We start from the raw sequence: 56730 nt of genomic DNA, 5'->3' as shown, positions 1-56730 counted from the left end.
GCACCGGACCGGGCACGGGTCCCGCAGCGGACACGACGGAGGCATCCTCCACCGACGGCGCACCCAACGGCGGCCGGCTTCCCGCACGCTGTACGGCGGCGCTCGGCAAAGGACTCACGGAGGAACTCTGGACGTCCTCGGCCTGCCGCTGAACCACGGGAAGCACCGGACCGGGCACGGGTCCCGCAGCGGACACGACGGAGGCATCCTCCACCGACGGCGCACCCAACGGCGGCCGGCTTCCCGCACGCTGTACGGGCGTGCTCGGTGCGGCCGTCTCGTCGACCACCGCAGACCTCAGGGCAGGGACATGGCGTACAGGCCCCATCACCCGGGGGGCGACCGTCAAGTGGGGCCCCACCGACCGTGGCTGGACGGCGGGGAGGGACACCTCCGACCGACTTCCGCTCGGCGCGGGCTGCGCACCCGTCTCCGGCGCCTCCTTCGCGGCACGCTGGACGGACGGTCCGACCGCCCCCGGGATCACCGCGACGCGTCGCACGAGCGGAACCGGCGCGGCGGCCGACGGGGCAACGGGCCGTTGGACAGCGGGAGTCGGGGAGGAAGGGACAGCGGGGGAACCCACGGACGACGTGATGTCACGACTCTGCGAAGTTCCGCCCGACCTCCCCTTCCCCACAGTGCGGTTGGCACCGGAGGAGCCACCACGAGCTGGACGTACCGACGCCGACGTCGACGCCGAGCGAGAATCCCCCTGCGCCCCGTCCTCCGACCCCTCGCCCCCTTCCGTCCGCACCACCCGAAGCAGCAGCGGCCCCCCGCCAACGCTCACAGCGCGCGGGCCGGCCGGGCGAGCCACACCCCGCACCAGCCCAGCCGGAGCCGTCGGCAGCAGCGCATGCCCGAGCCCGCTGTCGAAGGAAGGGTTCTGCCAGGCGGCGAGCGCCGCACGGAAGGTGAGGCCGTCACTCACGCCCAACGGAGCACGGGAGACGGTCAGTTGAGGTGGGGCGGTGCGGCGCCAACCGCCGTCCCAGTCGCCAGGCATGGAGGAACCCACAGGACCCGATGCACCCGAAGGATCCGAAGAACCCGAACCGCCGTCGCCACCGGCATCCGAGCCCCCAGGCACGGCAGAGCCCCGGGCCTCCGACCCGCCCGCCCCGGCGCGGCGGCGCAGCCTGTCCCGCCATGCCATCTACTCAACCGCTTTCGTTCATACGGGTGTTGATACGGGCGATCTCGGCCACCCACTGCTGGCGTTCACCATGCGTGAGATCGAGGATCTCCTCGCGCTCCCAGTGGAAGTGGTAGGCGATGTACGCGATCTCCTCCCGGAGCCGGGGAAGGGCGTACGTCACGATTCCCCCAGGCGCCCACCCGAGAGGTCGACCTCGAAGCCGCCCTCGCAGTGCGGGCAGGTGACCGCCGCGCGGGTGTGGCCCTCGCTGTTGACGCGGCGGTAGAAGTCCTGGAGGAACGCCACGTCTGTGGCGTACATCCGCTCGACGATCCCGGCGTGCACATCCGTGATCGTGCCGAGCCGGGTGATCACCTGGCTCAGCAGCACCACGCTCAGATACGCCGGGTTCTCCTTGACCCGCAGGTCGATCTGGGGCCGCAGCTCGTCGCGGGCTGTGGCCAGCCGCATCGCGCCGTACCGGTGCACGGTGCCCGCCTCGTCCACGTACCCGCGCGGCAGCTCGAACTCGAACTCCGTGCGCAATCCGCTGTTGTCCTCACGGCGCGGCGGGGCGGCGGCCGGGGTGGCCGCCACCTGCTGCTCCGACGCCTGGGCGGGCGCCGTCACCTGGAGGAGATCCTCCAGGTTGCCCGCCGTCACCGTACGGCGTCTCATTCGACGACGATCTCCTCGAACGTGATCGTGACCGACTCGGTGGCCGGGGACGACTCGCCCGCCTTCAGGGAGGGGCCCTCCCACTTGGAGGCCCAGCCCTGCATCAGCTGGATACGGCGGACGGTGTTGCCCTCGGTGTCCTTGATCTCGATGGTGAGGTTCTGCCGCGCGGTGTTGACGGCCCCGTTGTTCAGGGTCTCCTTGATCCACTGGGTGAACTCGCTGCTCTGGTCGAGTCCCCGCGTGATCGTGATCTCACCGGCCTGCCGGGCACCCGGCTGCTTGCGGATGATCTGCTTGCCCTCCGCGGTGACCTGCTTGACCTCGACGACATCCTCTTCGACGGTGAACCCGCTGATCTCCTGGATGGACTCCACCAGGTATCCGCCGAGTTGCACGCCGAAGACGTGAGTGGAAAGAGCATCGCCCGTTGCCATGACTGTCTGTCAACCTTTCCTTACAGAACCGGACTCGCGGATCACTCGTCGATGAGGCTGGTGGTGTCGGAGAACTGGGCCAGCCGGAAGACCACGAACTCGGCGGGCTTGACCGGCGAGACGCCGATCTCGCAGACGACCCGGCCCTGGTCGATGGACTCCTGCGGGTTGTTGTCGCGATCGCACTTCACATAGAACGCCTCGTCGGCGGTACGACCGAACAGCGCGCCCCGGCGCCATTCCTCGGTGAGGAACGCGGTGACATTGCGGCGGATGCTGGACCACAGCCGGTCGTCGTTGGGCTCGAACACGACCCACTGGGTGCCCAGGAGGATGGACTCCTCCAGGTAGTTGAACAGGCGGCGCACGTTCAGGTAGCGCCAGGCCGGGTCGGAGGAGAGCGTGCGGGCCCCCCAGATCCGGATGCCGCGGCCGGGGAAGGCCCGGATGCAGTTCACGCCGATCGGGTTCAGCAGGTCCTGCTCGCCCTTGCTGAGGCGGAGCTCCAGGTCGACCGCGCCGCGGATCACCTCGTTCGCCGGCGCCTTGTGCACCCCGCGCTCGGCGTCGCTGCGCGCCCACACACCGGCGATGTGACCGCTCGGCGGGACGGTGGTGTTGCGCCCGAGGGCCGGGTCGAAGACCCGCACCCACGGGTAGTAGAGGGTGGCGTAGCGGGAGTCGTAGCCCGCCTCGTCGTTGCGCCAGGTGCGCACCTGCTGGGCGTTGAGCCCGGGCGGGGCGTCGAGGACGGCCACGCGGTCGCCCATCTGCTCGCAGTGCGAGATGACTGCGAGTTGCACGGTGCGCACGCCCTCGGCATCGATGTCGCCGCGCTGGTAGGCGCCCATCAGGTCGGGCACCGCGACCATGGTGATCTCGTCGATGGTCTCCAGACCGCCGAACCCGGTACGGGCCGCCGCGTCGCCGACGTACTCGGCGGGGTCGATGCGGGCCAGCTCACCGGAGCCGTTCGAGGCGGGGGCGCCGACGGCGTCGGGGATCGCGACGGTCTGGGCGGCGGGCTTGGTCTGGGACGCGCCGCGCTGCTCGGTGACCTCGATCAGCTTGGAGGCGCGGGCCTGGGTGACCAGGTAGCCCTTGACGTTCTTGCGGGTGGAGGCGTCGTACGTCTCCACCACCTCGTCGCCGCGCCGGACCAGGACCTTGAAGCGGTCCTCCGGCGGGTTCTCGCCGTCCACGTCGGCGACCTCCACCGACACCCCGGTCATGCCCGGCTTGGCCGCGATCAGGAAGCCGCCGAGTTCGACCGGCGCAGCCGCCTTCGGCTGCCGGCCGCCATTGACCGACGGGCCCGAGGCGGCCTCGGCGGCCCCGCCGATGCGCACCACGTACGCGGCACCGCCGCCGTTGGAGAAGTACCCGTAGAGCGCGTGGGCGAGATAGGTGCCCTCGGTGAAGCCGCCGAACACCTGGGAGTACTGGTCCCAGCTGGTGACCAGCGTCGGCGCGTGGAACGGCCCCTTCTCGGCGAAGCCGACGAACGCGGCGACGGCCGTGCCGACCCCTTCGATCGGTCGGGCACCGGACTGCACCTCCTCCACGTATACGCCCGGGGTGAGGTACGTCGGCATGCTCGCTCCTTAACGTCCTTACGGTCACCTGTGTCCAGGCCGAGTCTGCGCGGCGTACCGGCACAGCGGCAGGGACCTGCGGACCTGCCCGGGGGCAATACATCTGCCTTTACGGACGCCCCAGGTTGACCGTCCCGACGTCGCCCACCGTTGCCCTCGCGCTGCCCCTTCGGGCCTGGACGCCCCGCTCGCCCCCGCGATGAACTGGAGAGCCGCAGCATGGGCGCCGACGAGGAGGCAGCAGGTGCAGACTTCCAAGCCGCGCACCGGCCGGAGCGAGGACCAGGAACCGGCGCGCGGCCAGGCCGGCGCCCGACGGGAGGCGTCCGGGAACGGCGCCGCCGTACCGCCCCCGCTCACGGCCGCCGCGCTCCAGGCCGCCCAGGGCACGGCGGGCAACGCCGCGGTGACCGGCATGATCGCCCGCCGCGCGCGCACCACAAAAGCCCCGGAGCAGCCCGGCACCGAGGTGCACGACGTCCTGCGCTCGGCCGGCAAACCCCTTGCAGGGCCGGTGCGCCAGGAGATGGAGTCCCGGTTCGACACCGACTTCTCCGACGTACGGCTGCACACCGGCGCCTCGGCGGCCCGCTCGGCCCGTTCCGTCGGCGCGCGTGCCTACACCTCCGGCAGCCATGTCGTCATCGGCGAAGGCGGCGGCGACAAGCACACCCTCGCGCATGAACTCACCCACGTCGTCCAGCAGCGGCAGGGGCCGGTCGCGGGCACCGACCACGGCAACGGCCTGCGCGTGTCTGACCCCTCGGACCGGTTCGAACGGGAGGCCGAGGCGAACGCGCACCGGATCATGGCGGGGCCCGCACCCGTGCAGCGGGCGGAAGCGTGCACCGCGGAGCACTCCGGGCCGGTGTCCTCCGGGGCGGCGGTGATCCAGCGCAAGGGCCATGAGGCGCTCTCGGACAAGCTGCCGGCGGTCGGGTCCGACGGCAACCCCCTGAAGTCCTTCCTCAAGTCCTGGGGGAGCACGCCCGCGCAGGAGTCACCCGAGCTGGCGGAGATCCGCGAGGGCATCAAGGCGTACGACGCGGATCCCAAGCGTGACCCGATGCACTGTGCGCAGGAGCTGATGACACTGCTGTTGGCGGTCGGCAGCGCCGAGGAGAACCTCACCAAGGAGTCCGGGACCGCCGCCCGGCACTTCCTGACCGAGGCCCGCACGGCTCTCAAGGCCGAGAACACCCTGGTGACCGAACAGATCGGCAGGGACAGCGACTTCCCCGCCGAAGCACGCGCCCCCTTCGAGGCGATGACCGCGCGCGGCCTGCTCTGGAACGAGGAGACCTGGGCCGACAGCGCCGTGGCGTTCGCCATGAACGGGCCGAGCTATTTCCGCGAACTCTCCGAGATGAACCGGGCCGGTATGGCCAACGAGATCAATACCCGCGGGCGCAAGGACTGGGTGAGCGGCGTCGAGCGAAACCTGACAGCCGCGCTGCGGCAGAGCGTGCTGTGCCACTACACCAAGGACGAGGCCCGGGCTGACCTGCTGTCGCAGGCGAACCAGATCAAGTCGAAGACGGAGCTGCTGAAGGACAACCCCGACGCGGCCAACAACTCCGAGGGCTACGACGCACACGTCCTGGCGAACGAGGGCTTCGTCTTCTTCTTCCTGGAGGCACCGGGCAGCGAGTTCCGCGACACCCGGTTCGGAAAGGTCCGGTTCGAGATCCCGCTCGCGGACTCGCCCCTGGAGTCCCAGGGCTGGCTCATGCTCAGCGACTTCGCCCAGCGTGAGTATCCGGTGATCAAGGCCGACCCCACCGAACCCACGGCCTTCAAGAGTGAACTGCCCACCCGCATGGACAAGATGCCCAAGCAGTTCTCCCGGCCCGTGCGGAATTTCGACCGCGGGATGAACAAGACGGACCTCGACATGATGGAACTCATCATGCAGGCCAAGGCACAGGAGACGGACCCGGAGCGGGCCAACCTGCTCCCCGTCGTCAAGAACGAGGTCGCGGCGGACGAGTTCAGCACGATGACCTACGGCGCCGGCCACCGGAAGGAGAAGGAGTACAAGGAGCGGATCCGCTCCAACACCCTGAGGGGCAGGGACATCATTCCCGGCCTGGTGGACCGCGCGGTGCTGGAGATCATGCGGATGGAGGACGCCAATCCCGCCTTGGCGAACCGGCTGAAGAGCATGTCCGGCGCGGAACTGATGAAGTTCCTCCTCAAGGACCTCCTGCGTCCGCAGGCGATGCTGCCCAACAGCGTGGATCTCAGCAAGGCCACGAGAAGGTCCAAGCCCTGACCTCGGGCCGGTCGCCTCACACGTCGGCGGCCTGCGCCAGGTACGGCCCGAACTCGCTCTCCAGGACCAGCCGTCCGAGCTTGCGGTACTCCTGGGCGATCGCGGTCACCGTCTGCCGCATGGTGAGCGGCTCACCGGACTCGGCCGCGAGGTAGGCGGCGGTGACCGCGCAGGCGCGGATCGAGCCGCCGGCCAGTTCGAAGCGGTCGGCGCAGAAGGCGAGGTCCAGGTCGTCGCCCCGGGGCAGTCGGTCGCCCAGGCACCGGTCCCACAGGGCAAGGCGCTGGCCGGCGTCCGGCACCGGGAAGTCCGCGACCACGTCGAGGCGGCGGGTGAACGCCTCGTCCAGGTTGGCCCGCAGGTTGGTGGTCAGCACCGCGATCCCGTCGAACGACTCCATGCGCTGGAGCAGATACGCCGACTCGATGTTGGCGTGCCGGTCGTGGGCGTCCTTCACCTCCGAGCGCTTGCCGAATATCGCGTCGGCCTCGTCGAAGAGCAGCACCGCGTTGACCGCCGACGCCTCGGTGAAGATCCGCTCCAGGTTCTTCTCGGTCTCCCCGATGTACTTGTCGACGACCGTGGACAGATCCACCACGTACAGGTCCATGCCCAGGTCTGCGGCGACGACCTCGGCGGACATGGTCTTGCCGGTGCCCGACTCGCCGGCGAACAGCGCGATGACACCGCGGCCCCGGCCGCCGCCGGGCCGCATCCCCCACTGCCCGAGCACCTGCTCGCGGTGGCGGGCGCGCAGCGCGAGTTCACGCAGCCGGCGGTGGGTGGTCGGCGGCAGCACCAGATCGTCCCAGCCGACCCCCGGCTCAACGCGCCGGGCGAGCCGGTCCAGCCCGGCGCCGTTCTGCGCCCGTACGGCGGTACGCAGATCGTCGGGACCCACCTGCCGTCCCTCGATGGTGGCTGTCCGCACCGCCGCGTCGGCGGCCCGGCGCAACTGCCCGGAGTCCAGGCGATGCGCGGCGACGGCCCGGGCGAGCGCCTCGACGTCACCGGTCACGGCGTCACCGGCGGCCCGGTCCAGCGCGTGGCGCCAGCGTGCGGCCTGTCGTTCCGGGGAGGGTGCCTCGACGTTCAGCACGACGGGGGTGTCGGCCGCCCATGCCGGATCCCAGCCGGTCGTGCCGTGGGTGAACAGGGGGATGCCGCGTAGTTCGGCGCACAACGACGAGAGCGTTCGGGCTCGTTCGGCGGGTTCTCCGGGCAACGCGGTCAGCGGGCCGAGGACCACACCGGCGCCGGTCAGCCGGGCTTCGAGGGCGATCACCCGGGCCAGTGCCGGCACGTCGGCCGAGCGCCGGGCGAGCGCCACCGCGTCCAGGACGAGCGGGCCGAGTCCGGCCGCGTGCAGGGCGGCGGTGGCCAGCCCCTCGGCGTCGCCGCCCCGGCTGCGCAGATGGACGAGACCGACGCCGGTGCCGGCCGCGGCCGCCGCGCGGTGGACGTCCGCGGCCTCGGCGGTCGGGTCCTCCCGGGGCTCGCCGAGCACACCGGTGAGCCGGGCGTCGGGCCGTGTGCCGCCCAGGAGGTGCGCGGTGACCCGGTCAGGGACGGCCAGGACACGGGACAGCGGCGGCCGCTCCGGTTCGGTGACCTCCACCAGACCGTGTGCGATCAGCGGCGCCCCGGGGGCGAGGCGGAACCGGGCGGGCGAGGCGCCGCCGAGTCCGCACAGCTCCAGCGCGAGCCCGACCGTGGGCCGACGGCGTGTCAGGTCGTCGTTGAGGTAGCCGTAGAGCCGCTCGAACCGCGCGTCCAGGTCGGGTGCCATCGCGACCAGCAGCAGGTCCAGGTCGAGCGAGGACAGCCCGAACCGCCGGACGAGTCCGTCGAGCACAGACCCCGCCGGCGGCTGCCAGAGTCCCTGGGCGGGCACTAGCCCACCCGGCTCGTCCAGGATCCGCGCCGCCGCTTCCGGGGTGAGGTACTGGCCCCGGTAGGGATCGTCGGGATCGGGGTCCACGGACCGTCGTACCGCCACGGCCTCCCGTACCCGCGCCTCGACGGCACCGAGCCGCTCCCACAGGGGATCCACACCGGTGTCCCCTCCCGCGCCGACACCGCCCCCGACCTCGGGTTCCACGGTGTACGTCACGCCTGCCGATCCCCCCTACGCCGCCTGCGCGCCGGGGCCGGCGGCCGTTCACGGGGCCCGGTGAACCCATCGCGGCCGGGGTCAGTGGCCTCCGTGTAGCGCAGCCGGCGGCCCGGGCTCGTCTCCTCACCCTCGCGGGCGGCGGCGGAGCGCACGACGAGACCTTCGGTGACGGGCGGCGCGGCGGCCCTGGTCACACCGGCGAGCGGTGCCCGCACCCGTACCCCGAGCGACGCCTTCATCTCTCCGCCGAGCGCCGACCAGACGTCCGCGGCGGTCGGCGCGTCCATGCCCGTCCCGGCGGTCTCCAGGCCCACAGTCAGGCCGAGTTCGGCGAGCGAGCCGGTGAGCAGCCCGGCGGGCAGCGTGTCGTGGGCGACCAGCGCGCCGAGCACCTGGGACAGCAGCCGGTGCTCGTCCTGCGGGCGACTCGCCCACGCCGTGACCAGATAGGCCAGCTGGAACCAGCGCGGCGGGGAGCGCCGGGCGACGAGGTGTCCATCCTCGTCGTACACCTCCCCGGCACCGGTACCGCGTCGTACGGCGTCCTCGCGGATGTCGTACAGGAAGACGCAGACCGTCGGGGCGCTGCGGCGGGCCGCCCAGTCCCGGGTGGGGGCGTCGAAGACCACCTCGATGCCCGATGCCTCCAGACCGCTCTCGGCGAGCAGCCGCCGCAGGCCCTCGTCGACCTCGTGGATCACCGGCGGGTCACCTCGTCCGGCGGCTGCACACTGCCGTTGACGACCAGGAAGTCGGTCTTCACCGGGGAGAATCCGGAACCGCCGGCGGTGATGGTGCGCGGCCCGGTCTGGTCCTTGGCGAGGATGAGCAGCTGGCCGATGAACGTGCCGTCGGTCTTCGGGATCGTGGGCGCTGCCGCCGCGGTGATCCCCGGGTTCCACTTGAACTTCACCGGCACTCCCGGCGGGAAGTCCTTGCCGCGCACGGAGGTGACGAAGCCGGGCTTGCCGATGTCCGGCACCGCGACGATGCGCGGCTGGAGGATGCGCAGCCGCTCCTTGGCCGTGTTGTCGTTCTTGTTCGCGTCCGTGCCGGTAGTGGTGAGCACGCCGGTGACCTGGCCGGTCATCGCCTTCTTCGGGCTGAGCACGACCCGTACGACGGTGCTCGCGCCCGGCGTGAGGTCGGGCAGCGCGCACACCCAGTGCTGGTCGCAGCCCTCGGGCGGCCCGCTGTTGGGCAGCCCCGAGGGCAGGCCGATCTTCAGCCGCAGTCCGGTGGCCAGCGCGTTGCGGCCGTTGCGAACGGTGTACGTCACCACGACGCGCCCGCCGACATAGCCGGGGTTCGGCTGGGCCGTGACCCGCACCCCGGGCCCGGCCTTCGGCTCCTCGGGCTCCGGGGGCACCGTGGGCGGCGTGGTGGGGGTCGGGGTGGGCGTGGAGCTCGGGGGCGGTGTCGAGGGGGGCGGTGTCGAGGGGGGCGGTGTCGAGGGGGGCGGTGTCGCCTCGCGCACCGGCACCACGGTCCGGCCCGTGTTGTCGCTGGGCTGCGGGTCCAGGACCGTGCCGGTGACCGACCAGTCGACCGGGGCGTCACCGGGGGTGACTCCGGTGAGCGTGACGTCCACCGGCACGGTGGTGCCGGGTTCCACCACGCCCAGGTCGCACTGGAGCGAGGAGGCGTCGCAGGTGCCGCCGGGCCGGCTGATCCCGGTGACCTGCACGCCGGTCGGCGGCGCGACGGTCAGGCGGGTGCCGGGCGAGGCGGCGGGGCCGTTGTTGACCACGTCGACGCGGACCGTGGTGGAGTCGCCGACGGTGACCTCCGGCGTGGTGCCGGGCGCACGGACGGCGAGGTCCACGGACTGCTGGACGGTGGGTTCCTTCTGGCGGCCCGGGAGTTCGGTGGTGAGCGGGGTGATGTCGCCGGAGTCGACGTCCAGGAGGCTCAGCTTCTCGGGGCTGTTGACCGCGGCCTCGGCACGGGAGCTGAATACCAGGCTCTTGCCGTCGGCGGTCCAGGCGGCGTCGCGCGGCTGGTGCGGTCCGGTGGTCGTGGTGTCCGGCAGCTCCCGGCCGCAGGCGCCGGACTGGCCGCGGGCGGCAGTGGGCAGCAGCACCTGGCAGTCGCCGCCGGACACGGACGTCAGGAGGATGCCGTTCTCCTCGTCGATCCGGCCGGCGCCGTTCTTGCGGTTGAAGGCGATGCTGCGCCCGTCCGGTGAGAACGCCGGGCTGTCGTCGATGACCGCGCAGTCGCCCGGGCAGTTGGCGGCGCTCAGGTCGCGCTGCTGGGTCAGGTCGTTCACGGGCACGGTCCACACGTGCTTGTTGCCGCCGCCCCCGTTGATCTCCATGTTGCGGGTGAAGGCCAGGGTGGTGCCGTCGGACGACCAGGTGGGCTGGGCGTCCTGGCCCTGGAGCTGCCCGGCCGGCGGCACGATCTCGCCGGTGATCGCGCCGGTGGCGACATCCGCGATGAGGATGCGGCTGGCTCCGGCGGCATCGCCGACGCCGCCCGGCGAAGTCCGGGTGAAGGCGAGGTACTTGCCGTCCGGGGAGAACGTCGGGTCGGTGTCCCAGTCGTTCGCGCCGCGTCCCGCGAGCGGCAGCGGCGCCGCGTTGGAGCCGTCGGCGTCGGCCATCCAGATCCGCTCGATCCGGCCGTCGGCGCCGTCCTCGAAGCGGGTGAGGACGATCCGGCGGCCGTCGGGCGTGTAGTTCTGCCGCTCGGTCCACGGGTCGTGGCCGGCCGCAGGCTGGAACAGCGGGTCTTTGGCGGGGTCGGTGTTGGTGTCGGCCGCGGGATCCTCGTTGAGGATCGTCAGACCCAGGTCGCGTGGGTCGGAGCCGTCCGCCCGGGCGTCCTGGAGTGTCACCACGTGCGGGTTGGCCGCCGAGGTGCGCTCCACCACCGCCCTGCCGCCGTCCATGGAGCCGAGCCAGGTGGGCGACAGGACGTTCCGGTCCTCATTGAGCACCAGCGAGGGGACCTGGTCGGAGTGGGCGGTCGAGCGGAACACATGGTCCCAGTCGCCCTCGCACTGACAGGTGATCTCGGGGCTGAGGAACAGCACACCGTCCCCGTCGGGCAGCCACGCTGCCCCGTGGGCCCGCCAGGTTGCCTGCGCGCCCCCGAACAGCGGCTCGTCGGCGCTCCCGTTCGTGATCCGCAGCCGGGTCACGGACTGCCCGTCGACGGTCGTGGTGGCGGTGTACGCGATCCAGTCGCGGTTGACGTCGTCGTCGACCGGGTTCCAGGCCGGCTCGGAGGCCGTGCCGTTGGCGGGATCGGTGATCCGGGTGGCGGTGCCACCGCTCAGGGCCCGTACGTAGATCTGCCGGCCGACCAGCCGGTCGCCGTCGTCGGCGTACGCGATGCGCTGCCCGTCGGGGGAGACCGTCGGGTCCTCCTCGTTCGCGGACGTGTTGGTCAGCCGGGTCAGGCCGGTGCCGTCGGTGCGCACCAGCCACAGGTCGCGCTGGGTCCCGCCGCCCAGTCCTGTGGACTCGGCCGCGTCGAACACCACCGACTGGCCGTCGGGGGTCAGTTGGGGGTGCGCCGCGTCCATGCCGCTGGTGAGCCGTCGTACCGAACCGTCGGCGGCCCGCAGATAGACCTGCGGGTCCTTCTCGTCGCGGCGGCTAGCGAAGACCATCTGGTCGCCGAGGGCGGACGGCTGCGTGTCGTAGTGGACCGGGCCGTCACCGAACAGCGGGGTGCTGGAGGTGGTGGAGGCGACCTCACCGAGGCTGCGATGGCCGGTGCCCGCGTACGCGACCCGGGTTTCCGCGGCGTCGGCAGCCGCCGCGGGCTCGGCGCTGCCCGGCCCGGCCGCCGCTGTCACCCCGAGCAGGGGGATCAGCAGCAGGAGCGAGGTGCCGAGTCTCCCCAGGCGGTACCGCCCGCCGGGGCCAGCGGTTTCCATCACGGTCCCCTTCGCAGTCTGGTGCGGCATCTGGATGTGCCCCCGTCACCGTCTACCGGCCGCGCGCGAGACGGCAGGGCTCGAGGTCCGCACCCGGGGGAAGCACGCGGTGTGCTTTCGGGCACCGCCGCCTTCCCCTCCGCCGTCGGGCGGTCCGTCGAACGGGCCTGTCAGATCAGCCCGTTGCGCAGCGCGTAACCCACCGCGTGGGCCCGGTTGCGCAGTTGGAGTCGCGTGATGATCTCGTGCAGGACGTTCTTGACGGTTCTCTCGGAGTACGAGGTCTTGCGGGCGATCTCCGCGGTGTCCAGGCCCTCCGACACCAGGCGCAGCATGTCCGCCTCGCGCGTGGTGAGCGTGGACAGGGACAGGGCCCCGGGGTCGAGCGCCGAGCGCTGGAGATTGCCGACGTGGCTGAGCAGTTCGCCGAGCAGATCGCCGGGCAGCACCCCCTCACCGTTGGCCGCCGCCAGGACCAGCCGCACGAGCTGGTCCTGATCGGCCTCGGCGCGGCGCAGCACCGCCGACACACCGCACTCGATGACGCGTTGCAGCCCGCCGGCCCCGAGGGTGCCTATCACCAGGCCGGTGCGGGTGGCGCTGTTGTACCGCAGCCGGTTCAGCAGGGCGGCCACGTCGTCGTCGATGCCGTCCACGACGACCAGCGAGACCTGGGCCCGCTCCGCGTCGGCGTCGTCCACCAGTTCGGCCTCGGGGCGCTGGCGCAGTTGCTGGACGACACCGACCCGCAGCACGGGGTCGGCGGCGTAGACGGCCACGCTTGCCCGGGTCGGGCCACCGGGGCGAGAGGTGCGGTGGATCGAGCCGGTCCGGAGGAGATCACGTGTCGTGGTGTCGGACATGGCAGGACCGTTCTCCTCTGCGCGGAACATGGGATACCTGTTTTCATGAGTCAGTGGGGGGTTGAGTGATACAGCGCGAGGCGATCACGGGTCAGTGGTGCACCGAAGGCGGCTCGCCACCGTAAGAGCCCACCGTTACCAGGGAGTTGACAGTGGCTTGCCGGGCAGCGTCACTGCCCGCGCATTGCCCTCCCGTCCCTCCCCCGCCTCCCGGGCACCTTCCTACGGTGAGGGCGTGACGCCTTCCGCAGCCTCTTCCGGTCCCGGTGCGCCCGGCCTCGACATCCCGGCCGTGACCGTGACGCCGGGTGACATCGCCACCACCAGCCTGACCGTGCGCAACGACAGCGACATCGTCGAGGCGTACGACCTGAAGGTCGTCGGCGACTGCGCCGCCTGGACCACCGTGGAACCCGAGCGCGTCTCCCTCTACCCCGGCACCTCCGAGACGGTGACGCTCCGTCTGGCGCCGCCGCGCTCCCCGGAGATCCGGGCCGGCGAGATGCCCCTCGGCGTACGGGTCCTTCCGAACGAGCACCCCGAGTCGGTCAAGGTCCTCGAAACCACCGTGCACGTCGGGGAGTTCCACGAGCTGAAGACCGAGCTCGCCCCGCGCCGCCGGCGTGGCTGGCTGCGCGGCCGCTATCTGCTGGCCGTGCGCAACCAGGGCAACACCCCGGTGCAGGTACGCTTCGCCCCCGGCCAGGCCGGCGAGGAACTGGGGTTCACCTTCGCCCCGGCGGAGCCGAAGCTGGAACCCGGGGAGTCGACGGAGGTCCGGCTGCGGGTCCGTACCGCCAAGCCGGTGTGGTTCGGCAACCCCGTGGTCCGGCCGTTCACCGTGGACACCCGCGAGACCGGCGAGCAGGAGGAGACGGCGGAGGGCCGCTGGGACGAGCCCGTCGTCCGGCCGCCGCTGGACGCGGAGTTCGTCCAGATACCGATCTTCCCGAAGTGGCTGCTCGCAGTGCTCGCCGCGCTGCTCGCGCTGTTGCTCGCCTGGTTCGCGCTGGTCCGTCCCGCGGTGCGCAGCGCCGCCAAGGAGGCGGCCACCAAGGCGGTACAGCCGCGTGCCACCCCGCCCGGCGACCAGGCGGGCGGAGAGTCCCCCGGCACCGGCACGAACAACCAGCCCGGCGGCGGCCAGGAGTCGGGGGCGGCGACCGGATCGGGCGCGGGCGGGGGCTCCTCGGCCGAGGGCGGCACCGCGACCGGCGCCGGTCAGCAGAGCTCGGCGACCATCGACCTGAAGACGGGCACCGGGCAGACCAAGACCGGCACCTACAAGGTGCCCGAGAACAGCATCTTCGGGGTCACGGACATCGTCGTCGCCAACTTCCAGGGCGACGAAGGGGTGATGACGATCACCTTCGGCGACCGCAAGATCACCACGATCGCGCTGGAGACGTTCCGCAACCAGGACTACCACTGGGTCACCCCCATCAAGATCCCCGAGAACGACACGGTGACCATCAACGTGACCTGTGCGAAGCCCGGTACACCGGCCACGGGCCAGCAGGCGCAGGAATGCCACGAGGTCCTCAATGTGAGCGGATCGCTCAGCCGCACCACCGAGTGAATCGGACGTTCTTCTTCCGGATCATTGTCGACCATTAGTGCCTACATCTGTAAAGCTCGGTATCCCTTTCGGCCGGAAATCGATATCCCGGGTCTCAAAAGCAGCACCTGCGCCGGCTTCCCGCGGGCCTGGTTGAGCCGGCTGCGCACGGTGCCGACCGGTACCTCGCAGACGTCGGCGATTTCCTGGTAGGAGGTGATGCCGCTGAAGCGCCGCAGCATCAGCACCAGCCGGGCGCCCGAACCACCACGGGTCGCGGGCCCCGGCAGAGCACGGCCCCCTGACCGACGTCGCAGCGGGGCCAGGGCGAACCCTGCCAACTGGCCACCCATGGTGATCGAGTAGGCCTCGCGGTCCGGGCCGTGAAGTAGCTGTCCAACCAGCAATACCGAACGTGCCATCCGCCGACAACTCCAACGGCAGAAACTCGGAGAAGTCATGCAGATGCAACTCCAGCAGTTTCGCCAGGGCAGGTTTGTCATCAGCCCCGACAGCGGCGAGTTCAACACGGCACATGTCCGTTTGTAGATGGTGAATTCAGCGATCGCCCACCAGTTACTCGCGACATTGCCGGTGTTGACGACCTTGACGTACACGTACACGTCCGCGCTAGGCGCATAATCGCCGATGTTGCTGCCGGAATGGAGCAGGATCTTGTCGAACGTCTGCGTCTGCCCCATGTCGACTTGGATCCACAGGCCGTCGTACTGGCCTGTTCCGGAGCTGTACCGGGTGTCGGAATTGCCGTCCAGCATGTTTGCGGGACCGTCGTTGTACGGGCTTGTGTCCGAGGTCGTTGCGGTCCAGCCCGTGCGCGACAGCGCGGGGCCCAGGTCTATGACGTCGAAGGAAGCTCCACCTGCGTCTGCTCCGCCGGCTCCGTTCACCGAGAGCTTGTACGTCCCCACCGGAAGCCCGCTCGGCACGTACGCGCTGATGCTCGTGTCCGACCAACTGTCAATTTCGGCGAAGAGCTTCCCGAAACGCACTGTACCGAGCCCCTGCGCGTCACCGAAATGAGAACCGCTGATCGTGAACTTGGCACGCGGTATGCCTTGCTTCGGCTTCAGGCTTCCGAAGACCGGTGCGGGGAAGCTTGACAGCTTCTGCGTGGTGAACATCGCCGACGTCCCGCTCGGCAGGGTGTAGGTGTACGAGCCGTCGGCGGACACCGACCCGGTTCAGGGCCTCGCAGGCCGCCACGGCCGCGGAGGAAGTCCCCGGAGACAGTGCCGACGTGAGGTGCAGGTGGGAACAATCGCACCGTGCCCTCATCCAGCGCGACATCTCCACCACCTCCCCTGCCGAAGCAGATCGCGAGGCAGGAGAGGCCACGAAGGAGGCACTGAAGTCGCCGACAACGGCGGGGAAGCTGAACATGGACAGGGTGACGCACGCGCTCGGTCTCGTGCTGAAGGGGTGTCGCTGTCAGTGGCTCTGCGTCCAGTCCCGCGCTCAACGACTGACCCGCGCGTACGCGGCCTGGTCACGCCTCCGACGTCTTGGCTCGACCGCGCACCGCTCGATGAGGATCTCCAGGAAACCTGGGTCGGGGGTCGACCCGACCGCCAGGGCCGCCTGTAGCGGACCGACGAGCCCTCGGCGCTCAGGACGTCGGCCACACGGCCCTTCTGCGACGCCGCGGGTGAGCGCGCAGGAGACCCGTTCGGCAACCCCCATGTCTCGCTCGAACTCGGCCCAGCCGCCCCTCACGGAGGTGAGACGGAGCGCTCCCACCCTGTGCCCGTTCGCGAAGCCGCAGGTGAGACACGTGGCAGGAACCTGCGACACGCTCCACGCGGTGGACTCCCGGAAACAGATCGACTTGACTCGTCATCAATCGACCTCGCCCACAAAGCAGCAGGTCAGGAGCCCTTTTGCGCAGGCTCCAGAATCGCCACGCACTCCACATGATGCGTCATCGGAAACAGATCGAACGCCCGAAGCGTCCGCACCCGGTACCCGCCCTCCCGGAAGTACCCCAGGTCCCGGGCCAGCGCAGCGGGATCGCAGGCGACGTACGCGATGCGGCGTGCTCCCAGCGAAGACAGGTGCTCGACCGTGTCGCGGCCCGCGCCGGCCCTCGGTGGGTCCAGGACGACGAGGTCGACCTCGGTGATGCCGGTGCGTGGGAGGACCGATTCGACCTTGCCCTGTTCGATGCGGACGCGGGGGAAGTCGGCGAGGTTGTGGCGCGCGTCCTCCACCGCCCGCTTGCCGGACTCGATGCCGAGGACCGCGCCCTTCTCGCCGAGGCGGTCGGCCAGCGCCCCCGCGAACAAACCCACTCCGCAGTAGAGGTCGAGAGCCATCTCGCCCTTGCGCGGGAGCAGGCCCTGCATGACCGCCGTCACCAGAGTGTCCGCGGCCTTCGGATGGACCTGCCAGAAGCCGCCGTTGCCCACCCGGTACGTACGGCCGTCGGCGCGTTCGCGGACGAAGGGGCGGCCGTGGACCCGGTGGATACCGCCCGACTTCTCGTCGACCCGGAGGACCGAGACCGGCTTGTCCAGCTCCACCAGGGGGAGGCGGGCGCCGGGGCGGGGGGTGAGGATGACCTGGCGGTCCTGCGAGCCCGTCGCCGCGATCGCCTCCACCGACTCCATGCCGGTCCAGTCGCGCTGCTCGATGCCCAGCTCGCTGACGCCCTCGGCCGCGATCATGCAGTGCTCGATGGGCTCGACCTCGTGCGAGCGGTGGCGGCGCAGGCCCGCCCGGCCGGTCGTGGCGTCCACCGCGTACTGCACGCGGGTGCGCCACTGCGGTACCTCGCCCGCCGGCAGCTTGTCACCCTCGGCCGGCATCACCGTGCCGTCCCAGCCGGCCTCCTCCGGCGTGAGGCCCGCGAGCCGCTTGAGCTGCTCGGCGATGACCTCGCCCTTCAGGCGGCGCTGGGCGCCCGGCTTGGCGTGCTGCCAGTCGCAGCCGCCGCAGCGGCCGGGGCCGGCGTAGGGGCAGGGGGCCTCGACGCGGTCCTTGGAGGGCTCCAGGACTCGTACGGCGTCCGCGCGCAGGAAGCGCGCCCCCTCCTCGCCCTCCGTCACCCGGGCCACCACCCGCTCGCCCGGCAGGGCGTGGCGGACGAACAGGACCTGGCCCTCGGACGTACGGGCGATGCAGTGGCCGCCGTGGGCGACGGGGCCGATCTCGACCTCGTACTCCTCCCCCACCAGCGACTTCTTCGGTTCTGCGGGCATGGTGGGGTGACTCCAGATCGGGAACGGGAAACGGCCGGACAACAGCCCACCAGTTTACGTGGCTGTCGTCCGGCCGTTCACCACCGGCCGGATCCCGGGCTCAGACCGAAGCCCTGACTCAGTCCTTGGTCGCCGACGGCTCCTTGGGCCGCTCCGCCGCCGGGCCGCGCCGCACCGCACCCGGCGCGCTCCACTCCTGGCGCCTGCGGGCACGGAGCTTCGCCGCCTCGGAGGACTGCAGCTGGTAGGGCACGGAGGTGACCATCACGCCGGGCGTGAACAGCAGGCGGCCCTTCAGGCGCAGGGCGCTCTGGTTGTGCAGGATGTGCTCGTACCAGTGGCCGACCACGTACTCGGGGATGATCACGGAGACCGCGTCGCGCGGGGACTCCGCGCGCAGGCTCTTGACGTACTCGATCACCGGGCGGGTGATCTCGCGGTACGGCGAGTCCAGGACCTTCAGCGGTACGTCGATGCCGCGCCGCTCCCACTCCTCGCGCAGTGCCTTGGTCTCCGCCGGGTCTACACCGACGGTCACAGCCTCCAGGCCGTGCGAGCGCATCAGCTGGGCGTAGGCCAGGGCGCGCAGGGTGGGGCGGTGGATCTTGGAGATGAGGACGACCGAGTGGACGCGGGAGGGGCGCGCGCTGTCGTCGGTCGGGCCCTCGGGGGCCGCGAGCTCGTCGGCGACGCGGTCGTAGTGCCTGCGGATCGCGGTCATCGTCAGATAGAAGAGGCCCATGCCCATGAGGGCGACCCAGGCGCCGTGCGTGAACTTCGTGACGAGGACGACGACGAGCACGAGGCCGGTGAAGAAGGCGCCGAACGTGTTGATCGCGCGGGAGCGGATCATGCGGCTGCGCTCGGCCGGGTCCTGCTCGGAGGCCAGGTGGCGGTTCCAGTGCCGGACCATGCCGGTCTGGCTGAGCGTGAAGGACACGAACACGCCGACGATGTACAGCTGGATCAGGCGCGTGGAGTCGGCGCCGTAGATGACCGTCAGCAGGGCCGCGGCGCCCGCGAGCAGCACGATGCCGTTGGAGAAGGCGAGGCGGTCGCCGCGGGTGTGCAGCTGACGCGGCAGGTAGCGGTCCTGGGCGAGGATCGAGCCGAGCAGCGGGAAGCCGTTGTAGGCCGTGTTGGCCGCGAGGAACAGGACCAGGGCCGTGGCCGCCGCGAGGACGATGAACAGGAAGCTGCCCTTGCCGAACACAGCCTCGGCGACCTGGGAGATCACCGGGTTCTGGACGTAGCCGGAGCCGAGCGGGTGGCCGTTGTGGATCAGGTCGGTGGCGGGGTTCTCGGCCATGCGGACCTTGGTCGACATGGCGAGGGCGATGATCCCGCAGAACATGGTGACGGCGAGCCCGCCCATCAGCGCGAGCGTGGTCGCCGCGTTCTTGGACTTGGGCTTGCGGAAGGCCGGGACGCCGTTGGAGATGGCCTCCACCCCGGTGAGCGCGGCACAGCCGGAGGAGAAGGCCCGCAGGAGGAGGAAGACCAGCGCGAAGCCCGCGAGGCCCTGGTGCTCGGCCTTGATGTGGTAGTCGGCCGTCGGGGCATGCATGGAGTCGCCGAGGACCATGCCGCGGAAGGCACCCCACGCGATCATGATGAAGACGCCGCCGACGAACACGTACGTCGGGATCGCGAAGAGCTTGCCCGACTCCTTCACGCCGCGCAGGTTCATCAGCGTCAGCAGCACGATCACGGCGACCGCGCACAGCACCTTGTGCTCGACCACGAAGGGGATCGCGGAGCCGAGGTTCTCGATGCCGGAGGCGATGGAGACGGCGACGGTGAGGACGTAGTCCACGAGCAGGGCGCTGGCCACGGTCAGGCCGGCCTTGGGGCCGAGGTTGGTCGTCGCCACCTCGTAGTCGCCGCCGCCGCTCGGGTACGCGTGCACGTTCTGCCGGTAGGAGGCGACCACGGTGAACATCAGCACGACGACCGCGACGGCGATCCAGGGGCTGAAGTGGTACGCCGACACTCCCGCGATGGAGAGCACCAGCAGAACCTCGCCGGGCGCGTACGCGACGGAGGACAGCGGGTCGGAGGCGAAGACGGGGAGGGCGATGCGCTTCGGCAGCAGGGTCTCGCCCAGCCGGTCACTGCGCAGAGCGCGCCCGATCAGGATCCGTTTGGGCACGTCGGTCAGTTTGGACACGAGAGAGGATCGTAAGGCGTCGAACAGGCTGCCGCCCAGCCGGGCGCCCGTATCTGCTTCAAGGGTGAACTCCGCGGCCGGTGGAACTGCGGATTCCGTGGCGGGGCCGCTCGCCGTGGCTAGATGGCAGACCCCGCCTGTCGCCGCACTTCGGAGGTCCCATGCCCCTTGCCGCAGAGCTGATCGGGGCTGTGGTCGCCCTCGTCGGCCTCGGAATCCTTTTCCTGTGCAGCGTGCGCAGTATCACGCGCCGTTGATCGCGACAGCCCCGGCACAAGGGTGCCCGTCCCGGACGATGCGTGTGTAGCTTGGGCCACAGTCTGAGAACCTGTTAAGGCCAAGTCGACATCTCTTGACATCGGAAGGACGGTCGTGCACATCGTCATCATGGGCTGTGGGAGAGTGGGTTCCACTCTCGCCCAGACCCTGGAGCAACAGGGGCACACGGTCGCTGTGATCGACCAGGACCCCACCGCCTTCCGACGGCTGGGCCCGGGCTTCGGCGGCCGACGGGTCACCGGCGTCGGCTACGACCAGGACACCCTTCGCGAAGCGGGCATCGAGGAGGCGGGCGCCTTCGCCGCCGTCTCCAGCGGTGACAACTCCAACATCATCTCCGCGCGGGTGGCCCGCGAGATGTTCGGCGTGGAGAACGTGGCCGCCCGGATCTACGACCCGCGCCGTGCCGAGGTCTACCAGCGCCTGGGCATCCCCACCGTGGCCACGGTCCGCTGGACCGCCGACCAGATGCTGCGCCGGCTGCTGCCCGCGGGCGCCGAGCCGCTGTGGCGCGACCCCACCGGCGGGGTGCAGCTGGCCGAGGTGCACGCCTCCGCCAAGTGGGTCGGGCACAAGATCAGCAAGCTGCAGGAGGAGACGGGCGTCCGGGTGGCGTTCCTGACCCGCCTGGGCGAGGCGATCCTGCCCACCTCCCAGACGGTGCTGCAGGAGGGCGACCTCGTGCACGTGATGATGCGGTCGGACGACGTGGAGAAGGTCGAGGCGGCGTTCGCCGGGGGGCCGGAAGAGGAGGGCGGTCACTGATGAGGGTCGCCATTGCCGGGGCCGGTGCCGTCGGCCGCTCGATCGCGGGCGAGCTGCTGGAGAACGGCCACGAGGTCCTGCTGATCGACAAGGCACCGACCGCGATCTCGGTCGAGCGCGTCCCGCAGGCGGAGTGGCTGCTGGCCGACGCCTGCGAGATCACGTCCCTGGACGAGGCCGCGCTGCAGCGCTGCAACGTCGTGATCGCCGCGACCGGCGACGACAAGGTCAACCTGGTCGTCTCGCTGCTCGCAAAGACGGAGTACGGCGTTCCGCGCGTCGTCGCCCGCGTGAACAACCCCAAGAACGAGTGGCTGTTCAACGAGGCGTGGGGCGTGGACGTCGCCGTGTCCACCCCGCGCCTGATGTCCGCCCTGGTCGAGGAGGCGGTGAGCGTAGGCGACCTGGTCCGCCTGCTCCGCTTCAGCCACGGCGACGCCAACCTGGTCGAGCTGACGCTGCCCGAGGAGTCGGCCCTGGCCGGCACCCAGGTCGGCGCGGTCGAGTGGCCGCAGGACACGTCCCTGGTCACGATCATCCGTGGCGCCCGGGTGCTGACGCCCTCCAAGGAGGACTCCCTGGAGGCGGGCGACGAGCTGCTGTTCGTGGCCGCGCCGGCCCGCGAGGAGCAGCTGGAGGAACTGCTGTCGGTGCGGCGGGACGAAGGCTGACCGCATACGAGAAGGGCGCCCCTGGCATCCAGGGGCGCCCTTCTCGTCGTACGACGGCTGCTCACGCCTCCCGGCGGTGGCGTCCTGCTGTCGGCTCCCCGCCCTCGGCGGCCAGCGCGGCCTTGCGTTCCTCTTCGGCCTTCTCCTCGGCCTCCATCTCCGCGAACACGTCGATCGGCGCGGGCGCCTTCGCCAGGAAGACCCAGGTCAGCCACACGGCCAGCAGGAACGGCGGGATCTTCAGGGCGATCAGGATCCAGCCGAGCTTGGTGGTGTCGGACCACCAGTACAGCGGGAAGAGGATCGCGCACTTGGCGAGCAGGATCAGGCCCCAGGCCCAACTGGCCTTCGCGTACGCCTTCTTGCGGCCGGGGTTGCGGGTGCGCCAGGAGAGGTTCTCCTTGAAGACCGGGCCGAGGATGAGGCCGATCAGGGGCACTCCGGCGAGGGTGGTGACGATGTACGCCAGCGCCAGGCCCAGCGTGTAGAGCATGCCGGGGAGGTAGAAGTCCTTGGCGTTGCCGGTGAACATCGCGAAGACGACACCGAAGGCCACGCCGAAGACACCGCTGAAGGCGTGCTTGACGGTGTCCTTCATCGCCAGGCGGACCACGACCAGGATCAGGGACACGGCCAGCGCGGCGATCGCCGAGATGTGCAGGTCCTTGTTGACCGTGAAGATCGCGACGAAGAGGAGGCCCGGTACGACCGTCTCGACCATGCCGCGGACGCCGCCGAACGCCTCGAACAGCGCTGCCTCGGTCACCGCCCGGGCGTCGTCGGTCTGAGCCTGTCCGGCGTCTTGGGTCGGCTTGTCGAGGGACGTCACCGGCTACTCCCGTCCGAGGGGTCGCAGTTCGTATTTCGGGTTGAACAGCACGCGGCGGCCCCGGCTCATCGCGATCCGGCCCGAAGCGATCAGCCTGCGCCCCGGTTCTATGCCCACGATGGAGCGCCTGCCGAGCCACACCACGTCCAGCGCGGCCGAGCCGTCGAACAGCTCGGCCTCCAGGGCCGGGACACCGGCACGCGGACGCAGAGTGACCGTGCGCAAGGTACCAGTTACGGTGACGATCTGTCGGTCCTGGCAGTCACCGATCCTGGTGCAACCTGCCGTCTCGGCGTCCTCGCGCAGCTCCTCGGACTCCAGATCCTCCTGCGAAGAGGAGAGCCGGTCGATCATGCGGCGGAACCGGCCGGCCGGCTTTTCGGAACGAGAAACAGCACTCATATCAGAAGCGTACCGGCGCACACCGACAGCGCCGTAGCGCAGCTCACTTCTCGAACCGGTACCCCATGCCGGGCTCGGTGATGAAGTGCTTCGGGTGCGAGGGGTCCGCCTCCAGCTTCCTGCGCAGCTGGGCCATGTAGACACGCAGGTAGTTGGTCTCCGTCCCGTACGACGGGCCCCACACCTCCTGGAGCAGCTGCTTCTGGCTGACCAGGCGGCCGGTGTTGCGGACCAGCGCCTCCAGCAGGTGCCATTCGGTCGGGGTGAGGCGGACATCCTTGCCGGCCCGGTTGACCTTCTTCGCGGTCAGGTCGACGGTGAAGCCCTCGGTCTCCACGGTCGTCACGTCGTCCTCGCCCGCCCCGACCGGCTCGGAGCGGCGCACGGCGGCCCGCAGCCGGGCCAGCAGCTCGTCCATGCCGAAGGGCTTGGTGACGTAGTCGTCGGCGCCCGCGTCCAGCGCCTCGACCTTCTCGTCGGAGGAGTGCCGGGCGGACAGGACCAGGATGGGGACGCGGGTCCAGCCGCGCAGGCCCTTGATCACCTCGACGCCGTCCATGTCGGGCAGGCCCAGGTCGAGGACGACCACGTCGGGGTGGCGGGAGGCGGCGAGTTCGAGGGCGGTCCTGCCGTCGGAGGCCGCGTCCACCTCGTACTTGCGTGCCTTGAGGTTGATCACGAGGGCGCGCACGATCTGCGGCTCGTCGTCGACCACGAGCACCCTCGTGGGGGTCTGGGGGATCCCCCCAGTGGTGCTCAGCATAGGGCCTGCCTTTCCGGTTGTGCGGGGGTGAGCTGTGCGGACGGCGTTCCCGCCGCGCGCAGGCTGAGGACCATGGTGAGTCCGCCGCCCGGCGTGTCCTCGGCGTTGAGGGTGCCGCCCATCGCCTCGGCGAAGCCACGGGCGACCGCGAGGCCGAGGCCGACCCCGGCGCCGCGCGGCGCATCGCCATGCCGCTGGAACGGTTCGAAGATGCGGTCCTTGGCCTCGTCGGGGACGCCGGGCCCGCGGTCGACCACGCGCACCTCGACCCGGTCGCTGATCGCGCTGGCGGAGACGAGGACGCGCCGGCCGGGCGGGCTGTACTTGACGGCGTTCTCCACCAGGTTGGCCACCGACCGCTCCAGCAGCCCGGGGTCGACGGCGACCATGGGCAGCGTCTCGGGCACGTCCAGCTCGACGCTGTCCTCGGGCACGCCGACGAGCGCCATCGGGACGACCTCGTCGACGTCGATCTCCCGGATGATCGGGGTGACGGTGCCGGTGTGCAGGCGGGACATGTCGAGCAGGTTCCCCACGAGGTGGTCGAGCCGGTCGGCGCCCTCCTCGATGCCCTCCAGCAGCTCCGCCTGGTCCTCCTCCGACCAGGCCACGTCGTCCGAGCGCAGCGAGGACACGGCGGCCTTGATGCCGGCGAGCGGGGTGCGCAGGTCGTGGCTGACGGCGGCGAGCAGGGCGGTGCGGATGCGGTTGCCCTCGGCGAGCGCACGGGCCCGGTCGGCCTCCTCCTGCAGGCGCCTGCGGTCGAGGACGACGGCGGCCTGGGCGGCGAAGGCGGCGAGCACCCGGCGGTCCTCGGCGGGCAGCACCCGGCCGGTGAGGGCGAGGGCCATGTGGTCGCCTATCGGCACGTCGACATCGGCGTCCTCGGGCCGTTCCAGCTCCGGCCCGAGTCCGGCGCGGCCCGCGCAGGTCCAGGGGTCGACGTCGCTCGCCCGCTCCAGCAGGGCGGCCGACTCCATGGCGAAGGTCTCCCGGACCCGTTCCAGCAGCTCCTCCAGGCTTGTCTCACCGCGCAGGACGTTGCCGGCGAGGAAGGAGAGGATCTCGGACTCGGCGCGCAGCCGGGCCGCCTGGTGGGTGCGCCGGGCCGCGAGGTCCACCACGGAGGCCACGGACGCGGCGACCCCGAAGAAGATCGCGATGGCCACGATGTTCTTCGGGTCGGAGATGGTCAGCCGGTGCAGGGGCGGGATGTAGAAGTAGTTCAGCAGGAGCGAGCCGAAGGCGGCCGAGGCCAGGGCGGGCAGCAGGCCCCCGAGCAGGGCCGCCGCGACCGTGACGGCCAGGAACAGCAGCACGTCGTTGGCGAGGCCGAGGTCGATGGTGTGCAGCGCCGCGAGCACGGCGGGGCCGATCAGGCCGACCGCCCAGCCCGAGATGATGCGGGACCTGCCGAGCCGGGCGCCCCGGCCGACGGGCAGCCCGCGGCCCTTGGCGACCTCTTCGTGGGTGACGATGTGGACGTCGAGGTCGGGTCCGGAGTCCCGGGCGACGGTGGCGCCGACGCCGGGCCCGAAGACGTACTGCCAGGCCTTGCGGCGCGAGGAGCCGAGCACGATCTGGGTGGCGTTCACGCCGCGCGCGAAGTCCAGCAGCGCGGCCGGGATGTCGTCGCCGACGACGTGGTGGAAGGTACCGCCCAGGTCCTCCACCAGGGTGCGCTGAACGGCCAGTTCCTTCGGCGAGGCCGCGGTCAGGCCGTCGCTGCGGGCTATGTAGACGGCCAGCACCTCGCCGCCGGCGCCCTTCTCCGCCAGCCGCGCCGCCCGGCGGATCAGCGTCCGCCCCTCAGGACCGCCGGTCAGCCCGACCACGATCCGCTCGCGCGAGCCCCAGATCTTGGAGACGCGGTGCTCGCTGCGGTACTTGTTCAGGTACTCGTCGACCCGGTCGGCCACCCACAGCAGCGCCAGCTCGCGCAGGGCGGTGAGGTTTCCGGGGCGGAAGTAGTTGGACAGGGCCGCGTCGACCTTGTCCGGCTTGTAGATGTTGCCGTGGGCCATGCGGCGGCGCAGGGCCTGGGGCGACATGTCGACCAGTTCGATCTGGTCGGCGCGGCGGACGATCTCGTCGGGCACGGTCTCGCGCTGCCGCACCCCGGTGATCGACTCCACGACGTCGCCGAGCGACTCCAGGTGCTGGATGTTGACCGTCGAGATCACGTCGACCCCGGCGGCCAGCAGCTCCTCGACGTCCTGCCAGCGCTTGGCGTTGCGGGAGCCGGGGATGTTCGTGTGGGCGAGTTCGTCCACCAGGGCGACGGCCGGCCTGCGGTGCAGTACGGCGTCCACGTCCATCTCGCCGAAGGTGGTGCCCCGGTACTCCAGCCGCCGGCGCGGGATCTGCTCCAGGCCGTGCAGCATCACCTCGGTGCGCGGCCGGTCGTAGTGCTCCACGTAGGCCACGACACAGTCGGTGCCCCGCTCGATCCGGCGGTGCGCCTCGGACAGCATGGCGTAGGTCTTGCCCACGCCCGGTGCCGCACCGAGGTAGATCCGGAGTTTGCCGCGTGCCATGGTCCTATTGTCTTCCCGTCACTGCTGCCTACGCAGCGTCGACCTTACGGCCAACGATGCGAACAAAAGGGACGATGGCCCGGTCAACGGGGGTCTTTGACACAACTCTGACGGTGCCGGACAGCCTCAGTGCTGGACGATCTCGCCGTCGCTCAGCTCCAGCACCCGGTCCGCCAGGTCGAGCAGGGTCGCGTCGTGGGTGGCGACCAGGGCGGTGACCCCCTCGCTGCGGACCACGGCCCGCAGCAGCTCCATGACGGAGTGCCCGGTCTCGGCGTCCAGCTGGCCGGTCGGCTCGTCGGCGATGAGCAGGGCGGGCTGGTTGGCGAGGGCGCGGGCTATGGCCACGCGCTGCTGCTGGCCGCCGGAGAGTTCGCCGGGCCGCTGGGCCGCGTGGTCGGCGAGTCCGACGAGGGAGAGCAGCAGCTCGACCCGTTCCTCGCGCTCGCGCGGCTCGGCGCGGCGCAGCCGCAGCGGTACGCCGACGTTCTCGGCGGCGCTGAGGATCGGGATGAGCCCGAAGGACTGGAAGACGAACCCGATCCGGTCCCGGCGCAGCCCCAGCAGGCCGTTCTCGCCCAGCTCGGCGAGGTCCCGCCCGTCGAGCTCGACGCGCCCCTGGTCGGGCGCGTCGAGGCCGCCGACGATGTTGAGCAGGGTGGTCTTGCCGGAGCCCGAGCGACCCTTGAGGGCGACGAGTTCGCCACGCGGGACCTCGAAGGAGACCCCGCGCAGGGCATGGACGGCGGCGGCGGCGCGCCCGTACGACTTGTGCACGTCCGTGACGCGCACCATGGTCTCGGTGACCACCTCGGTCATCACGACTCCCCCCGTGGGCCGGGCGCCAGTATCACCGCACAGGACCCGAGGGGACAACGCTTCGGTTCACTTCCGGTTTCGGCCGGCCTCGGCGACCGGACGATCTTGTCCCTGCGGGGCCTGGGCGTGCGGTGCCGCCGTCCAGGGGGCACGCACGTCGAAGGGCCGCACCCCGGGAGCGGGGAGCGGCCCTTGAACTGCTCAGCCGAGCGGAGCGCCTAGCGGACCTCGGTGATCTCCGGTCCGCGCTGCAGCTGGCCCATGCCGCCGGAGAAGCGCGAGCCCTCCTCCTGCTGGACGCCTTCGGGAACCATCTGGGCGTCGTTCGGCAGCTTGAGGACGATCGGGTCGCGGGGCGCCATCGGGCCCTCGCCGCGGACCACGACCGTGTCCCGGAAGATCTGCTCCAGCAGGCCGGCCGCCTGCGGCTGCACCGCGCCCTGGCCGGAGATCACACCGCGCAGGAACCAGCGCGGGCCGTCCACGCCGACGAACCGTACGACCTGGAAACCGCCCGTGCCGTCCGGCAGCTGCACCGGCACCTGGGCGCGCAGCTCCCAGCCCAGCGGACCCTCGACCTCGTCGACGATGCCGCCCTGCTGGGTGATGCCGGCCGCGATCTCCTCGCGGACCTCGCCCCAGATGCCCTCGCGCTTGGGCGCGGCGAACCCCTGGAGCTGGACGGCGCTGTCGCCCAGCACGACGGTCGCGGCGACGATCGCGTCACCGGCCACCTCGACCCGCAGCTCCATGCCGTCGACGCCAGGTACGAAAAGACCGCCGAGGTCGACACGGCCCTCGGCCGGGTCGCGCACCTCTTCGCTGTCCCACGGCCCGTCGGGCCGGGGCTCGGGCTCCAGCCGGACGCGCTCGCGCTCGGCCTCCTCTTCCTCGTCCGCCTCGGTGTCGACGCTGTCGACGACCTGCTCGGCCTCGCCGGCCGCGTCCTCGGCGGCACCCTTCTTCTTGCGACGTCCGAACACGTCACTGTCCTTCCCGGTCGGATACGACCGAAGCGTATCGATTCCCACCCGTCTGACCGCCCATGGCGGCCTGACCGCTTGTGCCGCTTTCGCCGCCCACCGCGGCATGCCCGCCGGTGGACCCGAAGCCCCCCTCGGCCCGCGCCGAGCCGGGAAGTTCCGCCACCTCCTGGAAGCGGACCCTCTCGACCTGCTGGACGACCAGTTGGGCAATCCGGTCGAAGCGCTCGAACCGCACGGACTCGCGCGGGTCGAGATTCACCACGATCACCTTGATCTCCCCACGGTACCCGGCATCAACCGTCCCTGGGGCATTCACCAGCGCGACACCGCAGCGGGCGGCGAGACCGGAACGTGGGTGCACGAAGGCCGCGTACCCCTCCGGGAGGGCGATCGACACTCCTGTGGGCAGCACGGCTCGCTCGCCGGGCTTCAGTTCACAGGCCTCGGTGGTGCGCAGATCGGCACCGGCGTCGCCGGGGTGCTCGTAAGCCGGAAGCGGTACGTCCGGGTCGATGCGCCGGAGCAGCACGTTCAGGGGATCTCGGCTCACGGGTTCACCTCGAAGGCGCGGGCACGCCGGATCTGGTCCGGGTCGCTCATGGCGGCCTGGATCTCCTCCTTGCGGCCGTGGTCGATGAAGTGGTCGACCTTCACCTCGATGAACAGGGCGTCGGCGCGGACGGCGACGGGCCCGTCGGGGCCGCCGATGCGCCCGGTCGCGGTCGAGTAGATCTTCCGCCCGGCCACCGCGGTGACCTCGGCCTCCAGATGCAGCGCGGTGCCCACCGGCACCGGCCGCACGAAGTCGGTCTCCAGCCGGCCGGTGACGGCGATGGTCCGCAGCAGCCAGTTCAGCGAGCCGAGGGTCTCGTCGAGGGCGGTGGCCAGCACCCCGCCGTGCGCGAGGCCCGGGGCGCCCTGGTGGGCGGGCTGGACGGTGAACTCGGCGGTGAGGGAGACACCCTCACCGGCCCGCGCCTCCAGGAGCAGGCCGTGCGGCTGCCCGGGGCCACAACCGAAACAGTGTTCGTAGTGGGCGCCGAGAGGCTCGCCGGGGGCGGGCGCGTCGGGGTGCCGAACCGGTTTCACCGCGTCGGCAGGAGGCTGAAGAGCTGCGGAACTACCACTCACAGCCGCAGACCTTACCCGCCCGCCCGTCTCCCACCACCGCCCTACCCGACAGTGCTTCGCGGTGACTGCCCCGACTCCGGCCCGATCCGGATACCGTGCCAAGCTTGGCTCCATGCAGCACTCCGCCGCCCCCTACGAAGAACGCCTCACCGCCCCGCGCTCGTGGTGGGTGATCAGCTTCCTCGTGGGCCTCTCCCTGGCCCTGATCCTGCTCCCCTACGGCACCCTGCCGATGCTCGGCGGCCTGGCCGGCGGCACCGCCGCCGCGGCCGTCGCGGCCAGCTCCTACGGGTCGCTGCGGATCCGTGTCGTGGGCGGCTCCCTGATCGCGGGCGAGGCGAAGATCCCGGTGTCGGCGCTGGGCGGTTCGGAGATCCTGGACCCCGAGGAGGCCCGCGCCTGGCGCACCTACAAGGCCGACACCCGCGCCTTCCTGCTGCTGCGCTCCTACATCCCCACGGCGCTGCGCGTGGAGGTCACGGACCCGCAGGACCCGACGCCGTACCTGTACCTGTCGACGCGGGAGCCGGAGCGGCTGGCAGCGGCGATCGAGGCGGCGCGGAAGGCCTAGGGCCGGCCGGCACAGGGCCTAGAAGCCCTCCAGGGGTTCCGCCGGCTCTTCCAGCGGCGGCAGTTGCGGCAGCTCTTCCCACGGGACCTGGATCTTCCTGAGGTCCGTGCGGATGCGTGCCGCGAGTTTCTTGGTGTCCCGGCGGTTCATGACCGCCCCCACCGCCGCGCCGACCATGAACGGCATCAGGTTGGGCAGGTCCCGGACCACCCGCTTCATGATCTGCTGACGCAGTTCGCGCTTCATCTGGCCCCCGAGGGCCGTGTTGATCGTCGACGGTCTCATCACGTCTATGCCGCGCTCCCCCGACCAGGAGGACAGATAGGCGGTACTGCGCGCCTTGAGGTTCCCCGGCGGTCGCAGGCCGTACACCTCGTGCAGCTCGGCGATGAGCTTCAGCTCGATCGCCGCGACCCCGGTGATCTCCGCGGCCAGCTCGGTCGGCATGGCCGGCGGCACCGGCAGCATCGCCGCCGCCCCGACTCCGGCCCCGACCGTGGAGGTCGCGGCTGCCGCGCCCGCCACGAGCTTGTCGGCGAGCTGCTCGGGCCCGAGGCCCGGGAACTGCCGACGCAGGGCAGCAAGGTCGCGTACGGGGATCCGCGGGGCGATCTCGATGATCCGGTCCGCGAGGTACGCCAGCCCCGCGCGGGCCTGGTTGCCGCCTCTGCGGACGCCTTCCCGGGCCAGTTCCCTGGCCTTGTCCCGGATCACCACCGCCCGTCGCCGGGCAAGGCCTGCAGGCTCCTCCGTCGGCGCCGCGAGGTCGTCCCGGCCGCTCGCCGGTTCGAGCGAGGCTCCCGCTTCGGGTGAGCCCCGCTCGTCGGCACGCGCGCCGTGCAAGCCGTCGGACGGCCCTTGGTCCGCTCCCTGCAGGGGGAAGCGGCGCTTCCGTGGAGGGGTCGAGCCAGTCACGGCCGACCCGTCCTCAGTCGCAGTCGCGGCAGATCGGCTGACCGTTCTTCTCCCGGGCCAGCTGGCTGCGGTGGTGCACCAGGAAGCAGCTCATGCAGGTGAACTCGTCCTGCTGCTTCGGCAGCACCCGGACGGCCAACTCCTCGTTCGAGAGGTCGGCGCCGGGCAGTTCGAGGCCCTCTGCGGCCTCGAACTCGTCGACGTCCACCGCGGAAGTGGACTTGTCATTCCGGCGGGCCTTCAGCTCTTCAAGGCTGTCCGAGTCGACGTCGTCGTCGGTCTTGCGTGGAGTGTCGTAATCGGTTGCCATATCGCTCTCCCCCTCTGGGTGTCTGCGGTGTCTCCAGCGCACGTAACGCGTGAGAGGCCGGACTTGTGCCCGACCTGAGGCGGAGATTTTGCCTCACATCAAGGTCTGTTACTCAATCGACACCCAATCCGATCCCTCAAGTGTGATCGGCTTGGATGGCGGTGAGGACCGTACACGGTTCGAATGCCGCACCTCAAAGGCGCCTCACCGTGTACTTCCCGTGATCAAGTGCCCTGAAAACCAGGATTTTCCCGGCTTTCCACCTAGTGTCATGATCACAGAGAGTGCATGGCCGGAAATCCGCCCATGTGATCGATCACACAACGAAAACCTCTCCCGGGGTCTGGAAAATTCCGCGCATAGCGAACATCCTCCCGCGTGTGTTGGAACGGGTCACAACGGCAGGGTGACGCGCATCACCAAGCCGCCGCCCTCCCTCGGCCTCGCCACGATATGGCCGCCGTGCGCGCGGGCCACGGAGCGGACGATGGAGAGGCCGAGGCCCACACCCTTGTCACTGCCCGTGCGCTCCGTACGCAGCCGTGTGAACGGCTCGAAGAGGTTGTCGATCTCGTACGCCGGCACCACCGGCCCGGTGTTCGACACCGTCAGTACGGCCTGCCCGTGCTCCACCTCCGTGGCGACCTCGACCCAGCCCGCCTCCGGCACGTTGTAGCGCACCGCGTTCTGGACGAGGTTCAGCGCGATCCGCTCCAGCAGCACGCCGTTGCCCTGCACCACGACGGGCTTGCGCTCGCCGCGGATCTCGACGCCCTTGGCCTCCGCCTCGGCGTGCACCTGGTCGACGGCCTGCCCGGCCACCTCGGCCAGATCGACGGGCCCTCGCTCCACGATCTGGTTGTCGCTGCGGGCGAGCAGCAGCAGGCCCTCGACCAGCTGCTCGCTGCGCTCGTTGGTGGCCAGCAGTGTCTTGCCGAGCTGCTTCAGTTCCATCGGCGCGTTCGGATCGGACAGGTGCACCTCCAGCAGCGTGCGGTTGATCGCGAGCGGCGTGCGCAGCTCGTGGGAGGCGTTGCCGACGAAGCGCTGCTGGGCGGTGAACGCCCGCTGGAGGCGCTCCAGCATGTCGTCGAAGGTGTCGGCCAGCTCCTTCAGCTCGTCGTCCGGGCCGTCCAGCTCGATCCGGCGGGCCAGGTCGGAGCCGGCCACCTGGCGGGCGGTGCGGGTGATCCGGCCGAGCGGGGACAGCACGCGGCCGGCCATCGCGTAGCCGAACGCGAAGGCGATCACGGCGAGGCCCAGCAGGGCCAGCAGGGAGCGGCTGAGCAGGTCGTTCAGGGCCGCCTGGCGCTGCAGGTCGGTGCACTGGCTGATCGCGTCGTTGAAGTCCTGCAGCGACAGCTGGGCCGTGTTGGCCGTGTTGATCGCGGGGCAGTTGGCGCTGGTGATCTTCAGCTGAGAGCCCGTCGGGAAGCTGACGATCTTGAACAGCGGCTGGTTTCCGGTGTTGATCGCCTGCGCGGCCAGCAGGTAGATGATCGACAGCAGCAGGATGCCGGCGATCAGGAACATGCCGCCGTACAGCAGCGTGAGCCGTATCCGGATGGTCGGGCGCAGCCAGGGAAGAGGGGCCTGCGGCCTCCTGGGGTCCCAGGTGGGTTTCGGTGGCGCCTGGGGCGGCGCGGGTGTCGCGGCCACGGGGATCAGATCCGGTAGCCGGAGCCGGGCACGGTGACGATGACGGGCGGCTCGCCCAGCTTGCGGCGCAGCGTCATGACCGTCACCCGCACCACGTTGGTGAACGGGTCGGTGTTCTCGTCCCAGGCCTTCTCCAGCAGCTGCTCGGCCGACACGACAGCGCCCTCGCTGCGCATCAGCACCTCCAGCACCGCGAACTCCTTGGGCGCGAGCTGGACCTCCTTGCCGTCGCGGAAGACCTCGCGGCGGTTGGGGTCGAGCTTGATGCCGGCGCGCTCCAGGACCGGCGGCAGGGGCACGCTCGTACGGCGGCCGAGGGCGCGCACGCGCGCGATCAGCTCGCTGAAGGCGAACGGCTTGGGCAGGTAGTCGTCGGCGCCGATCTCCAGGCCCTCGACGCGGTCGCTGACGTCGCCGGAGGCGGTGAGCATGAGCACGCGCGTGGGCATGCCCAGCTCGACGATCTTGCGGCAGACGTCGTCGCCGTGCACGCGCGGGAGGTCGCGGTCGAGGACGACCACGTCGTAGTCGTTGACGCCGATGCGCTCCAGGGCGGCCGCACCGTCGTACACGACGTCGACGGCCATGGCCTCCCGGCGCAGTCCGGTGGCCACCGCATCGGCGAGCAACTGCTCGTCTTCGACGACGAGTACGCGCACGTCGCTTGTCCTTCCTGTGTCCACCCGCGTAGCGCGCCGTGAGCGCGCGCGGGCAGGGCTGAGATGGGATGTGACCTCCATCCTGCCCTTTTCGGCCATAAGTCGGCTGTAAGACGGGTGCCCGGACCGCAGGGATCGAGGCGACCGGGCGGGAATGCGAGATTTTCTCTTCCGGTTGAGGTTTCCGCGGAAGGGAGCGGGGGGAGGACGGCTGTTACACCCCGCGATCACGCTCTGCATGTGCCGCAGCACCATGCGGTACACCGCCGTCGCTTCGCAGCGTGGGCGTGGGTGTCCGGCACCGTCGCCGCCCGGCCGGGCAGCGCTGGGCACCCGCGAGAGACGTGATCGCCCCTTCCGAACGGCACACCCCCGTGCCACCGACCCACGACCCAGGACGAGGGGGCGCAGCATGGACGCATTCACGACGGGACTTCTGCAGCGCATAAAGGCGACCGAGTCCGACCTGTCGCGGGCTCGTGACGAGGGCGACGACTTCCTGGTGGAGGTGGAGCAGGCCGAACTCGACGACCTGCGCCGTCTCGCCGCCGAACACGGTGTGGAGGTCGGCGCCTCGCACGCCTGACCGGCCCGAAGCGCAGGAAGGGACCCCGACGAATCCAGCGTCGGGGTCCCTTTGCGTTTCCGGCTGTCGGCAGGCCCTCAGTCGTGCCAGGCCCCGAAGTCCTCCAGCAACCGCTGGAGGGGCTCGAAGACGCCCGGCGTACCCGCGACCGTCAGCTCGCGCGACGGCCGCTCTCCGGGCCGTCCACCGGTCAGGGCGCCGGCCTCGCGGGCGATCAGGTCCCCGGCGGCGACGTCCCAGGCGTTGAGCCCCCGCTCGTAGTACCCGTCGAGCCGGCCGCAGGCCACGTCGCACAGGTCGATCGCCGCCGAGCCCCCGCGCCGGATGTCCCGGACCAGGGGGATCAGCCGGCCGGCCACCTCGGCCTGGTGGGCGCGGACCTCGGCGACGTAGTTGAAGCCGGTGGAGACCAGCGCCTGGTCCAGCGGGGGCGCGGGACGGCCGGACAGCGCGCGCTCGCCCTCCCAGGCGCCCGTGGCCCAGGCTCCGCCGCCGCGCACCGCGTGGTACGTCTCGCCGCGCATCGGGGCCGCGACGACCCCGGCGACGGCCTCGCCGTCCCGCTCGGCTGCGATGGACACCGCCCAGGTCGGCAGCCCGTACAGGTAGTTCACCGTGCCGTCGAGCGGGTCGATCACCCAGCGCACTCCGCTGCTGCCCTCGACGGCGGCGCCCTCCTCCCCGAGGAAGCCGTCGTCGGGGCGCTCGCCGGAGATCAGGTCGGTGATCAGCTTCTCCGCCGCGATGTCCATCTCGGTGACGACGTCGATCGGGCTGGACTTGGTCTTCGCCACGGCCAGGTCGGCCGGGCGGCCGTCCCGCAGCAGCTCGCCGGCGCGGCGGGCGGCCTCCTGGGCGAGTTCGAGCAGTTCCCTGTGGAGGGCGTCGGACACGGGTCTCCTCACGCGTAGGGGCTGTCGGCACCCGCGGCGGCGGGGTGCGGGGTGCGGGCCGGGCAGCAGCCGACGGGGCACAGCTGGTGGCTCGGGCCGAGCGCGCCGAGGGCGCAGGGGGTGACGTCCTGTCCGCGCTCCACGGCGGCGCGCTCCAGGATCAGCTCGCGGACGGCGGCGGCGAACCGCGGGTCGGCGCCGACCGTGGCCGAGCGGCGTACGGGCAGGCCCAGCTCCTCGGCCTTGGCCTTGGCCTCGGTGTCGAGGTCGTACAGGACCTCCATGTGGTCGGAGACGAAGCCGATGGGCGCCATGACCACGGCGGGGGCGCCGGCGGCCTGCCGCTCCTCCAGGTGGTCGCAGATGTCCGGCTCCAGCCACGGGATGTGCGGGGCGCCGGAGCGGGACTGGTAGACGAGCCGCCAGGGGTGGTCGACGCCGGTGCGCTCGCGGACGGCGTCGGCGATCAGCTGGGCCACGTCCAGGTGCTGCTCGACGTAGGCGCCGCCCTCGCCGTGCGCCTCGACCGGGCCGGAGGTGTCGGCGGCGGCGGTCGGGATGGAGTGGGTGGTGAAGGCGATGTGGGCGCCCGCGCGGACGTCCTCGGGGAGGTCGGCGAGGGCGTTCAGCACCCCGTCGGTCATGGGCTCGACGAAGCCCGGGTGGTTGAAGTAGTGCCGCAGCTTGTCGATCTTCGGCAGCTCCAGGCCCTCGCTCTCCAGGGCGGCCAGCGCGTCGGCGAGGTTCTCGCGGTACTGGCGGCAGCCCGAGTAGGAGGCGTAGGCGCTGGTGGCGAGCACCAGGATGCGGCGGCGGCCGTCGGCGACCATCTCGCGCAGGGTGTCCGTGAGGTACGGCGCCCAGTTGCGGTTGCCCCAGTAGACAGGCAGGTTCAGGCCGTGTTCGGCGAAGTCCTTGCGAAGGGCGTCCAGCAGGGCGCGGTTCTGGTCGTTGATCGGGCTGACCCCGCCGAACAGGAAGTAGTGCTGCCCGACTTCCTTCAGGCGTTCCTTCGGGATGCCGCGCCCGCGCGTGACGTTCTCCAGGAACGGGACCACGTCGTCCGGGCCTTCGGGGCCGCCGAAGGAGAGCAGGAGCAGGGCGTCGTACGGGGTGGCATCGAGCGCGTCTGGCATGCCCCGATCCTGCCACCCGGTACTGACAGCCAGGAAACAGCAGGGTGAAGAGTCGGATTAGGGATATTTGCGGGGATAAATCCCGGGCCGAAAATCGGATGACTTAGGATTACCTAACCCGTAAGCTGTAACAACCCTCTTTACGCCTTACGGAGACCCGCGTGCCCAGCCCCTACCGCGCCCTGTTCGCCGAGCCCGGCACCAAGGCCTTCTCCGCCGCCGGCTTCCTCGGCCGGCTGCCGCTGTCGATGATGGGCATCGGCGTCATCACGATGGTCTCCCAGCTCACCGGGCGGTACGGGCTCGCGGGCGCGCTGTCGGCCACCATCGCGCTGTCCGCCGCGGCGATCGGGCCCCAGGTCTCCCGGCTGGTGGACCGGCACGGGCAGCGCCGGGTGCTGCGCCCGGCGACCCTGGTGGCGCTCACCGCGGCGGCCGGACTGCTGCTCGCCGCGCACTGGCGGTGGCCGGACTGGGTGCTGTTCGTGTGTGCCGCCGGCATCGGCTCGGTGCCGAGCCTGGGCGCGATGGTCCGGGCCCGCTGGGCGGCCCTGTACCGGGGCACGCCGAAGCTGCACACCGCGTACTCGTTCGAGTCGGTCGCCGACGAGGTCTGCTTCGTCTTCGGGCCGATCGTCTCCATCGGTCTGTCCACGGCCTGGTTCCCGGAGGCGGGCCCGCTGCTGGCCGCCTGCTTCCTGACCGCCGGTGTCTTCTGGCTGACCGCCCAGCGCGCCACCGAGCCGGAGCCTCACCCGCGCGTGCAGGACGGCGGCGGTTCGGCCCTGCGCTCGCGCGCGCTCCAGGTGCTGGTGGCGACCTTCGTGGCCACGGGGACGATCTTCGGGGCGATCGACGTGGTCACCGTGGCCTTCGCCGACGAACGCGGCCACAAGGCCGCCGCGAGCGTGGTCCTCTCCCTGTACGCGGCGGGTTCCTGTGTGGCCGGAGTGATCTTCGGCCTGCTGCGGCTCGCGGGGCCGCCGGAACGCCGGTGGCTGCTGGGCGTGACGGCGATGGCCGTGAGTATGATCCCCCTCCTACTGGTCGGAAACCTGCCGCTTCTGGCCGTGGCGCTGTTCGTTGCGGGGCTGTCCATCGCGCCGACGATGATCACGACGATGTCCCTCATCGAAGAGCACGTACCTCGCGCGCAGCTCACCGAGGGCATGACCTGGGTGAGCACCGGCCTCGCGGTCGGGATCGCGCTCGGCTCCTCCGTGGCCGGCTGGGTGATCGACTCGGCCGGTGCGCGCGCCGGGTACGGGGTTCCGGCCGTGTCCGGGGCCGTCGCGGTCGCGGTCGGTTTCCTCGGGTACCGCCGGCTCCGCAGGCCGGCCGCGAGTCGGGGAGGCATCGTTGAGCAGCACAGCGAGCGGAAAGAGCGGCACCTGGCGTAACTGGAGCGGCACTGTCGCGGCGCGCCCCGCGCGGCAGGTCGCGCCGGCCTCCGTGGAGGAGCTGGCCGCGGCGGTGCGCCGGGCCCGCGAGGACGGCCTCAAGGTGAAGGCGGTCGGCACCGGGCACTCCTTCACGTCGATCGCCGCCACCGACGGTCTCTTGATCCACCCTCAACTGTTGACCGGTATCCGCAACATTGACCGGGACTCCATGACTGTCACGGTCGAGGCGGGCACCCCGCTCAAGCGACTCAACGCGGCCCTCGCGCGTGAGGGTCTGTCGCTCACCAACATGGGCGACATCATGGAGCAGACCGTCTCCGGGGCCACCAGCACGGGCACCCACGGCACGGGCCGCGAGTCGGCCTCGATCGCCGCGCAGATCAAAGGACTCGAACTCGTCCTCGCCGACGGCTCGGTGCTCACCTGCTCGGAGCAGGGGACCGAAGAAGAACGCGCGGTCTTCGCGGCGGCCCGCATAGGCCTGGGCGCCCTCGGCGTCGTCACCGCGATCACCTTCGCCGTGGAGCCCCTCTTCCTGCTCACCGCGCGTGAGGAGCCGATGCCGCTCGACCGGGTCCTCGCCGAGTTCGACCAACTGTGGGCCGAGAACGAGCACTTCGAGTTCTACTGGTTCCCGCACACCGGCAGCACCAACACCAAGCGCAACAACCGCAGCGCGGGTCCCGAGCAGCCGGTGGGGCAGCTGGCCGGCTGGTTCGAGGACGAGTTCCTCTCCAACGGCGTCTTCCAGGTGGCCCAGTGGGTCGGGCGCGCCGCCCCCGCCACCGTCCCGGCGATCGCGCAGATCTCCAGCAAGGCCCTGTCCGCGCGGACGTACACCGACATCCCTTACAAAGTCTTCACCTCGCCGCGCCGGGTGCGCTTCGTGGAGATGGAGTACGCCGTCCCGCGCGCGGCCCTGGCCGAGACGGTGCGCGAGCTGAAGGCCATGATCGACGGCTCCGGGCTGCGGATCAGCTTCCCGGTCGAGGTGCGCACCGCCCCGGCCGACGACATCACTCTGTCCACCGCCTCCGGCCGGGACAGCGCGTACGTCGCCGTACACATGTACCGGGGCGCGCCGTACCAGGCCTATTTCACCGCCGCCGAGCGCATCTTCACCGCGCACGAGGGCCGGCCGCACTGGGGCAAGGTGCACACGCGGGATGCGGAGTACTTCGCCCAGGTCTATCCGCGTTTCGCCGAGTTCACGGCGCTGCGGGACCGTCTTGACCCGGAACGGCTGTTCCAGAACGACTACTTGCGGAGGGTTCTGGGGGCGTAGGGCTCGCGGACGACTGGCCGGGCGTGGGGGTCGGGCCGGCCGGGGCCACACTCGGCTCCGCGCTCGGCTCGTCGCTCGGGGAGCCGTCAGGCGTGGGCGTCGCGCCGCGGGCCGTGCCGCCGTGGGCATCAGGGGTGCGCTCGACGGACGGCGTGCGCGAAGGGGCCGGTACCTCATCGGGCTTCGCGTGGGACGGCCCCCGGCCGGCGACGGCGTCGCTGACCGTCGTCCCCCGGCCGCCACTGAAGCTGCTCCCGGACACCAGCTCGTACGCCGTGATGCCGCCCATGGTGACCCCGAAGACGACGGCGACCGCAAGGGCGGGCCGCTGCCAGCTCCTCGCACGCGTGCGGTAGACGGTGCCCGGCGTGAACTCGCCCGGCGGCAGCGGCACTTGTGCCACCTGCCGTCCCACCGGCCGGGAGGCCGTCGCCGTCTCCCGCAGTTGCTCCCCCGTCCGCCGGAAGAAGTGCTGGAACAGGGGACCACCGCAGGTGGCGACGACACTGACGACGCCGGCGCCGAGGATCGTGCCGTACACCCCGAAATACGAGGCCAGTTTGGCCGCCACGACCGCCGCCAGGGCACTGCCCGCGACCTGGGGGACGCTCAGCTCGATCCGCTTCCGCCTCGCGTCGGGCATTTCACGCATACCCGGAACCTGCCTGCCTTTCCCGCACTTGATCGTCCTGATCGACCGTCTGCACCAGAAAGGGACGTACACGCGAAACCATTAGTTCCGTTTCAGGAGATTACGTGAACTTCGCCACGTTCGTGATCGACAGAACCCGGTCGCGACGGCCAAGTCGCACGCCTTGCCAGAAGTTGGGCGGCGCGCCAATCCACGCACGTGGTCCAAATGGAGTACTGTTGCGAGCCCTGGGTCCGGTCCCCCACCAGGGTGTCCGGGGCCTTGCAGGACCGCCGGGAGGGGGCTAGTTGCACAGGGTGACGGAGTTTGTCACTTAGCGTTGCGAATAGGTAACCGTGCCATAACGGCGACCCAGGGCCCGTGCCCGACACGCCGGGCAACTCGGCAAGGTTGTGGCAGGCTGCACCCGGGCAGGCCACACTCGACTAGCGGAAGCAGCGACGCACGTGACGTCGGCAGGCACCACCCGGGAGGTCCCCATGCCCGAACTGCGTGTCGTGGCCGTCTCGAATGACGGCACACGGCTGGTGCTCAAGGCTGCCGACGCAACGGAGTACACGCTTCCGATCGACGAACGGCTCCGCGCCGCCGTGCGCGGCGACCGGCCCCGCCTCGGCCAGATCGAGATCGAGGTGGAGAGCCATCTCCGCCCGCGTGACATCCAGGCGCGTATACGCGCCGGTGCCACCGCCGAAGAGGTCGCGCAGCTCGCCGGCATCCCCGTCGAGCGGGTCCGGCGCTTCGAGGGTCCGGTGCTGGCCGAGCGGGCCTTCATGGCCGAGCGGGCCCGCAAGACCCCGGTCCGCCGCCCCGGCGAGAACTCCGGCCCGCTGCTCGGCGAGGCCGTCCAGGAGCGACTGCTGCTGCGCGGTGCCGAGAAGGACACCGTCCAGTGGGACTCCTGGCGCCGCGACGACGGCACCTGGGAGGTCATGCTCGTCTACCGGGTCGCGGGCGAACCGCACTCGGCGAGCTGGACGTACGACCCGCCCAGGCGGCTCGTCCAGGCCGTGGACGACGAGGCGCGCTCGCTGATCGGCGAGTCCGACGACCTCGCCGTACCGGAGCCGAGCTTTCCGTTCGTGCCGCGCATCGCCCGGCTGCCGCGCGACCGCCCGCTGGATCGCACCCTCGACCGGGGCGACCGGGAGCGGCCGAGCCTCCCCGCGCAGGCGTCCGAGCCCGCCGAGGAGACCACGGGCGAGCGCGACTCGCTGACCAGCCTCCTGGAGGCGGTACCGAGCTTCCGGGGCGACCTGGTCGTGCCGGAACGCCCGGCGGAACCTGTCGAGGAACCGTCCGACGAGCCTGCGACGGAGGAGCCCCCGGCGCCCGCCGCCTCGGCCGGCTCCGCCTACGCGGACGTCCTCATGCCGCGCTCGGTGGGCAGCCACCGCGACCGGCTGATCGGCGCCACCGACCGCCAGGCCGAGGCCGACGGCGTCCGCCCCGGCCGCCGGGCCGCCGTCCCGAGCTGGGACGAGATCGTGTTCGGGACGCGACGCAAGAAGCAGGAGTAGTACGGCCGTACGGTCCGCGAAGGCCGTACGGTCCGCGAAGAGGGGGCACGCGCGCGTGCCCCCTCGTTCCGCTGCTCGCTACTGCGGGTCCGGGCCCACCGCCACCGGGCGGGACGGGTCCGCGGACCACTCCGACCAGGAGCCCACGTAGAGGGCAGCCGGAATGCCCGCCACCGCGAGGGCCAGCACCTCGTGCGCGCCCGAGACGCCCGAACCGCAGTAGACGCCCACCTCGGGCGCCTCCAGCACCCCAAGGGCCTTGAAACGGTCCCGCAGTTCGGCCGCGGGCAGGAAACGGCCGTCGGGGCCCACGTTCTCCGTCGTCGGCGCCGACACCGCCCCCGGGATGTGCCCGCCGACCCGGTCGATCGGCTCGACCTCGCCGCGGTACCTCTCCCCCGCGCGCGCGTCGAGCAGCACACCCGAGCGCGCCAGCGCGGCGGCCCCGTCGGCATCGAGGAAGCCCGCGGCGTCCGGCTTCGGCACGAAGTCGCCCGCCGCCGGCTCGGGCACCTCCGTCGTCAACTCGCCGTCCCAGGACGGCAACCCGCCGTCGAGGACCCGCACGTCCGGGTGACCCGTCCAGCGCAGCATCCACCAGGCGCGCGCCGCGGCCCAGCCCTGCCCGCCGTCGTACACGACGACCGGCCGGGTGGCCGACACGCCCGCGCGGCGCATGTCCGCGCCGAACTCCGTGAGATCCGGAAGCGGGTGCCGGCCGTGTGCGCCGGGGGCCGAGGCGAGCTCCCGGTCCAGATCGACGAAGACCGCGCCGGGGATGTGCCCGGCCTCGTACGCGGCCCGTCCGTCGAAGGCCGGGGCCCCCGCCGCCTTCGCCACGCTCAGCTGCCAGCGGACGTCGAGCAGGACGGGCGGGTGCGTCCCGTTCAGGTCAAGTGCCAGTTCGGTTGCGGTGATGATGGCTGTCATGGCGTCCATGCATACGCCAGGGGTGGCCGCGGCGTCCAGGTCCGGCTACTCTGCTCGGCCACACAGACTCGATCACGAGGCGTATGGGATCGAGCACATGCTGTACAGCTGATGGACACACGTCGTCAATCGTCACGAAACGGCAATAAGACGACAGATCGGGCAACCTCCCGGAGAAGCCGCCACGCGGCGGCACACCCCTTCCGGGGAGCGGAAGCGACACGGCCACCACGAGAGGCCGGGGAGAGAGTGATCGATGACCGAGGCACGGGAGTCGGCCGGCCCGCATGCGCCGTGCGCGCCCGGCACGCCCTGCTGGGCGAGCCTGATGGTGCACGGACTGAGCGCGACCGAGGAGTTCTACGGGGAGCTGTTCGGCTGGGAGTTCCGGCCGGGTCCGCACCAGCTCGGCCCGTACGTGCGGGCGCTGCTCGACGGGCAGGAGGTGGCGGGCATCGGCCAGCTGCCCCCGGACCGCAGGCTGCCGGTCGCCTGGACGCCCTACCTCGCCTCGGACGACGTGGACCGGACGGCCGATGCCGTACGGCTGTGCGGCGGCACGGTGGCCGTCGGCCCGCTGGACGCGCCCGAGGCCGGGCGCATCGCCGGACGCATGGCCATCGCCGCTGACCCGTCCGGGGCGGTGTTCGGGATCTGGCAGGGGGCCGCGCACCTCGGCACGGAGGTCACCGGAGTGCCCGGCACGCCCGCGTGGAACGAGCTGCTCACCTTCGAGACGGTGAGCGTCGCCAAGTTCTACGAGAGCGTGTTCGGCTACGAGGAGGAGCCGTGGGTTTCGGCCGACTTCGACTACGTGACCCTGCACATCGGCGGACGCCCGGTGGCCGGTCTGCACGGCGTGGGCCACGCCCTCCCCCGCGACCGGGGGCCGCACTGGCTCACGTACTTCGAGGTCGCCGACACCGATGAAACGCTGCACCAGGTCACAGGCCTGGGCGGCCAGGTCCTGCGGCCGGCCCGCGACAGCGCCCACGGCCGGGTCGCGACGGTCGCGGACCCGGAGGGGGCCGTGTTCTCGGTGGTCCAGAGCCCGCGATGAGTACTCGGGCAGGAGAGGTGAGTGCTCAGGAAGGAGAGACGGGCAGGACGTCCGGGGACAGGGCCGCCGCGCGCGCAGAGGCGCTCGTCATACGACGCCGGTGGTGGCGCCGGCACAGCACCTCGTAGCCGACCTCGCCCGCGGACTGGTTGACGTCTCCGACGACCACCTGGGCGCCTTCGACCACCATCTGCCCGCCGACCGTGCGGGCGTTGTGCGTGGCCCGGGCGCCGCACCAGCACAGCGCCTCGACCTGGAGCACCTCGATACGGTCGGCGAGCTCCACGAGCCGCTGCGAGCCCGGGAAGAGCTTGGAGCGGAAGTCCGTGGTGATCCCGAAGGCGTAGACGTCCACACCCAGGTCGTCGACCACGCGCGCGAGCTGGTCGATCTGCTCGGGCACGAGGAACTGCGCCTCGTCCGCGATCACATAGTCCGCCCGGCCGCCCTGCGAGAGGTGGTCCACCAGGTAGGCGTACAGGTCCTGGCCGTCCTGGACCTCCACCGCGTCGGTGACCAGGCCGAGCCGGGAGGACAACTTGCCCTCGCCCGCGCGGTCGTCCCGGGTGAAGATCATGCCGACCAGACCTCTCGTCGAGCGGTTGTGCTCGATCTGCAGAGCCAGCGTCGACTTCCCGCAGTCCATCGTTCCGGAGAAGAACACCAGCTCGGGCATGAGGAGTTGAGCACCTTTCGGTGAGGAGATGGGAAGGGCGGGCGGTCGGGGAGGTTCGGGAGCCGTCAGGAGCGGGCTTCGAGCAGCGGGACCAGCTGCTCGGCCGGGGTCATCGAGCCGTGGTTGCCCACCAGCGCGGACTCCTTCGGCTCCTTCTCGGTGGCGATGATCAGGACGTCGTCGTGTGCCGCCGCGACCACGTCTCCGATCCTCGCGTACACGCGCTCGTCCACCTGCGGCCCGAACCAGCCCGCCTCGATCGCCTCGTCCCGCGAGGCCACCCAGAACTGCTCGCCGAGCACCTCGCGCCAGACGGTCAGTACGTCGTTCTCGGCGCCCGGCACCGCGTACACATGGCGCGCCCGGCCCTCGCCGCCCAGCAGGGCGACCCCGGCGCGCAGCTCCCAGTCCTCGTCGAAGTCGATGCGGTGCTGCTCGTCGAACGGGATGTCGACCATGCCGTGGTCTGCGGTGACGTAGAGCGCGCTGCGCGGCGGCAGCTGCTCGGCGAGGCGCTGGGCCAGCCGGTCGACGTACATGAGCTGGCCGCGCCAGGTGTCGGAGGCGACGCCGTAGCGGTGTCCGGAGCCGTCCAGCTCGGCGTAGTACGTGTACACCAAGGAGCGGTCCCCGGCGGCGAGTTGCTCGGCCGCGAGGTCCATGCGCTCCTCGCCGGTGAGCCGCCCGTGGAAGGTGCCGCCGCTGAGCGCGATCTTGGTGAGCGGGGTGTGCTGGAAGGCGGGCGAGGACACCTGGGCGGTGTGCACCCCGGCCTCGTGGGCCAGCTGGAAGACCGTGGGGTACGGCTGCCAGGGGCGCGGGTCGGTGTACGGCTGCCAGCGGAGCTGGTTCATCAGCTGACCGGTGGCCGGGTTGCGGGCGGTGTAGCCGGGCAGACCGTGGGCGCCCGGCGGCAGGCCGGTGCCGACGGAGGCGAGGGAGGTCGCGGTGGTCGCCGGGTAGCCGGCCGTGAGCGGGCGCCCGGTGCCGCCGCGGGAGGTGCCGAGCAGTGAGGCCAGGAAGGGAGCCTCGTCCGGGTGGGCCACGAGCTGTTCCCAGCCGAGCCCGTCGACCAGGAACACGCAGACCCGGTCGGCCGGGGTCAGCTCCGGGATCGCGGCGGTCATGCCGGGCACGCCCATCCCGGCGGCCAGGGTGGGCAGCAGGTCGGCGAGGGAGCCGGTGCCGTACGCGGGCAGCGGCGCGGTGTCCAGGGCGAGCGGTTCCGGGTGGTCCCAGGCGGAGAGCTGGGACATCAGCGCGCGAGGTCCGCGGTTGCCTCGGAAAGGGCCTGTGCGAAGGCGAGCGCCTGGCGCACCGTCTCCGGGCCGTCCCCGGCCTCGCTGACGCGCAGGCTGAGGTCGTCCGCCGTGGAGTTGCCCGTGTAGCCGTGGTCGGCGTCGCAGTTGGGGTCGCCGCAGGCGGCGGGCTCCAGGTCGATGCGGCTGACCGCGCCCCAGCCGATGGTGAGCACGACCTCGCGGGGCAGCGTGCCCGGCGTGTACTGCTCCGGGTTGGAGACCACGCGGCTGACCACGACGGAGGAGATCCGGCCGAGCTTCACGGACTCGGTGGAGGTCGTGGCGTACGGTGCCGGGGAGGTGCTGTCGGCAGCCTGCTCGTCGGTGTGGCTGACGATGAAGCGGTTCTCGGTGAGGACCAGCACGGTCACGTGCCGACGCACCTCGTTCTGGTCGAACGTGGTCTCCTGGTGGACCAGGTACGACCGGATCGGCTCGCCGCCCACGGCGGCCTCCACCGCCTCGGACACGAGGGCCGGGTAGTAGCCGCTGCGCTCGATCGCCGTGCGCAGCCCCTGGGTCGTCGTACTGGTCTTGGCCATGGCGTCCATCCTAATCCGTGGGCAAGGGGGGTCCGGGCCAGTCGCGGGTACCCGCTGCGACCCGCACGCCCGCGCGCGGGCCTCGGCAGCTCCGCGCCGTGGTGGTGGGTGAGGCCGTGTCCGGCGGCCGGCCGCAGCTGTCCCGGGTCCCAGACGATCGCTTCCCGGTCCCATCAGCTGCCTCCGGGCAGTTCCCGTCCGGCGATCTCCATGCCCTGCCCCCCTTCGCCGCTCAGTACGCCGGCAGGGTGCGGGGGCCGAGGTCGTCGCGGGCCGGCGGGGGTGCGAGGCGGACGGTGGCGCCGAGGACGCTCACGCCGTGTGCGGCCACGACCACCGGCTCCAGGGTGACCGCGACGACCTCCGGGTGGTCGTCGACCAGCCGGGACACGCGCAGCAGCAGCTCTTCCAGGGCGGGGGTGTCGACGGGCGTGGAGCCGCGCCAGCCGAAGAGCAGCGGTGCCGTCCGGATCGACCGCACCAGCGAGGCCGCTTCCCGGTCGATGACCGGGATCAGCCGGTGCGCCATGTCCCCGAGCAGCTGTGAGGCGGCGCCGGCCAGCCCGAAGGACAGCACGGCCCCGGCTGCCGGGTCGATCACCGCCCGTACGACCGTGTCGACACCCCGGGGTGCCATTCCCTGCACCACCGGGCGCAGGTCCTCCGGGCCGCCGAACAGTTCCGTCAGCTCCGCGTATGCACGGCGCAGTTGCTCCTCGTCGGCCAGGTCGAGCCGTACGCCGCCCAGGTCGGCGCGGTGTCTGAGGTGCGGGGCGGTGGCCTTGAGGGCCACCGGGTAGCCGAGGGAGCGGGCGGCCCCGGCGGCGGCGTCGGCGGTCGGGGCGGGGAGCGCGCGGCGGACGTGGATGCCGTACTTGGCGAGCAGCTCGCAGGTCTCCGCGGCCGGGATGGTGAGCCCCTCCCCGCGCGCGAGCAACTCACCGATCAGCTCGGCGGCCCCCTTCTCGTCGATGTCGTCGTACTCCGGCACCTTCCCGGGATCGGCCGCCTCCCGCCGCCACTGCCCGTACTTGACGGCTTCGGCGAGAGCCCGGACGGCGCGTTCGGCGGCGGGGTAGGCGGGGATGAGACGGCTGTCCTCGGGAGCCGAGCCTTCCACCGCGGTGGGCAGTCGTTCCGCAGGGGGGAACGGGTGGGCGCCGCCTGCGGCGCCGGGTGCCTTCTCGACGGCCCGAGGTGCGGTACTCGTCGCAGCCGACAACGCCTCGGCCAGCCCCCCGAGCTCCACATGCACCACCAGCACCGGCTTACCAGGAACGGCCGCCGCAGCCGAGCGCAACGCCTCGGCCAACTCCGCATCCCCCGCCGACCCCTCCCCAATGGCAGGGATCGCGGTGACCACAACGGCATCGCACGTGTCGTCCGCCAGCGCAGCGGCCAGCGCCCGATGGAAGTCCTCCGCCCGCGCCCCCGTCGTCAGGTCCAGCGGCAGTGACGGCCGCAACCCCTCCGCGAGGCACCGGTCGTACGTCAGCACGCCCAGCGACTCCGAGTTCCCGAGGATCGTCACGCGCGGCCCCGCGGGCAGGGGCTGGCGGGCGAGCAGCAGGCCCGCGTCGACCAGCTCGGTGATCGTGTCCACCCGGATCACACCGGCCTGCCGGAGCAGCGCGGAGACGGTGGCATGGGGCAGCCGGGTGGCCCGGACCGCGTGCCCCTGGGGGGCCGAGCCGACCCCCTGCACCACGACCAACGGCTTCGCCGCCGCGGTCCGCCGGGCGAGGCGGGTGAACTTGCGCGGGTTGCCGATGGACTCCAGGTACATGAGGACGACGTCGGTCTCGGGGTCGTCGTACCAGTACTGGAGGACGTCGTTGCCGGAGACGTCCGCGCGGTTGCCGGCGGACACGAACGTGGACACGCCGGTGACCCCCGTGACGCCTCCCCCGCGCCGGTGCAGACCCGACAGCAGGGCGATGCCGATGGCGCCGGACTGCGCGAACAGGCCGATGCGCCCCGGGCGGGGCATCTCGGGGGCGAGCGAGGCGTTCAGCAGGACGTCCGGGGCGGTGTTGATGACCCCGAAGGCGTTCGGGCCGATGATCCGCATGCCGTACGCGCGCGCCTGCTGCACGAGCGCACGCTGCCGCTCACGTCCCTCGGGCCCGCTCTCCGCGTAGCCGGCGGAGAGGACGACGAGTCCCTGGACGCCGTGTTCGCCGCACTCGGCGACCACGGCGGGGACGTACTCGGCCGGGACGGCGACGACCGCGAGGTCGACGTGCCCCTCGATCTCCCGCACCGACCGGTGCGCGGGCACCCCGTCGACGCCCTCGACGTCCTCGGGGAAGGCCTTGTTCACGGCGTACAGCCGGCCCGTGTAGCCGGCGTCCCGGAGGTTGGCCAGGACGCTGCGGCCGACCCCGCCGGGCGCGCGGCCGACGCCGACGACGGCCACGGAGCCGGGTGCCAGCAGCCGTCGTACCGAACGGGCCTCGGCGCGCTGCTCACGCGCGCGTTGCACGGCGAGGGAGCGGTCGGTGGGTTCCAGGTCGAACTCCAGGCGTACGACGCCGTCCTCGAAGCTGCGCTTCTGGGTGTACCCGGCGTCCGTGAACACCTTGATCATCTTGGTGTTGGCGGGCAGCACCTCGGCGGCGAAGCGGCGGATCCCGCGCTCGCGCGCCACGGCGGCGATGTGCTCCAGGAGAGCGGAGGCGACCCCGCGGCCCTGGTGGGCGTCCTGCACGAGGAAGGCGACCTCGGCCTCGTCGGCCGGTGCGGAGGCGGGCATTCCGTCGGGGCCGATGCGGTCGTAGCGCACAGTGGCGATGAACTCGCCGCCGACGGTGGCCGCGAGCCCCACCCGGTCCACGAAGTCGTGGTGCGTGAAGCGGTGGACGTCCTTGGCGGAGAGCCGGGGGTACGGCGCGAAGAAGCGGTAGTACTTCGACTCGTCCGAGACCCCCTCGTAGAAGCTGACCAGGCGGTCGGCGTCATCGACGGTGATGGGCCGCACGCGTGCGGTGCCGCCGTCGCGCAGCACCACGTCGGCCTCCCAGTGGGCGGGGTACTCGTGCCGGTCGTGCCGGTCCGCCGGGGTCTGCATGGGCCCCAGCGTACGGCTCGCCCCCGGCAACGGCGCGAGGCAGTCTGTGGGGGGACGGAAGCCGGATCGAGGCCGCGGTCCGGCGACACGGCCGGAGGGTGACGAAGGTCCCCTCCGGACTTGCTTCACGATGTGGGAAACTGGTCTAGACAACCCTGAGAACCTGAAGGGCAGCATCACATGGCTGAGCGCCGCGTCAACGTCGGCTGGGCCGAGGGCCTCCACGCCCGCCCCGCCTCCATCTTCGTCCGAGCCGCCACGGCCGCAGGCGTCCCGGTGACGATCGCCAAGGCCGACGGCAACCCCGTCAACGCGGCCTCCATGCTGGCGGTCCTCAGCCTGGGCGCCCAGGGCGGCGAGGAGATCGTCCTCGCTTCCGGCGCCGAGGGCGCGGACGCCGCCCTGGACCGTCTGGCCAAGCTGGTCGCCGAGGGCCTTGAGGAACTGCCCGAGACCGTCTGAGTCGCGCCAGGAAGCCGCGTCCCCGGAATCGGGGGCGCGGCTTCCGCGTTTTCGCGCCGGACTGATTCGCACGCGAATTTACGCACCTGCCTGAATTCACGGCACGCCGAAATAGGGCAGCGGAAATGCGCGTCCCTCCGAATATCCCCTCTTTGTATACGGCGCCCGTGTTAATGCCGCGGGCTCGCTGTGTTTACGGCATGTTGCGAGTCCCTCACACGCTCCGCGCGCTCCCCGCCGGAGGCGAACCGCAGCCGGTGCGCGCCCGCCGCGCGCTCGATGTGCAGGGCGGTGACCGCCCGCGCGCGCTCGCCGTCGCCGCGCGTCACCGCGTCCACGATGACGCCGTACTCGGCCCAGGACTCCACCGGGCTGACCGGGGCCTTCACCGCGTACATCCAGGCGATCTTGTGCCGCAGCTGGGTGAGCATCGAGGTCAGCGAGTGGCTGCCGGAGGCCTGGGCGAGCGTCTCGTGGAACCAGCCGTCCAGCGAGCGCAGTTCCTCGCTGCCGCCCTGCCTGGCCCGCTCCTGGCCGAGCCGCACCAGGCCGCGCAGCACCTTCAGATGGGCCTCCGTGCGCCGCTGGGCGGCCCGTGAGGCGCCGAGCGGCTCCAGGAGCATGCGCATCTCCAGCAGGTCGGCGGCCTCCCGCTCGGTCGGCTCGGCGACGCACGCGCCCGCGTGCCGACGGGTCACCACGAAGCCCTCGGCCTCCAGGGTGCGCAGGGCCTCGCGGACGGGGACGCGCGAGACGCCGTAGCGGCGGGCCAGGACTTCCTCGGTGAGGCGGCTGCCGCGCTCGTGGACACCGGCCACGATGTCGTCCCGGATCGCCGTGCACACCGAGTGTGCCGGAATACGCATGACCGACCTCCGCCTTAATCCCCGTGAAACGTCGACAACGGACGCGTGTTCCGTGACTCTATTGCAATGTGCGGGAATTTCCGACGGCGGCCCAGAATCCATGGATATTTTTTGGTCAGCGGGCACCGCGGACGCCGCGAAAAACGACGAAGCCCCGGCTCGGTGAACCGGGGCTTCGTCGCGAGTGCCGCTTCGGGGTGCGTGTCAGACGCTCAGGCCGTGCTGGCGGAGGTAGGCGACGGGGTCGACGTCGGAGCCGTACTCCGGGGTCGTGCGGGCCTCGAAGTGGAGGTGCGGGCCGGTGACGTTGCCGGTCGCTCCGGACAGGCCGATCTGCTGGCCCGGGACGACCTGCTGGCCCACGGTGACGCCGATGGACGACAGATGGCCGTACTGGGTGTACATGCCGTCGGCCATCCGGATCACTATCTGGTTGCCGTACGCGCCGCCCCAGCCCGTGGAGACGACGGTACCGAGGCCGACCGCGTGCACCGGGGTGCCGCTGGCCGCGTGGAAGTCGATGCCGGTGTGGGAGCCGGAGGACCACAGGGAGCTGCTGGCGCGGTAGCCCGTGGAGACGTACGAGTCGGCGATCGGCGCGACGAAGGCGTTCAGGCGCTTGCGCTCAGCCGCGCGGGCGGCGCGCGCCTTGGCCTCGCGCTCCTCCTTCGCCCGCTCGGCGGCGGCCTTGGCCGCGGCCTGCTCGGCCGCCTTCCGCTCGGCGGCCTGCTGCTGCGCGGTGGCCTGTGCGTCGATCTGCTCGGCGATCTCGTCGCTCACGGTGATGACCGGGGTGAGGCCGGTCTGCTCGACGGAGTTCTCGGCGGCGAGCGACGGGGTGGCCGCGAGGGTGCCGATGACGCCGGTGGTCAGGGCCGCGACGCCGGCCGCCTGAGCGGTGGTGCGCTTGACCCGGCCGGGCTTGCGGTGCTTCCCGGTGGCGCACATGAACGCCATGAAGTGGCTGGTCCTTTCCTTCCCTCTCGCCTACCGGGTTAGCTGACGGGTTCGGAGCAGGAAGGTCTCCTACGGACCCCCTCGCGCACGCGCGGGAGTCCGATTCACCCCAGGGGACGTGTGGGTCCCCGGCTCCCCTGGCTCGCGCCGTACGGGGACTCGGCGATGACTGTCCGGTGCCGCGGGTGCGGCGCACTGCCTGACGAACAGCCCGCACGACGCTACGGGGGGTGGCTTTCCCCGCCCAAACGGATCCGGAGTTTTGTAGCGCATCCCACAGGCCAGACAGGCAACCTCCGCCCCAATTCGGACATCTGGGGAGCGGCTGGGGAACAGCCGGTGCACAGGCGTGGGGCCCTGACGACCCGTAAGTCGCCGGGCCCCACTCGCGCGTGCGTGCGCTCGGGCTCTACTCGGCCGCCACGACCGTGACTTCGCCGATGCCGAGCGCCTCGACCGGCTCCTTGATCTGGGCCGCGTCACCGACAAGGACGGTCACCAGACGGTCCACCGGGAAGGCGTTCACGACCGCCGCCGTGGCCTCCACGGTGCCGGTGGCGGCGAGCTGCCGGTAGAGCGCGGCCTGGAAGTCGTCGGGCAGGTGCTGCTCGACCTGGTCGGCCAGGGTGCCCGCGACGGCCGCCGCGGTCTCGTACTTCAGCGGCGCGACCCCGACGAGGTTCTGCACGGCGACGTCCCGCTCGGCGTCGGTCAGGCCCTCCGCCGCGAGCGTACGCAGCACCGTCCACAGGTCCTCGAGCGCGGGGCCGGTGTTCGGGGTGTCCACGGAGCCGCTGATGGCGAGCATCGAGGCGCCCGTGCCGTCCGGGGCGGAGCGCAGCACCTGCCCGAAGGAGCGCACGCCGTAGGTGTAGCCCTTCTCCTCGCGCAGGACACGGTCCAGGCGGGAGGTGAGGGTGCCGCCGAGGCAGTAGGTGCCGAGCACCTGGGCGGGCCACACGCGGTCGTGCCGGTCGGGGCCGATCCGGCCGATGAGCAGCTGCGTCTGCACGGCACCGGGCCGGTCCACGATGACCACGCGCCCGGTGTCGTCGGCGCTGACCGGCGGCACGGGCCGCGGGCTGCCCGGGGTGCCCGTCCAGGCGCCCAGGGTGTCGCCGAGCAGCTCGTCCAGGTCCGTGCCGGTGAGGTCGCCGACCACGACCACGGTGGCCGTGGCGGGGCGCACATGGCGGTCGTAGTAGGCGCGGACGGCCGCCGCGTCGATCTTCTCGACCGTCTCCTCGGTGCCCTGGCGCGGGCGGGACATGCGCGAGGTGGCCGGGAACAGCTCCTTGGAGAGTTCCTTGGCGGCCCGGCGGGCGGGGCTGGCCAGCTCGTGCGGGATCTCGTCCAGGCGGTTGCGGACCAGCCGCTCGACCTCGCTCTCGGCGAAGGCGGGCGCGCGCATGGCGTCGGCGAGCAGGCCGAGGCCCTTGGCCAGGCGGGAGGCCGGGACCTCCAGGCTGAGCCGGACGCCGGGGTGGTCGGCGTGCGCGTCCAGCGTGGCGCCGGCCCGCTCCAGCTCGGCGGCGAACTCCTCGGCGGAGTGCTTGTCGGTGCCCTCGGAGAAGGCCCGCGCCATGATCGTGGCGACGCCGTCCAGGCCGGTCGGCTCGGCGTCCAGCGGCGCGTCCAGCAGCACCTCGACGGCGACGACCTGCTGGCCGGGGCGGTGGCAGCGCAGCACGGTCAGGCCGTTGTCCAGCGTGCCGCGCTCGGGGGCCGGGAACGCCCAGGGCTTGGCCTCGCCGGCCTGCGGCTGGGGGTGGAAGTCCATCGTGGCGAGCTCGGTCACTTGGCCGTCTCCTCGTCGTTCTCGTTGCCGGCCTCTACGGTCGCTTCCTGCTCCGGGTCCTCGCCGCGCCCGGCCTCCTCGGTGTGCTGGGCCGACTCGGCGGACAGCGGCTCGTAGACGAGGACCGCGCGGTTTTCGGGGCGCAGGCGGGCCTGGGCGACCTCCTTGACCTCCTCCGGGGTCACCGCCAGGACGCGCTGGACGGCGGTGAGGGCGAGCTGCGGGTCGCCGAACAGGACGGCGTACCGGCACAGTTCGTCGGCGCGGCCGGCGACCGTGCCGAGCCGGTCCAGCCACTCGCGCTCCAACTGGGCCTGGGCGCGCTCCATTTCCTCGGGCGTGGGGCCCTCCTCGGCGAACCGGGCCAGTTCCTCGTCGATGGCGGTCTCGATGACCGGCACCTCGACGTCACCGGAGGTCTTCACGTCCAGCCAGCCCAGCGAGGGGGCGCCGGCCAGGCGCAGCAGGCCGAAGCCGGCCGCAACGGCCGTACGGTCGCGGCGCACCAGCCGGTTGTACAGGCGGGAGGACTCGCCGCCGCCGAGGACGGTCAGGGCCACGTCGGCCGCGTCGCACGCGCGCGTGCCGTCGTGCGGGAGCCGGTAGGCGGCCATCAGGGCGCGCGCCGGGACCTCCTCCACGACGACCTCGCGCAGCTGCTCGCCGATGACGTCCGGCAGGGAGCCGTCGCGCGGCGCGGGCTTGCCGTCGTGCGCGGGGATGGACCCGAAGTACTTCTCGATCCAGGCGAGGGTCTGCACGGGGTCGATGTCGCCGACCACGGAGAGCACCGCGTTGTTGGGGGCGTAGTAGGTGCGGAAGAACTGGCGGGCGTCCTCCAGGGTGGCCGCGTCCAGGTCCGCCATCGAGCCGATCGGCGTGTGGTGGTAGGGGTGGCCCTCCGGGTAGGCGAGGGCGGTCAGCTTCTCGAAGGCGGTGCCGTAGGGCACGTTGTCGTAGCGCTGGCGCCGCTCGTTCTTGACGACGTCCCGCTGGTTCTCCATCGACTCGTCGTCCAGGGCAGCGAGCAGCGAGCCCATGCGGTCGGCCTCCAGCCACAGCGCGAGCTCCAGCTGGTGGGCGGGCATGGTCTCGAAGTAGTTGGTGCGCTCGAAGCTGGTGGTGCCGTTGAGCGAGCCGCCGGCGCCCTGGACCAGCTCGAAGTGGCCATTGCCCTTCACCTGACCGGAGCCCTGGAACATCAGGTGCTCGAAAAGGTGAGCCAGACCGGTGCGTCCCTTGACTTCGTGGCGCGAGCCGACGTCGTACCAGAGGCAGACCGCCGCCACCGGGGTCAGGTGGTCCTCGGAGAGCACCACGCGCAGACCGTTGGCCAGGCGGTGCTCGGTCGCTGTCAGGCCCCCGGAGCCTGCCTCGGCTGTGGTCGTGTGACCCATGGGCATGTACGTCCCTTCGCGAGCGGAGGCGGTCGTCGAAACCGCGGTTTTCCTGCCGGTCCTGCCACTGTATGCAAGCGCGCGCAGCGGCGGCGAAGTTCCCGCCGGACGTACGCCCACAGCGGATCACGTAGCCTGCGTCGCGCGTGGGGACCGGGTCGTGGACCACGTTGCCACCGGGTCGCGGACCATGGTGTCAGTGCCGCGGTCCACAATGGTCCGCGTCAGATCCGTCAATCGCTTCAGCAAGGAGCCAGGCAGCGATGGCCCGCCGCAGCACGAAGACCCCGCCGCCCGACGACTCGTTCGAGGAGAGGATCCTCGACATCGACGTCGTCGACGAGATGCGTGGCTCCTACCTCGAGTACGCGTACTCGGTCATCTACTCGCGCGCCCTGCCGGACGCCCGTGACGGTCTCAAGCCCGTGCACCGCCGGATCGTCTACCAGATGAACGAGATGGGCCTGCGCCGCGACCGGGGCTATGTGAAGTGCGCCCGCGTCGTCGGCGAGGTCATGGGCAAGCTGCACCCGCACGGCGACGCGTCGATCTACGACGCCCTGGTGCGTATGGCGCAGCCCTTCTCCATGCGTCTGCCGCTGGTGGACGGCCACGGCAACTTCGGCTCGCTGGGCAACGACGACCCGCCGGCCGCCATGCGGTACACGGAGTGCCGGATGGCCGAGGCGACGAGCCTGATGACCGAGTCGATCGACGAGGACACGGTCGACTTCACGCCGAACTACGACGGCCAGGAGCAGGAGCCGGTGGCGCTGCCGGCCGCTTTCCCGAACCTGCTGGTCAACGGCTCCTCGGGCATCGCGGTCGGCATGGCGACGAACATGCCGCCGCACAACCTGCGCGAGGTCATCGCGGCGGCCCGCCACCTGATCAGACACCCGAACGCCGACCTGGACGCGCTGATGAAGCACGTCCCGGGCCCCGACCTGCCCACCGGCGGCCGGATCGTCGGCCTGGACGGCATCCGGGACGCGTACGCCAACGGACGCGGCAGCTTCAAGATGCGCGCGACGGTCTCGATCGAGACCGTGACCGCCCGCCGCAAGGGCCTGGTCGTCACCGAGCTGCCGTTCACGGTCGGTCCGGAGAAGGTGATCGCGAAGATCAAGGACCTGGTCAACGCGAAGAAGGTCCAGGGCATCGCCGACGTCAAGGACCTCACCGACCGCGAGCACGGCCTGCGCCTGGTCATCGAGATCAAGAACGGCTTCGTGCCGGAGGCCATCCTGGAGCAGCTCTACAAGCTGACCCCGATGGAAGAGTCCTTCGGCATCAACAACGTGGCCCTGGTGGACGGCCAGCCGCTCACCCTCGGCCTCAAGGAGCTGCTGGAGGTCTACCTCGACCACCGCTTCGACGTCGTGCGGCGCCGCAGCGAGTTCCGGCGCACCAAGCGGCGTGACCGGCTGCACCTGGTGGAGGGCCTGCTCACCGCGCTGGTCGACATCGACGAGGTCATCCGGCTGATCCGGTCCAGCGAGAACTCCGCGCAGGCCAAGGAGCGCCTGATGGAGCGCTTCTCGCTGAGCGAGGTGCAGACGCAGTACATCCTCGACACGCCGCTGCGCCGGCTCACCAAGTACGACCGCATCGAGCTGGAGGCGGAGAAGGAGAAGCTCACCGCGGAGATCGAGGAGCTGACCCGGATCCTGGAGTCCGACACGGAGCTGCGCAAGCTGGTCTCGGCCGAACTGGCCGCCGTCGCCAAGCAGTTCGGGACCGACCGGCGTACGGTCCTGCTGGAGGCCGGAGGCGCTGCGGCGGCCACCGTGCCGCTCCAGGTGGCCGACGACCCGTGCCGGGTGCTGCTGTCCTCGACGGGGCTGCTGGCCCGTACGTCGACCGCCGAGCCGTTCGCCGAGGAGGCGGACGCGCGGCGGGTCAAGCACGACGTGATCGTCTCGGCGGTTCCGGCGACCGCGCGCGGCGAGGTCGGCGCGGTGACCTCGGCGGGCCGGCTGCTGCGGATCAACGTGGTCGACCTGCCTCAGCTGCCCGAGACCGCGACGGCGCCGAACCTCGCCGGAGGGGCCCCGCTCGCGGAGTTCGTCTCCCTGGAGGACGACGAGACGGTGGCCTGCCTGACCACGCTGGACGAGTCCTCGCCGGGCCTGGCGCTCGGCACCGAGCAGGGCGTCGTCAAGCGCGTGGTGCCCGACTACCCGTCCAACAAGGACGAGCTGGAGGTCATCACGCTCAAGGACGGCGACCGGATCGTCGGCGCGGTGGAGCTGCGCACCGGCGAGGAGGACCTGGTCTTCATCACCGACGATGCGCAGCTGCTGCGCTTCCAGGCGTCCATCGTGCGCCCGCAGGGCCGTCCGGCGGGCGGTATGGCGGGCATCAAGCTCACCGAGGGCGCCAAGGTCATCTCGTTCACGGCGGTCGACCCGGCGGCCGACGCGGTGGTCTTCACGGTGGCGGGCTCGCGCGGCACGCTGGACGACTCCGTGCAGACGACGGCGAAGCTGACGCCGTTCGACCAGTACCCGCGCAAGGGCCGGGCCACCGGCGGCGTGCGCTGCCAGCGGTTCCTGAAGGGCGAGGACTGCCTGTCGCTGGGCTGGGCGGGCCCCGTCCCGGCACGTGCGGCGCAGAAGAACGGCACCCCGGCGGAACTGCCGGAGCTGGACCCGCGCCGGGACGGTTCGGGCACGTCGCTGGCGAAGACGGTGTCGGTGGTCGCGGGACCGGTGTTCTAGGCGCCGTACGACTCCGCGTCGGGCTCTTCCTCGGTGCCCCGGACGTAGCGCAGGACGCCCCACATGCCGTGCTCGTCGGCGTGCGGGGCGTCGTTCCTTCCCGCCTCCAGCTCCTTGTTCAGCGCCTCCGGGTCGATGCCGGAGCCGATCAGCACGAGCTGCGTGAGGCGGGCGTCGGCCGGGCCCCAGGGCTCGGGGTAGAAGCGCAGGAACCGGCCGACGGCGTGGACGGCG

48 protein-coding genes and 1 riboswitch (1 of these 49 only partly in view) are annotated in these 56730 nt (G+C 71.4%); of the genes, 12 read left to right on the top strand and 36 right to left on the bottom strand.

The features are described 5' to 3' along the window. Nucleotides 1-1163: 1163 nt before the first annotated feature. From ACWD3E_RS29925 to ACWD3E_RS29910, 4 genes are read right to left on the bottom strand one after another with little or no spacing between them, the layout of a single operon-like run. Complete coding sequence (locus ACWD3E_RS29925) at nucleotides 1164-1322, bottom strand: DUF6760 family protein (protein WP_175439233.1); 159 nt, start codon at nucleotides 1320-1322, stop codon at nucleotides 1164-1166. Further along, the gene (locus tag ACWD3E_RS29920; RefSeq protein WP_225830391.1) at nucleotides 1319-1819 is read right to left on the bottom strand and encodes a zinc-ribbon domain-containing protein; all 501 of its coding nucleotides are present in this window, start codon (nucleotides 1817-1819) and stop codon (nucleotides 1319-1321) included. Before ACWD3E_RS29920 ends, ACWD3E_RS29925 begins: the two co-directional genes overlap by 4 nt. Further along, nucleotides 1816-2256 carry a phage tail protein gene (locus tag ACWD3E_RS29915; RefSeq protein ID WP_041127466.1) on the bottom strand — a complete coding sequence of 147 codons (441 nt, stop codon included), beginning with the start codon at nucleotides 2254-2256 and terminating at the stop codon, nucleotides 1816-1818. Before ACWD3E_RS29915 ends, ACWD3E_RS29920 begins: the two co-directional genes overlap by 4 nt. Nucleotides 2257-2297: 41 nt before the next feature. Continuing rightward, complete coding sequence (locus ACWD3E_RS29910; protein WP_451390688.1) at nucleotides 2298-3851, bottom strand: phage tail sheath family protein; 1554 nt, start codon at nucleotides 3849-3851, stop codon at nucleotides 2298-2300. 244 nt (nucleotides 3852-4095) lie between these two features. On the opposite strand from ACWD3E_RS29910, the gene ACWD3E_RS29905 reads away from it, so the two are divergent. Continuing rightward, nucleotides 4096-6126 (top strand): eCIS core domain-containing protein, encoded by a 2031-nt coding sequence (locus ACWD3E_RS29905; protein ID WP_451390687.1) that lies wholly within the window; start codon nucleotides 4096-4098, stop codon nucleotides 6124-6126. 16 nt (nucleotides 6127-6142) lie between these two features. On the opposite strand, the gene ACWD3E_RS29900 is transcribed toward ACWD3E_RS29905, so the two are convergent. The 4 genes from ACWD3E_RS29900 to ACWD3E_RS29885 form a co-directional block, all read right to left on the bottom strand. Next, the gene (locus tag ACWD3E_RS29900) at nucleotides 6143-8239 is read right to left on the bottom strand and encodes an AAA family ATPase (RefSeq protein WP_451390686.1); all 2097 of its coding nucleotides are present in this window, start codon (nucleotides 8237-8239) and stop codon (nucleotides 6143-6145) included. Further along, nucleotides 8236-8943 carry a DUF4255 domain-containing protein gene (locus ACWD3E_RS29895; RefSeq protein WP_225830388.1) on the bottom strand — a complete coding sequence of 236 codons (708 nt, stop codon included), beginning with the start codon at nucleotides 8941-8943 and terminating at the stop codon, nucleotides 8236-8238. The genes ACWD3E_RS29900 and ACWD3E_RS29895 overlap by 4 nt, the downstream gene beginning before the upstream one ends. Further along, the gene (locus ACWD3E_RS29890) at nucleotides 8940-12134 is read right to left on the bottom strand and encodes a hypothetical protein (protein WP_451390685.1); all 3195 of its coding nucleotides are present in this window, start codon (nucleotides 12132-12134) and stop codon (nucleotides 8940-8942) included. The genes ACWD3E_RS29895 and ACWD3E_RS29890 overlap by 4 nt, the downstream gene beginning before the upstream one ends. Nucleotides 12135-12304: 170 nt before the next feature. Next, a complete protein-coding gene (locus tag ACWD3E_RS29885; RefSeq protein WP_451390684.1) occupies nucleotides 12305-12997 on the bottom strand; it encodes a LuxR C-terminal-related transcriptional regulator in 693 nt (230 codons plus the stop codon). Between the two features lie 235 nt (nucleotides 12998-13232). Here ACWD3E_RS29885 and ACWD3E_RS29880 point away from each other — a divergent pair, with 235 nt between their 5' ends. Continuing rightward, nucleotides 13233-14576 carry a COG1470 family protein gene (locus ACWD3E_RS29880; protein ID WP_451390683.1) on the top strand — a complete coding sequence of 448 codons (1344 nt, stop codon included), beginning with the start codon at nucleotides 13233-13235 and terminating at the stop codon, nucleotides 14574-14576. A 41-nt stretch (nucleotides 14577-14617) separates the two neighbouring features. Here ACWD3E_RS29880 and ACWD3E_RS29875 read toward each other — a convergent pair whose 3' ends face one another. From ACWD3E_RS29875 to ACWD3E_RS29865, 3 genes are all read right to left on the bottom strand, one after another. After that, nucleotides 14618-15748, bottom strand: a complete 1131-nt coding sequence (locus tag ACWD3E_RS29875) for a discoidin domain-containing protein (protein ID WP_451390682.1) — start codon at nucleotides 15746-15748, stop codon at nucleotides 14618-14620. Nucleotides 15749-16441: 693 nt separating this feature from the next. After that, nucleotides 16442-17773, bottom strand: a complete 1332-nt coding sequence (locus tag ACWD3E_RS29870) for a class I SAM-dependent RNA methyltransferase (protein ID WP_451390681.1) — start codon at nucleotides 17771-17773, stop codon at nucleotides 16442-16444. A 118-nt stretch (nucleotides 17774-17891) separates the two neighbouring features. Then, nucleotides 17892-19943 (bottom strand): APC family permease, encoded by a 2052-nt coding sequence (locus ACWD3E_RS29865; protein ID WP_451390680.1) that lies wholly within the window; start codon nucleotides 19941-19943, stop codon nucleotides 17892-17894. A 372-nt stretch (nucleotides 19944-20315) separates the two neighbouring features. Between ACWD3E_RS29865 and ACWD3E_RS29860 the strand changes: the two genes are divergently transcribed. Beyond that, nucleotides 20316-20987, top strand: coding sequence for an NAD-binding protein (locus ACWD3E_RS29860; RefSeq protein ID WP_451390679.1), 672 nt, complete (start codon nucleotides 20316-20318; stop codon nucleotides 20985-20987). After that, nucleotides 20987-21658 (top strand): potassium channel family protein, encoded by a 672-nt coding sequence (locus ACWD3E_RS29855; RefSeq protein ID WP_451349181.1) that lies wholly within the window; start codon nucleotides 20987-20989, stop codon nucleotides 21656-21658. The genes ACWD3E_RS29860 and ACWD3E_RS29855 overlap by 1 nt, the downstream gene beginning before the upstream one ends. 61 nt (nucleotides 21659-21719) lie before the next feature. On the opposite strand, the gene ACWD3E_RS29850 is transcribed toward ACWD3E_RS29855, so the two are convergent. From ACWD3E_RS29850 to ACWD3E_RS29815, 8 genes are all read right to left on the bottom strand, one after another. Then, nucleotides 21720-22487: a DUF3159 domain-containing protein gene (locus tag ACWD3E_RS29850; RefSeq protein ID WP_451390678.1), complete on the bottom strand. Its 768-nt coding sequence runs from the start codon at nucleotides 22485-22487 to the stop codon at nucleotides 21720-21722. 3 nt (nucleotides 22488-22490) lie between these two features. Beyond that, nucleotides 22491-22889: an OB-fold nucleic acid binding domain-containing protein gene (locus ACWD3E_RS29845; protein WP_451349183.1), complete on the bottom strand. Its 399-nt coding sequence runs from the start codon at nucleotides 22887-22889 to the stop codon at nucleotides 22491-22493. 43 nt (nucleotides 22890-22932) lie between these two features. Continuing rightward, nucleotides 22933-23652: a response regulator gene (locus ACWD3E_RS29840; RefSeq protein WP_451390677.1), complete on the bottom strand. Its 720-nt coding sequence runs from the start codon at nucleotides 23650-23652 to the stop codon at nucleotides 22933-22935. Then, nucleotides 23646-26189 (bottom strand): ATP-binding protein, encoded by a 2544-nt coding sequence (locus ACWD3E_RS29835; RefSeq protein ID WP_451390676.1) that lies wholly within the window; start codon nucleotides 26187-26189, stop codon nucleotides 23646-23648. The genes ACWD3E_RS29840 and ACWD3E_RS29835 overlap by 7 nt, the downstream gene beginning before the upstream one ends. 126 nt (nucleotides 26190-26315) lie before the next feature. Next, nucleotides 26316-27008: an ABC transporter ATP-binding protein gene (locus tag ACWD3E_RS29830; RefSeq protein ID WP_451390675.1), complete on the bottom strand. Its 693-nt coding sequence runs from the start codon at nucleotides 27006-27008 to the stop codon at nucleotides 26316-26318. A gap of 218 nt (nucleotides 27009-27226) precedes the next feature. Further along, nucleotides 27227-27991 carry a DUF3710 domain-containing protein gene (locus ACWD3E_RS29825; protein ID WP_451390674.1) on the bottom strand — a complete coding sequence of 255 codons (765 nt, stop codon included), beginning with the start codon at nucleotides 27989-27991 and terminating at the stop codon, nucleotides 27227-27229. Between the two features lies 1 nt (nucleotide 27992). Continuing rightward, a complete protein-coding gene (gene dut, locus ACWD3E_RS29820) occupies nucleotides 27993-28544 on the bottom strand; it encodes a dUTP diphosphatase (protein ID WP_451390673.1) in 552 nt (183 codons plus the stop codon). Further along, the gene (locus tag ACWD3E_RS29815) at nucleotides 28541-29125 is read right to left on the bottom strand and encodes a PaaI family thioesterase (protein WP_451390672.1); all 585 of its coding nucleotides are present in this window, start codon (nucleotides 29123-29125) and stop codon (nucleotides 28541-28543) included. Before ACWD3E_RS29815 ends, dut begins: the two co-directional genes overlap by 4 nt. Nucleotides 29126-29237: 112 nt before the next feature. Between ACWD3E_RS29815 and ACWD3E_RS29810 the strand changes: the two genes are divergently transcribed. After that, nucleotides 29238-29696 carry a DUF3093 domain-containing protein gene (locus ACWD3E_RS29810; RefSeq protein ID WP_451390671.1) on the top strand — a complete coding sequence of 153 codons (459 nt, stop codon included), beginning with the start codon at nucleotides 29238-29240 and terminating at the stop codon, nucleotides 29694-29696. Between the two features lie 18 nt (nucleotides 29697-29714). Here ACWD3E_RS29810 and ACWD3E_RS29805 read toward each other — a convergent pair whose 3' ends face one another. The 4 genes from ACWD3E_RS29805 to ACWD3E_RS29790 form a co-directional block, all read right to left on the bottom strand. Further along, nucleotides 29715-30611 (bottom strand): hypothetical protein, encoded by an 897-nt coding sequence (locus tag ACWD3E_RS29805; protein ID WP_451390670.1) that lies wholly within the window; start codon nucleotides 30609-30611, stop codon nucleotides 29715-29717. A 13-nt stretch (nucleotides 30612-30624) separates the two neighbouring features. Continuing rightward, nucleotides 30625-30921 (bottom strand): DUF4193 domain-containing protein, encoded by a 297-nt coding sequence (locus ACWD3E_RS29800; RefSeq protein WP_005481602.1) that lies wholly within the window; start codon nucleotides 30919-30921, stop codon nucleotides 30625-30627. 393 nt (nucleotides 30922-31314) lie between these two features. Continuing rightward, entirely contained in the window at nucleotides 31315-32580 is a 1266-nt protein-coding gene (locus ACWD3E_RS29795) for a sensor histidine kinase (protein ID WP_451390669.1), read from the bottom strand. 5 nt (nucleotides 32581-32585) lie between these two features. Further along, nucleotides 32586-33239, bottom strand: a complete 654-nt coding sequence (locus ACWD3E_RS29790; RefSeq protein WP_161297296.1) for a response regulator transcription factor — start codon at nucleotides 33237-33239, stop codon at nucleotides 32586-32588. Between the two features lie 412 nt (nucleotides 33240-33651). Here ACWD3E_RS29790 and ACWD3E_RS29785 point away from each other — a divergent pair, with 412 nt between their 5' ends. Continuing rightward, the gene (locus ACWD3E_RS29785; protein WP_451349193.1) at nucleotides 33652-33825 is read left to right on the top strand and encodes a hypothetical protein; all 174 of its coding nucleotides are present in this window, start codon (nucleotides 33652-33654) and stop codon (nucleotides 33823-33825) included. 77 nt (nucleotides 33826-33902) lie between these two features. On the opposite strand, the gene ACWD3E_RS29780 is transcribed toward ACWD3E_RS29785, so the two are convergent. Together ACWD3E_RS29780 and ACWD3E_RS29775 are read right to left on the bottom strand one after the other, a co-directional pair. Further along, nucleotides 33903-34718 carry an inositol monophosphatase family protein gene (locus ACWD3E_RS29780; RefSeq protein WP_451390668.1) on the bottom strand — a complete coding sequence of 272 codons (816 nt, stop codon included), beginning with the start codon at nucleotides 34716-34718 and terminating at the stop codon, nucleotides 33903-33905. 8 nt (nucleotides 34719-34726) lie between these two features. Then, nucleotides 34727-35854, bottom strand: a complete 1128-nt coding sequence (locus ACWD3E_RS29775) for a ferrochelatase (protein ID WP_451390667.1) — start codon at nucleotides 35852-35854, stop codon at nucleotides 34727-34729. A gap of 161 nt (nucleotides 35855-36015) precedes the next feature. Between ACWD3E_RS29775 and ACWD3E_RS29770 the strand changes: the two genes are divergently transcribed. Further along, the gene (locus ACWD3E_RS29770; protein WP_451390666.1) at nucleotides 36016-37254 is read left to right on the top strand and encodes an MFS transporter; all 1239 of its coding nucleotides are present in this window, start codon (nucleotides 36016-36018) and stop codon (nucleotides 37252-37254) included. Beyond that, nucleotides 37214-38542, top strand: a complete 1329-nt coding sequence (locus ACWD3E_RS29765) for a D-arabinono-1,4-lactone oxidase (RefSeq protein ID WP_451390665.1) — start codon at nucleotides 37214-37216, stop codon at nucleotides 38540-38542. The genes ACWD3E_RS29770 and ACWD3E_RS29765 overlap by 41 nt, the downstream gene beginning before the upstream one ends. Here the strand turns inward: ACWD3E_RS29765 and ACWD3E_RS29760 are convergent. Beyond that, nucleotides 38466-39194, bottom strand: a complete 729-nt coding sequence (locus tag ACWD3E_RS29760; RefSeq protein WP_451390664.1) for a hypothetical protein — start codon at nucleotides 39192-39194, stop codon at nucleotides 38466-38468. The two genes, ACWD3E_RS29765 and ACWD3E_RS29760, sit on opposite strands and share 77 nt — an antisense overlap. 479 nt (nucleotides 39195-39673) lie before the next feature. On the opposite strand from ACWD3E_RS29760, the gene sepH reads away from it, so the two are divergent. After that, nucleotides 39674-40714: a septation protein SepH gene (gene sepH / locus ACWD3E_RS29755; protein WP_451390663.1), complete on the top strand. Its 1041-nt coding sequence runs from the start codon at nucleotides 39674-39676 to the stop codon at nucleotides 40712-40714. Between the two features lie 78 nt (nucleotides 40715-40792). On the opposite strand, the gene ACWD3E_RS29750 is transcribed toward sepH, so the two are convergent. Next, on the bottom strand, nucleotides 40793-41644 hold the full coding sequence (locus ACWD3E_RS29750; RefSeq protein WP_451390662.1) for a sulfurtransferase: 852 nt from the start codon (nucleotides 41642-41644) through the stop codon (nucleotides 40793-40795). A 256-nt stretch (nucleotides 41645-41900) separates the two neighbouring features. Here ACWD3E_RS29750 and ACWD3E_RS29745 point away from each other — a divergent pair, with 256 nt between their 5' ends. Further along, entirely contained in the window at nucleotides 41901-42704 is an 804-nt protein-coding gene (locus tag ACWD3E_RS29745) for a VOC family protein (protein WP_451390661.1), read from the top strand. Between the two features lie 25 nt (nucleotides 42705-42729). On the opposite strand, the gene ACWD3E_RS29740 is transcribed toward ACWD3E_RS29745, so the two are convergent. The 4 genes from ACWD3E_RS29740 to ACWD3E_RS29725 form a co-directional block, all read right to left on the bottom strand. Further along, on the bottom strand, nucleotides 42730-43380 hold the full coding sequence (locus ACWD3E_RS29740) for a thymidine kinase (protein ID WP_451390660.1): 651 nt from the start codon (nucleotides 43378-43380) through the stop codon (nucleotides 42730-42732). 65 nt (nucleotides 43381-43445) lie between these two features. Further along, nucleotides 43446-44636, bottom strand: coding sequence for an alkaline phosphatase family protein (locus tag ACWD3E_RS29735; protein WP_451390659.1), 1191 nt, complete (start codon nucleotides 44634-44636; stop codon nucleotides 43446-43448). Beyond that, nucleotides 44636-45232 carry a DUF5998 family protein gene (locus tag ACWD3E_RS29730; protein ID WP_451390658.1) on the bottom strand — a complete coding sequence of 199 codons (597 nt, stop codon included), beginning with the start codon at nucleotides 45230-45232 and terminating at the stop codon, nucleotides 44636-44638. Before ACWD3E_RS29730 ends, ACWD3E_RS29735 begins: the two co-directional genes overlap by 1 nt. Nucleotides 45233-45455: 223 nt before the next feature. Next, nucleotides 45456-48293 (bottom strand): bifunctional acetate--CoA ligase family protein/GNAT family N-acetyltransferase, encoded by a 2838-nt coding sequence (locus ACWD3E_RS29725; RefSeq protein ID WP_451390657.1) that lies wholly within the window; start codon nucleotides 48291-48293, stop codon nucleotides 45456-45458. 180 nt (nucleotides 48294-48473) lie between these two features. Here ACWD3E_RS29725 and ACWD3E_RS29720 point away from each other — a divergent pair, with 180 nt between their 5' ends. Further along, complete coding sequence (locus tag ACWD3E_RS29720; protein ID WP_451349206.1) at nucleotides 48474-48755, top strand: HPr family phosphocarrier protein; 282 nt, start codon at nucleotides 48474-48476, stop codon at nucleotides 48753-48755. A 170-nt stretch (nucleotides 48756-48925) separates the two neighbouring features. Here the strand turns inward: ACWD3E_RS29720 and ACWD3E_RS29715 are convergent, their stop codons facing one another. From ACWD3E_RS29715 to ACWD3E_RS29700, 4 genes are all read right to left on the bottom strand, one after another. Then, complete coding sequence (locus tag ACWD3E_RS29715; RefSeq protein ID WP_451390656.1) at nucleotides 48926-49621, bottom strand: GntR family transcriptional regulator; 696 nt, start codon at nucleotides 49619-49621, stop codon at nucleotides 48926-48928. A gap of 204 nt (nucleotides 49622-49825) precedes the next feature. After that, the gene (locus ACWD3E_RS29710; RefSeq protein ID WP_451390655.1) at nucleotides 49826-50578 is read right to left on the bottom strand and encodes a M23 family metallopeptidase; all 753 of its coding nucleotides are present in this window, start codon (nucleotides 50576-50578) and stop codon (nucleotides 49826-49828) included. A gap of 12 nt (nucleotides 50579-50590) precedes the next feature. After that, a riboswitch (cyclic di-AMP (ydaO/yuaA leader) is annotated at nucleotides 50591-50753 on the bottom strand. A 234-nt stretch (nucleotides 50754-50987) separates the two neighbouring features. Beyond that, complete coding sequence (locus ACWD3E_RS29705; protein WP_451390654.1) at nucleotides 50988-52376, bottom strand: M16 family metallopeptidase; 1389 nt, start codon at nucleotides 52374-52376, stop codon at nucleotides 50988-50990. Next, nucleotides 52373-53779, bottom strand: coding sequence for a M16 family metallopeptidase (locus ACWD3E_RS29700; RefSeq protein WP_451390653.1), 1407 nt, complete (start codon nucleotides 53777-53779; stop codon nucleotides 52373-52375). The genes ACWD3E_RS29705 and ACWD3E_RS29700 overlap by 4 nt, the downstream gene beginning before the upstream one ends. A 257-nt stretch (nucleotides 53780-54036) precedes the next feature. Here ACWD3E_RS29700 and ACWD3E_RS29695 point away from each other — a divergent pair, with 257 nt between their 5' ends. Beyond that, on the top strand, nucleotides 54037-56496 hold the full coding sequence (locus ACWD3E_RS29695) for a DNA gyrase/topoisomerase IV subunit A (RefSeq protein WP_451390652.1): 2460 nt from the start codon (nucleotides 54037-54039) through the stop codon (nucleotides 56494-56496). On the opposite strand, the gene ACWD3E_RS29690 is transcribed toward ACWD3E_RS29695, so the two are convergent. Further along, a protein-coding gene (locus tag ACWD3E_RS29690; protein WP_451390651.1) for a CobW family GTP-binding protein crosses the window boundary here: on the bottom strand, nucleotides 56493-56730 show its end. 830 nt of this gene lie beyond the right edge of the window; only the last 238 of its 1068 coding nucleotides appear in the window; the start codon falls outside the window, past its right edge; it ends in the stop codon at nucleotides 56493-56495. The genes ACWD3E_RS29695 and ACWD3E_RS29690 overlap by 4 nt on opposite strands.

Source organism: Streptomyces sp. NPDC002676 (genome assembly GCF_053592455.1).
This window is presented reverse-complemented; position numbering and strand designations above follow the sequence as displayed.

Coding starts and splice junctions, on each gene's coding strand:
- ACWD3E_RS29920 (WP_225830391.1), bottom strand. CDS start 1,819: ATGAGACGCCGTACGGTGACGGCGGGCAACCTGGAGGATCTCCTCCAG.
- ACWD3E_RS29915 (WP_041127466.1), bottom strand. CDS start 2,256: ATGGCAACGGGCGATGCTCTTTCCACTCACGTCTTCGGCGTGCAACTC.
- ACWD3E_RS29910 (WP_451390688.1), bottom strand. CDS start 3,851: ATGCCGACGTACCTCACCCCGGGCGTATACGTGGAGGAGGTGCAGTCC.
- ACWD3E_RS29890 (WP_451390685.1), bottom strand. CDS start 12,134: ATGGAAACCGCTGGCCCCGGCGGGCGGTACCGCCTGGGGAGACTCGGC.
- ACWD3E_RS29885 (WP_451390684.1), bottom strand. CDS start 12,997: ATGTCCGACACCACGACACGTGATCTCCTCCGGACCGGCTCGATCCAC.
- ACWD3E_RS29870 (WP_451390681.1), bottom strand. CDS start 17,773: ATGCCCGCAGAACCGAAGAAGTCGCTGGTGGGGGAGGAGTACGAGGTC.
- ACWD3E_RS29855 (WP_451349181.1), top strand. CDS start 20,987: ATGAGGGTCGCCATTGCCGGGGCCGGTGCCGTCGGCCGCTCGATCGCG.
- ACWD3E_RS29845 (WP_451349183.1), bottom strand. CDS start 22,889: ATGAGTGCTGTTTCTCGTTCCGAAAAGCCGGCCGGCCGGTTCCGCCGC.
- ACWD3E_RS29840 (WP_451390677.1), bottom strand. CDS start 23,652: ATGCTGAGCACCACTGGGGGGATCCCCCAGACCCCCACGAGGGTGCTC.
- ACWD3E_RS29835 (WP_451390676.1), bottom strand. CDS start 26,189: ATGGCACGCGGCAAACTCCGGATCTACCTCGGTGCGGCACCGGGCGTG.
- ACWD3E_RS29830 (WP_451390675.1), bottom strand. CDS start 27,008: ATGACCGAGGTGGTCACCGAGACCATGGTGCGCGTCACGGACGTGCAC.
- ACWD3E_RS29810 (WP_451390671.1), top strand. CDS start 29,238: ATGCAGCACTCCGCCGCCCCCTACGAAGAACGCCTCACCGCCCCGCGC.
- ACWD3E_RS29800 (WP_005481602.1), bottom strand. CDS start 30,921: ATGGCAACCGATTACGACACTCCACGCAAGACCGACGACGACGTCGAC.
- ACWD3E_RS29785 (WP_451349193.1), top strand. CDS start 33,652: ATGGACGCATTCACGACGGGACTTCTGCAGCGCATAAAGGCGACCGAG.
- ACWD3E_RS29775 (WP_451390667.1), bottom strand. CDS start 35,854: ATGCCAGACGCGCTCGATGCCACCCCGTACGACGCCCTGCTCCTGCTC.
- ACWD3E_RS29760 (WP_451390664.1), bottom strand. CDS start 39,194: ATGCGTGAAATGCCCGACGCGAGGCGGAAGCGGATCGAGCTGAGCGTC.
- sepH (WP_451390663.1), top strand. CDS start 39,674: ATGCCCGAACTGCGTGTCGTGGCCGTCTCGAATGACGGCACACGGCTG.
- ACWD3E_RS29750 (WP_451390662.1), bottom strand. CDS start 41,644: ATGACAGCCATCATCACCGCAACCGAACTGGCACTTGACCTGAACGGG.
- ACWD3E_RS29745 (WP_451390661.1), top strand. CDS start 41,901: ATGACCGAGGCACGGGAGTCGGCCGGCCCGCATGCGCCGTGCGCGCCC.
- ACWD3E_RS29740 (WP_451390660.1), bottom strand. CDS start 43,380: ATGCCCGAGCTGGTGTTCTTCTCCGGAACGATGGACTGCGGGAAGTCG.
- ACWD3E_RS29735 (WP_451390659.1), bottom strand. CDS start 44,636: ATGTCCCAGCTCTCCGCCTGGGACCACCCGGAACCGCTCGCCCTGGAC.
- ACWD3E_RS29730 (WP_451390658.1), bottom strand. CDS start 45,232: ATGGACGCCATGGCCAAGACCAGTACGACGACCCAGGGGCTGCGCACG.
- ACWD3E_RS29725 (WP_451390657.1), bottom strand. CDS start 48,293: ATGCAGACCCCGGCGGACCGGCACGACCGGCACGAGTACCCCGCCCAC.
- ACWD3E_RS29720 (WP_451349206.1), top strand. CDS start 48,474: ATGGCTGAGCGCCGCGTCAACGTCGGCTGGGCCGAGGGCCTCCACGCC.
- ACWD3E_RS29715 (WP_451390656.1), bottom strand. CDS start 49,621: ATGCGTATTCCGGCACACTCGGTGTGCACGGCGATCCGGGACGACATC.
- ACWD3E_RS29710 (WP_451390655.1), bottom strand. CDS start 50,578: ATGGCGTTCATGTGCGCCACCGGGAAGCACCGCAAGCCCGGCCGGGTC.
- ACWD3E_RS29700 (WP_451390653.1), bottom strand. CDS start 53,779: ATGCCCATGGGTCACACGACCACAGCCGAGGCAGGCTCCGGGGGCCTG.
- ACWD3E_RS29695 (WP_451390652.1), top strand. CDS start 54,037: ATGGCCCGCCGCAGCACGAAGACCCCGCCGCCCGACGACTCGTTCGAG.